Origin of the sequence: Nonomuraea cypriaca (assembly GCF_015645445.1) — a bacterium.
GTDB lineage: Bacteria > Actinomycetota > Actinomycetes > Streptosporangiales > Streptosporangiaceae > Nonomuraea > Nonomuraea cypriaca.
This window is the reverse complement of sequence record NZ_JADOGI010000072.1, coordinates 1-44,856: the sequence shown is the minus strand read 5'-3', so window position 1 is coordinate 44,856 and position 44,856 is coordinate 1. Positions and strand designations below refer to the sequence as shown.

Here is a 44,856-nt window from a genome sequence, read left to right as displayed (position 1 = left end):
CGCACCCCGCTGACCTGCAGGAACGCCACCGCCTAGAGACACGCCTCCCCGGCGTGCCCAGACGCATTTCCCCAGCTCATCCCCCGAATTCCGCCCTCTATCCGAACCGAATTATGTCGAACGCAGGTCTTAACTGGCTCATTTGGAACGACGTGACGTCAGGTCACGGCCACGCCGCCCACGTGCCCCCGATGCTGTTCCTCATCTACGTCGTGTGGGGTGTGTTCCTGCTGCTGGCCTCGCGCCGTCCGGCGGCCTACTCCTCGTTCCTGTCCTTCACGATGTGGGCCAACCTCGCCCACGTTCTGCTCATGGTCGTGCAGGCCACGGCCGACCTGGATCGCTACTGGAGCAAGTTCCTGACCGACATCCCCTTCCTTCTGATCCTCGCCGTCGGCATCTTCCTGTGGCGTCCCAAATCAACCGGCTCCTCGGTCTGACACCCTGCGGCGGGCTTCACCAGGCTCCTGCGGCGATGCGCACGTCAGCCTCTAGGGCACGAACAGACTGGGCTCCTCGGCGACCGATGCCTTCGCACGTCGGCTCAAGTCATCGGCCACGATCTCCACAGGACCGCTCTCCAACTCGTCGAGCACGATCTTCACGAAGTCGGCCGCGCTGATCTTCTCCACGTCCAGGCTCGCCGACATGTCGGTGTCGACCATGCCGACGTGGACGCCCGTCACGAGCGTTCCCTGCTCCTGCAGCTCCATCCGCACGCCGTTCGTGAGGCTCCATTCCGCGGCCTTGCTCATCGCGTAGGAGCTGCTCCCCGGATAGGTGAACCACGACGCGGCCGACAGGACATTGGCAATGGCGCCACCACCGTGACGGGCGAGCACCGGGGCGAAGGCCCGGATCATCGACAGCGTGCCGAAGACGTTCGTCTCCATCTCGGCTCTCATCCGCGAGAGATCGCCGGTAACGGCCTTCTCGGCATTCGCGATCCCCGCGTTGTTGACGAGAAGGGTCACATCGCCGGCCTTCTCGGCGGCCGCGGCGACGGCATCGGGATCCGTGATGTCGAGCGACAGTGCTTCGACGCCGGGCACCGTGATCTTCGTGGCGTCGCGCGCGGTGGCGTAGACCTTGGCCGCGCCGCGGTCGAGGAGTTGCCGGGCGAATTCGCGGCCGATTCCGCGGTTGGCGCCAGTGACGAGGGCGATGCTTCCTGACAGTTCCATATGGGTTCTCCAAGACGTGACACGATGCCGCTCCCCTGGCGGCGGGCACGGAAACACCGTATGGATCGGATGATGTTCCGGTCGATGCCTGAATGCCTCGAAAATCTATCCGTCTGCCTCACCTCAAGAGGGTCTGGAAGACATTCGAGTAGCCCGGTTATGCTCGCCCCATGGATCTGCTCGCCGACGTGCTCGCGGTGTCCGGTGTGCGTGGCGCCCTCGGGGTCCGCCTCGAAACCGGTGGCACCTGGGGCCTGTGGCTGGACGACTTCCCCGGCGCGGCCCTGCACGCGGTCACCGCCGGCACCGCCTGGCTCACCACACCCGGCCACCCGCCCACGGAACTGACGGCAGGGGACGTCGTGCTCCTCCCCGCGGGAACCGAACACGGGCTCAGCAACGCACCCGGCACCACCGCCGGCCCCTGCGACAAGGCGGCAGCGGCACGCGCCTGGGCAACCGGAGACGCCGTCCAGCTCGGCTCCCGCCCGCTGCACACCCGGATCGTCACGGCCCACTACGACCACGACCCCGCGGTACGCACCCAGGTCCTGAACGCGCTCCCGGATCTCGTCCACGTCGGTACGGCCACCGGTGCGGCCTGCCTCGACGACACCGTCCGGCTCATCGCCCGGGAGCTCGCGCACCCCCAGATCGCCATGACTGCCGTACTCAACAGCATGGTCGACATCCTGCTGATCCAGCTCCTGCGCGCCTGGCTCGCCGCCCGGCCCGCCCAGCAACAGGGCTCGTGGCTGGGCGTGTTGAGCGACCCCGTCGTCCGCGAGGCCATGACCCGCATCCACCAGGAACCGGCACGCCCCTGGACCACCGCCACCCTCGCGGCCGCGATTTCCGTGTCCAGGGCGACCCTGTCACGCCGCTTCCCCCAGGCCGTCGGACAGACCCCCGCCGCCTACCTCACCCAATGGCGCATGGATCTGGCCGCCCTACGCCTCAGGGACACCCACGACTCCGTGGAAACCATCGCCACCTCCGTGGGATACGCCTCGGTGCCCGCGTTCAGCCGCGCCTTCAGCCGCGCCCGCGGCCAGGCACCGGGCCAGTACCGCGCGGGCATCCGCGACCGGCACCGGGCTGCGGCCTAGTCAAAGTGCGTAGAGGTTACGCCCGTCAACGGTGAACGACGTGCGGTCGTAACGCGTCCGCTAGATCCGATCTAGCGGGACGTCTAGCGCCTCCTGGGTGAAAGGGGGCGACACCATGGTGAGTGACGCGCTCCGGCTAGCGGTGATCATCGGCAGCACCCGGGTCGGGCGTGCCTGCGACACGGTCGGCGGCTGGCTCGCCGAGCTGGCCCGTCTCCGTGACGACCTCGCGGTCGAGCTGCTCGACCTGGCCGGCTACACGTTCCCCGGCTGCTACCCGCAGGAGGCGACGCCGGCCATGTGCCGTTTCGCCGCGGCGATCTCCCGCGCCGACGCGTTCGTGATCGTCAGCCCCGAGTACAACCGCAGTTTCCCCGCCTCGCTCAAGCAGGCGATCGACTTCGCCTACGACGAGTGGCAGGCCAAGCCGGTCGGGTTCGTGTCCTACGGCTCGGGCTCGACCGGCTTCTACGCCGTCGAGCAACTCCGTACGGTCTTCTCCGCCCTGCACACCGTCACCGTTCGCGACTGGGTGGGTATCGACCTGCTGGGCGAGGGCGTCGACGCGGGCGGGCTGCCCCGCGACACCGACGACCGCCTGCGGGCCGTCGAAGCCATGCTCGACCAGCTCACCTGGTGGGGACGGGCGTTGCGCGACGCCCGGCGCGCCCAGCCGTACGTCTCATGAAAGGAACATCCATGCCCGACCTGGCGATAGAAACCTCCGGCCTGGTCAAGGTCTTCGGCGACACCCGCGCCGTCGACGGCCTCGACCTCGCGGTGCCGACCGGCGCCGTCTACGGCGTGCTCGGCCCCAACGGCGCGGGCAAGACGACCGCCGTACGGATGCTGGCCACGCTGCTGCGTCCCGACGACGGTCAGGCGACCGTGTTCGGGCACGACGTGGTACGCGAGGCCGATACCGTACGCAGTCGGGTCAGCCTGACCGGCCAGTACGCCTCCGTCGACGAGGAGATGACCGGCGCCGAGAACCTCATCCTGCTCGGCCGCCTCCTCGGCCACCGCAAGCCGGCCGCGAGGGAGCGGGCGGCGCAACTCCTGGAGGCGTTCGGGCTGACGGAGGCCGCGGGACGGCAGGTCAAGACGTACTCGGGCGGCATGCGGCGGCGCATCGACATCGCCGCCAGCATCCTCAACACGCCCGACCTGCTCTTCCTCGACGAGCCCACCACCGGCCTCGACCCGCGCAGCCGCAACCAGGTCTGGGACATCGTCCGCATCGTCGTCGCCCACGGCACGACGGTCCTGCTCACCACGCAGTACCTGGAGGAGGCGGACCGGCTCGCCAGCCGCATCGCGGTCATCGACCACGGCAGGCTCATCGCCGAGGGCACGCCCGGGGAGTTGAAGTCGTCCGTCGGCGCGGGCGCGGTCCACGTACGGCTGCGTGACCCGGCCACCAGGCCCGACGCCGAGCGGGTGCTCGCGGAGACCCTGGACGCCGCGGTCTACCTGGAGGCCGACCCGGTGGCCCTCACCGCTCGCATCACCGGCCCCATCGCCAACAACGGGCGCGAGGCGGTGGCCGCCGAGCAGGCCTCGCGGGCCCTCGCCCGCCTCGCCGAAGCGGGCATCGTCGTCGACGACTTCTCCCTCGGCCAGCCCAGCCTGGACGAGGTCTTCCTCGCCCTGACCGACCACCCCGCCACGGAGGAGGCAGCAGCATGAGCACGACCACCGAGAACACCACGTACGCGCCCGCCCACGACGCCCTCGCCACGGTTCTCGCACCAGGGGCGAGACCGCCTCGTCCGAGTGCGTGGTCGGCCTCCATGACGTTCGGCTGGCGGGCGATGTTGAAGATCAAGCACGTGCCCGAGCAGCTGTTCGACGTGACGGCTTTCCCGATCATGATGATCCTGATGTTCACCTACCTGTTCGGGGGCGCGCTGGCCGGGTCGCCGACCGAGTACCTGCAGTACCTGCTCCCGGGCATCATGGTGACGAGCGTCGTGATGATCACCATGTACACGGGAGTGGAGGTCAACAAGGACATCGAGAAGGGGGTCTTCGACCGTTTCCGCACCCTGCCGATCTGGCGGCCGTCCACCATGGTCGGCTACCTGCTGGGCGACGTGCTCCGCTACACCATCGCCTCCACCGTGATCCTGTTGGTGGGTCTCATCCTCGGATTCCGTCCTGCGGGCGGGATCGTGGGGGTGGTGTCCGGGATCGTGCTGCTGGTGGCGTTCTCGTTCGCGTTCTCGTGGCTGTGGACGATGTTCGGGCTGCTGATGCGCAGCGAGAAGTCGGTGATGGGGATCAGCATGATGGTGCTGATGCCGCTGACCTTCCTGAGCAACGTCTACGTGGATCCCTCGACGATGCCGGGGTGGCTGCAGGTGTTCGTCAACGTCAACCCGGTCAGCCGGCTGGTTGCGGCCGTACGGTCGCTGATGGCCGGCACTCCGGACGCCGGGGAGCTGACCTGGGTCCTGGTGTCCGCCGTGGTCCTCATCGCGGTGTTCGGCACCCTCACCATGCGGCTCTACAACCGCAAGTAGACACGTACGTGACACATCCGGGCGCGAGACGCTTCGCGCCCGGTCCATCCGTCGGTATGCGGTAGGTGTACGTCAGCAGCGTGAACCCCGCGGCCCCGATGTTGAGCTGGAACTGCTCCTGTTGGGCGGGCTCCATGAAGCCGGCGAAGTCGGTCAGGCCCCGGTGGTGAGGTTCGAGTTCTTGGCGGAGGAACCGCATACACTGACACGATGACGGCTGAACCATATGGCGTTCACCGGACGCCTGAGGAGATTCGCGCATCACTCAAGGACGACCGTAGCCCAAAGACGATCCGGGCCGCGCTTCCGGCCGAGGATCACGCGCTGTTCGACCGGGAGTATCGGGCCGCCCTCGATGAGGCCAAGATCTCGTATGACCTGACAGCCGTCCACCGCTTCCAAGATCGCTGGTGGGCCAGGGCGGTAGTGAAGGCCGACCCGGACGACTACCAGCAAATGCTCCAAACCGCCGAAGAGGTCACCAGGCGCATGGAGCGCGGTGAACCCACCGGCGGCATCCCGTGGGATGACGCGGCTGACGCCCGCATGCGTGGGCGAAGCCGTCATCGATGCCACCATCGCGGAGTTGAGCGAGGTCGGCTACGCCGCGCTGCGCGTCGATGCGGTGGCCGAGCGCGCGGGGGTCAACAAGACGACGATCTACCGCCGCTGGGGCAACAAGGTCGGCCTGGTGTCCACAGCCCTCATTGAGCGCCGTGGCCAGTTGGTGCCGCCCGCCGACACCGGCAGCCTGCGCGGGGATCTCATCGAGTTGCTCAAAGAGATCCGGCTCGGTCTCAAGGTCCCCTGGGTCACCGCGCTGCAGCGCGAAGCCGGTCCGCGTACTTCCGCGAATGCCGACCTGTACGAACTCCTCGACATGTTCTGGCCGGCCCGATTCAAGGTTTCAGGAGTCGTCTTCGAGCGCGCCATCGAACGGGGCGAACTACCCGCCGGCACCGACCCCGGCTTCCTGCTGGAGGTGATCTCCGGGCCGCTCTACTTCCACTGGCTCATGCTCGGCCACCCGCTGGACGACGACTTCCTCGAGCGGGTGGCCGACTTCGTGCTCCATGGCGCGCAGGCCAGACTGCCACTTGATCGCTCCGCCACTGATGAGCGGGTCAGCCGAGCTTGAGCAGTAGTTCGGCGAGCTCGACCGGCATGGTGATCATGCAGTCGTGGCCGGTCGGCAATTCCCACACCTGTGCTGGGGCCCCGTTGGGCTGTATCGCGGGAACGGGTCGACGGGTCATGCCTTCCGGCATGCCGACAGTGCAGTGGATGTGTGTCCGTGGGATCTTGTTCACGGCCGGGTTGTCCAGTCGAACCGGTTGTTGGAGGCAGCGTACCGGCTGATCCGACAGCATCGTGCGCAGCCAAGCGACGTCTGCCGGGTCGGTGACCCCGAACAGACCCGAGGGCGGCGGCCGCTCGGGTAGCGGCGGGACCCGCCAGCCACTGTCGGACTTCAGGGCGAGGTCGATCAGGGCCCGGGTTACGGGTTGGACATCGGCCGCGCTCTCGCCGTCCTCCGGGACCATCGCGTCGAGGTAGACCAAACGTGCGATCCGATCCGGGACCTGGTTGGCCGCGGAGGAGATGACCAGCCCGGCGTAGCTGTGTCCCACGAGTACCACCTCGGTGAGGTCTTCCTCGATGATCAGCCTGACGACGTCGTCGACGTGCGTGTCAAGCCCTACCTCGGGGCTGAGCAGATGCACCTTGTCGCCGTAGCCGGTCAGCGACGGCGCGACCACCCGATGTCCGGCCGACGCCAGCAACGGGACCACCCGCTCCCAGGCCTGTCCACTATGCCAGGCACCGTGTACCAGCAGGTATGTTGACATGGTTTTCGCTCCTTGCTGTGCTTGTCCGCGCCTCGGTGGGCCTCTGACCAGGCTGCCGCCTAGGCTCTGACGGAGCCAGGGCCCCTGCGTTCCTGGGGGTGACAGGACCAGGCACGCGCGCGGTTGCGCAAATTACAGTGGAGACATGAGCGACGAATCGAACCTGCTGGGCGATTACGTGCGCGCCCGCCGTGAGCTCGTCACTCCTGATCAGGTCGGTATCCCCGTTCTGGGGGTACGACGCGTACCGGGTCTGCGCCGTGAAGAGGTCGCGATGCTCGCCGGCATCAGCGCCGACTACTACCTGCGTCTGGAACAGGGCCGCGACCGCAACCCCTCAGTGCAGGTCCTCGAGTCTCTCGCCCGCGTGCTGCAACTCGACGACGACGCGACCGCGTACCTGCTACGGCTTGGCGCCGGCAAACCCCGACGGCTCCGGCGCCGGCGCCGGAAGGAGACCGTCCCTCCGGGCGTCGCCAAGCTCGTCGCCACGCTTCCGCTACCCGCATACGTCGAGGGCCGCTACTTCGACGTCCTTGCCGCCAACGCCTTGGCGACCGCTCTGTCACCGCGCCTCGTGGCGGGAGCCAACCGCCTGCGGGACGTGTTCCTCGACCCCGCCGAGCAGGCCCTCCACCCGGACTGGGAGAACGCCGCCGCGGGTATGGTCGCCGGCTTCCGCGAGTCCGTCGGCACCGACACGGACGACCCCCGATTCATCGAGCTCGTCGGCGAGCTCTCCCTCGCCAGCCCCCGCTTCAGCCGGCTCTGGGCCCGCCACGACGTAGAGGCGTGCGAAGGCGCACCCAAACACATCGACCACCCCCAGCTCGGCGGCCTACAGCTGAACCGAGAGAGGCTGAGCATCGGCGGCACGGCAGGCCAGACGCTCGTCATCTACCACCCTGACCCCGGCACCGACAACGCCGACAAACTGGCCCTCCTCGCCTCCGCCATGCAAACACCGGCCGCGCCCCAAGGCACAACCGCGGCACGAGCGGATGCCAACCGCGGTGAGCCCGTCCGCGGGCCGGTGGCCGATGACCATCGGTAGCCACATCGACTCAATCCCCCTCGCCTCCCCAGTACTACGGCCTCTCCGCACGCCGCCGAGCCGGACGAGCGGACCGAACAGGCCACCGGCGTCTCAGCAGGACACCGATGGCAGTCCGCCAGCCCTGGAGGGGATCACTAATGATCGACGACATCAGTCCCGAAGAGATCGCCGTCATCACCGCGTTCGTCGACTCACAAGCCCCTCCTCCCGAGGGGCAGCCCACCGCGCACATTCTCTTCGGCACCAACCAGGCCCAGCCCGTCGAGATCGCGGCCGAGCGATACCACCGGGGACTCGCGCCCTTGATCATCGCGACCGGTGGCGTCAACCGTCATAACGGCATCATCGAGGCGCGTACTTTTCACCGCCTCCTTCTGGAACGCGGTGTGCCCGATGACGTGATCCGGTACGAGGATCGATCCCTCAATACCTGGCAGAACGTCGAGTTCGCCCTGCCGTTCCTGCGCGAAGCACTGGACACGGGACTCGCCATCACAGCCCTACTCAAGTGGTACCACCGCCGCGCGGTCCACGCGCTCAAGACACTCGCGCCCGGCATCGGCGCCTTCTACGCCATCACCTGGGATCCCATGTACGGCGGCAAACCGGTTACACGAACGAGCTGGCCCGATAACGCGGATGGCAGGCGCCAGGTGATTCGCGAATGGGAAGAGGTGCCCCGTCGCGTCGCCGAGGGCGGCTTCAAGGACGCGCATATCTCTGACGGGGCATGGCACTGACCACGCGTGGGACCCCATGGTCGGCTACCTGCTGGGTGACGTCCTGCGCCACACCGTACGGCCGCTCTCCTGCGTGAGGTACAGGAGCCCGCCGTCGCCAACGGAGCAGTGGCCAGAAGCTTGAGCCGCCGATTCTCTGCTGAGGAGTGCACCCTGCTGATCAGTGCAGGTCAGTAACGTTTGTGGCCATGGAGATTCGGCCCAACGCGTACGCCTGGCGGCAGGTTCCGGATGAGATTGAACGCCGCATAGAGGCAGGCCAACACCAGCCTGGGATGCCGATCCCGGCCGAACGCCGCATGGCCGAAGAGCTGGGCGTGAGCATCAAGACCGTTCGCCGCGCCGTCGGAGAACTGCGCGACGAGGGGGTGCTCGAAACGTTGCCGCAGAAGGGCACGTTTGTCGTCGACCACCAGGGCGGATAGCGCGGCGGTGGGTAGCTCGGGCCGGGAAGTACGGCGTCGCCTATCTGACCGTGCGGCGGGATGCGCGAACTTCGGCTGCCCGCGCCGCCGACCTAACAGGTCCGGGGTGCTGGTCGGGTCAGAGGTGCCAGGTGATCTCGACGTCGGGGTGGTAGCGGCAGGTGGCGCCGGTTGAGACGGTGGCGCGGAGGTGGGTGGCGAGTTCGGGGTGGGTGTGGTCGAGCTTGCGTAGTACGTCGCGGATGCGGGCCGTGACCGTCTTGCGGGCTCGCTCCGCCTCGTCTCCCAACCGGCGGGTACGTCCCCCGAGCCCCGCCGCCGTACGGAGCTGCTCCAGCAAGGCGGCCCTTTCCCGGTCGAACTCCGCCGCCCGCCGATCGTCGCCCAGCTCCACGGCCCGGTCGATCTCCTCGTCGAGTGTGGCCAGGCGGCGGCGGTAACGGCTCTTGGCCTCCTCGTCGAGCATGTCGTCACCGCCCATCCGGCGGGCCGCGACGACGACCTCGCCGCCCGAGGGATCGAGCAGCCGGACGGCGGGCACGTCGTCACCAGGGCGGCTCAGCAGGGTGTGCAGGTCACGCAGGCCCTTGGCGTCGGGCATGTGGGCGACTCGCCCCGCGAACCCCAGCGACCAGACGGCCCCGTCTCTCCTGAACTCCCCGACCGCGGCCCCGGCCACCGCCGATGAGCCACCCTCCGTCGGAGAGCCACCCTCCACAGCAGAACCGCCCACCGCCCCAGAGCCACCCGCCGTCGAAGAGCCACGCACCGTCGGCGGGGCCGCAGAGGGCGGCCGGCGCGTGGACGACAGGACTTGGCGCATGCCGAGTTCGGCCGCTTCCCGGCGTACCTCGTCGAAGAGTGATTCGGCCGCCTCCGCGTCGCCGGGGGCGGCGCGGCCGAGCAGGGCATGGGCCAGGTGGGAGCGGGCCAGGACGGACCACGGCCTGGCCCGCATCCGGTCGGCCGAGAGGTGGGCGGCCGTGAGCGCGTCGATCGCATCCGCCCAGCGTTCCTCGGCGGTGTCGAGCAGGCCCCGCCACAGGTCGTAGGGCCCGCTGACGTCCCAGCCGAACAACGACACCACCCACCGCCCGCGATAGGGCAGCAGCGCCGCCCGCGCCTGGGCACACAACGCCGCGTCCCGCGTGGCCGCGGCCACCTCGGCCTGGAAGCGCAGCCACAGCGGCCGCACCATGCGGTCGCGCGGCTCCCCGTCGGCGAAGCGGCGCAGCGCGGCGTCGAGGTCGCCGGCCTGCAGCCCGGTCAGCGCCTCCAGCAGCGTGACGCACGGGTGCTCGGTGTCCCTGAGCTCGTGGAGCACCTGCTCCTGATCCTCGATCCGGCCCTGTAGCGACAGCCGCGCCCACCGGTGGTGGACGATCATGAACTCGAAGTGGTGGTGCTGCGCGTCCAGACGCAGACCCGACATCAGCGACTCGGCCTCGGCGAAGCGGCCGGCGAGGGCCGCGACGATGCTGTCGTCGACGGTTGTGGACAAAGTGAGGTGCGGCTTCCCGCTGCGCCGGCCCTTGGCTGCGTAGTCGTGGAACTCGTCGAGATAACGCGGGTCGCCCTGCTCGATCATCGCCACCCAGCGCAGGGCGCTGGCGAAGTGTTCCAGCTCCGGGTCGGAGGTGCGCCGCGCCACGGCGATCAGCTCGCCGGTCAGCGCCACCCGCTCCCCGGCCGTGCCTGGTCCCCAGATGATGTCGTGGTGCGCCCACAGACTGAACGCCAGCGCGTCGTCGTCACCACCCTGCCGGGCCAGATGGGCGAGGTGGAAGACCAGATCGAGCGCGAGCCGCTCATCCGAGACTCGGCCGCCGACCAGTCTGTCGTGGGCCGATCTCAGCCGGTCGAGCGCCCTTTCCTGGCCGTAGTGGGACAGGAAGACCAGCGCGACCCTGGCCGGCAGCTCGGGATCGTCGACGTGGTCGGCGATGGCGGCGGCCTCGTCGAACAACCGCCGCGCCTCCTCGGACGTGCCGCAGTGGTGCAGCTCCCTGCCCAGGTCGAGGGCGAGCATCGCCCGCCTGCGCGGTGCGGTGGCGGCGCTCAGCTCGTACGCCCGCCGCAGATGGCCGAGCTGCTCCTCGCCCGCCAGCCGGGCCCTGGCGTCGCGGGCGGCGGCGAGCAACAGGTCGACCGCCCGGTCGGGATCGACCCGCTCGCCCGCGAGGTAGGCGTGCCCGGCGAGGTCGCCCGGCAGCATCTTGGCCGTGAGGCCGGGCGCGCGGTCGAGCGCGGCGACGATCGCGCAGTGCAGGTCGCGGGGGTCGTCGAGGGAGTCGTAGAGGGTCTCGCGCACCAGGTCGTGGGCGAAGGCGAACACGCCGCCGCCCCTGGTCACCACGAGCTTGGCGACCACGGCCAGCTCCAGCAGCCGGTCGACGTGCGCCACCGGGGCCGCGACGGTGGCGGCCAGCACCTGGCGGTGGAACTCGTTGCCCAGCACCGCGGCGGCAGGCAGCAGGTCGGACACGGGCCGGGGCAGCAGGGACAGGCGGCGCAGCAGCGCGTCGCGCACGCCGGGCGCGATGGCGCTGGCGGAGCCGCCGCTGCGCCACAGTCTGGCGGTCTGCTCGACGAAGAACGGGTTTCCGCCCGTCCGCAGGTGGACATCGGCGACCAGGTCGGCCGGCGGGTCGTGGCCGGTGGTGCGGGCCATGAGCGCGGCGACGCCCGCCCGGTCGAGGCCGGTGAGCGTGATGGTGGTGGCCTTGGCGACGAGCGGGGACAGCAGGTCGCGCAGCGGATGGTCGGTCGGCTCGACCTCGGCGTCGCGGTAGGTGCCGATCAGCAGCAGCCGCTCGAACCACGTCTGCCGCGCCGCGAACTCCAGCAGCCGCAGCGAGGCCGGGTCGGCGAAGTGGAGGTCGTCGATCACCACCACGATCGGGCGCCGCTGGGACAACGAGACCAGGGCGGTCGTGACCGCGTCGTAGAGGCGGAACCCGTCGGCGGCCTCGGTGCTCTGCGCCTCGCCGAGCAGGGCGGCGAGGCTGCCGCCCGCCGCCTCCTCCGCTTCGGCCCACTCCGCGGGCTCGGCGGCGCGCCGCAGGGAGCGGATGACCTGGACCCACGGCCAGTAGCCGGGCGCGCTGCCGGAATCCCAGCAGGCGCCGCCGACCACCAGCGCGCCCCGCCGTCTGGCCTCCCCGGCGGCGCTGGTGACGAGCGTGGTCTTGCCGATGCCAGCCTCGCCGGTGACGAGCACCAGGCCGCCGTGGCTGTCGACCAGCCGGGTGATCTCGGCACGCAGCAGCCCGGCGGGGTGCTCCCTGCCGATCAGATCATGGGGTGAGACGTCGATGGGCATGACGTTCGCACGTTATCCGCCCCGGCCGACATTTTCCTATCGGCGCCTACCAGGCCACGTCCATGGCGGCCATCCGGCGTCTACCAGGCCACGTCCATGGCGGCCATGCCGTACACGATGCTGAACGAGCGGAACCGCGGGTCGCCGGACACGCGCAGCCCAGGGAAGCGCTGGAACAGCGCGGGGAACGCGATCCGCAGCTCCATGCGGGCCAGCGGGGCGCCCAGGCAGTGGTGTACGCCGTGGCCGAAGGCGACGTGGCCGGGGGCGCCCCGCCTGACGTCGAACGTGTCCGCGTCGGGCATGAGCGCCGGGTCCCTGTTGGCGGCGGGCAGGGCGCAGATCACCAGCTCACCGGCCGGGATGGTGATGCCGCCGACCTCGACCTCCGTCATCGTGATCTTGGTCGTGCCCGAGTGCACGATGCTGAGCCAGCGCAGCAGCTCCTCGATCGTGGCGTCGACGCGGTCGGGCTCCTTCCTGAGGAGTTCGAGCTGCTCGGGGTGGCGGAGCAGGGCGAGCGTGCCCAGGGAGAGCATGTTGGAGGTCGTCTCATGCCCCGCGAACAGCAGCAGGCCGCCGATGCCGACGAGCTCGTCGGTGCTCAGGTCGTCACCGTGCTCGCGTACGAGCATGCCGAGCAGCTCCTCGCCCGGGTCCGCCTGGATGCGGCCGACCAGCTCCTCCATGTAGGCGCGCTGCTCGAACTGGGCCATCAGCCGCTGCTCGCCCGGCACCGTCATGTCGAGCATCCTGCTGGTACGGGCCTGGAATCCGGCGCGATCGTCGTACGGGACCCCGAGCAGCTCGCAGATCACCAGCGACGGGATCGGCAGCGCGAACGACGACACCAGGTCGGCGGGCGATCCCGCGGACTCCATGGCGTCCAGGTGGTCGTCGACGATGCTCTGGATCCGCGGCTCCAGCCGGCGCATCCGCCGGATGGTGAACTCCGGCGTCAGCATCCTGCGCAGCCGGGTGTGCTCGGGCGGGTCGACGCCGAGCAGGTTGCCCGCGCGTACCTTGGCGAGCTGCTCCTCGGTCATCTTCGGCGCGCCGGGCAGCCGCGCGACGCCCTGCGGGGCGACCTTGAACCGCTCGGAGTCGCCCAGCACCTCGCGCACGTCCGCGTAACGGGTCACGAGCCAGGCGGGATCGCCGTGCGAGGTGGTGACGCGCTTGACCCGCTCCTCATCGCGCGCCGCCGCCAGCTCCGGCGCCGGATCGAACTCCACCCGCCGCACGTGCAGCGGCATCGTCGAGGAATCGCTCATGCCAACCCTTCCTGGATCATGGCGTTAGACGGTAACAATCATGGGCGGCAGCTCTCTAGTGCGGTCTTCAACTAGTTACCGGAAATGCGAAAACCGGGGTCCCGGAAAAGAGGCCCCGGCTTCCTGGTGATGTCGTGTCAGTCCATGGGGACGATGTTTTCCGCCTGGGGTCCCTTCTGTCCCTGGGTGACGTCGAAACTCACCTTCTGGCCCTCGTGCAGCTCGCGGTAGCCCTGGGCGGCGATGTTGGAGAAGTGAGCGAAGACGTCGGCACCGCCGCCGTCCTGCGCGATGAAGCCGAAGCCCTTCTCGCTGTTGAACCACTTCACGGTGCCGGTCGCCATGGCGATCTCCTTCGGTTGGCGCTGTTCATGGATCACATGTCGCCGCACTGACCCATTCGGCGAAAATAGCACGCGAGCCCCCGGATGACCTGCTGATACGCCATCGTGTCCGCGATTCTCGCCTTGACGAGGACCACACGGCACCAGAACATGCCCTGAGCCGATGAGTTCCGCCCGCTCGGCGGGTCTCTTTCCCTGGACGAGACCGGTGCCCACAGAAGCAGGAGACCCAGAATGACCAAGATCGGCGACTGGCCGCTGGTGCACGCCGAGCGGGCCGCCCTGGCGGACGACCTCGCGAAGCTGACCGACGAGGAGTGGGCGACGCCGTCGCTGTGCGCCGGGCTGACGGTGCGAGAGGTGCTGGCCCACCTCACCTCGGCGGCGAACCTCGGCGCCGTACGGTGGCTGGCGGGCGTGATCCGCTGCCGGTTCGACTTCGACAAGCAGGTCGCCATGCGGCTGGCCGAGCACCTGGGCGCGACCCCGGCCGAGACGCTCGCGGGCTTCCGCCGCGTCGTCACGAGCACGACCTCGCCGCCCCTCCCGGTCCTGGCGATACTCGGTGAGTCGATCGTGCACGGGGAGGACATCCGCCGCCCCCTGGGCATCCGCCGCGACTACCCGATCGGCACGCTCACCCGGCTGGCCACCTACTACCAGGGGTCCGACCAGGTCGTCCGCGCCAAGGGCAGGATCGGGGGCCTGCGCCTGGTCGCGACCGACGGGCCCTTCACCACGGGTTCCGGCGCGCTGGTGTCCGGCACCACACTGGCGCTGACGATGGCGATGACCGGGCGGGCGGCGTACTGCGACGAGCTCGAAGGGGACGGCGTCGCGGCCCTGCGCGGCCGGGCGGGGTGAGTACGCTGTTCGCATGCGAGTTGTGGTGATTGGCGCCAGCGGGCACATCGGTACGTACTTGGTTCCCCGGCTGGTCGACGCCGGGCACGACGTGGTCGCCGTGAGCCGGGGCAAGCGGGAGCCGTACAGCCCGCACGGGGCCTGGCAGCGGGTCACCACGATCACGGCCGACCGGGAGGCGGAGGAGGCCGACGGCACGTTCGGGCGGCGGATCGCCGACCTGGAGGCGGACGTCGTCATCGACCTGATCTGCTTCACCGAGAGCGGCGCCCGCCTGCTGGCGACGGCCCTGACCGGACGGGTCAGGCAGTTCCTGCACTGCGGCACCATCTGGGTGCACGGCCCGAGCACCCGCGTCCCCACCACCGAGGACCGGCTGCGCCGGCCGATCGGCGAGTACGGCCGCCAGAAGGCCGCCATCGAGGCCTACCTGCTCGACCGGGCGCGCCGGGACGGCTTCCCCGCGACCGTCATCCACCCCGGCCACATCACCGGGCCAGGCTGGCGGCCGGTCAACCCGGCGGGCAACCTCGATACCGCCGTGTTCCAGGCGCTCGCCGACGGGGCCGAGGTGACGCTGCCTAACCTCGGCATGGAGACCGTCCAGCACGTGCACGCCGACGACGTCGCGCGGCTGTTCATGGACGCGATCGCCGGTCCCACGGCCGCCGCCGGCGAGAGCTTCCACTCCGTGGCCACCACCGCTCTGACCCTGCGCGGTTACGCCGAGGCGGTGGCGGGCTGGTTCGGGAGGGAGGCGCGGCTGGCATACCTGCCGTGGGAGGAGTGGCGGAGCACCGTGTCCGAGGAGAACGCGCGCGTCACCTACGACCACATCGCGCACAGCCCGCACTGCGCCATGGAGAAGGCGGAGCGGCTGCTCGGGCACCGGCCGAGGTACACCTCGCTGGAGGCCGTCGCCGAGGCGGTCGACTGGCTCGTCAGGGCGGGGACCATAGTCCGCAACGGTTGAACCGCCCTGGCGCCGGGTGGCAGCGCCAGAGCGGATACCGCGTCAGCCCGTCAGCGGGCCGAACACCTTGCGCGTGTCGATGACCTCACCCATCAACTCCCACCGCTCGCCCTTGAACGTCATGAGCTGCATCGACTCGATCGGGAACGCGTCACCCTGCGCCGTGTCCAGCGTCACGCCGGGCAGCAGCATGTCCACCTTGACGCCCTTGAGGTTGCGGACCGCGTCGCGCAGGCCCTCACGGGTCGGGCAGGCGGCCGCGTCCATGGCCTTGTGGAAGCTGCTCGCCACGGCCCAGCCGAACGTGTGGTACGGGACGTTCGGGTCGGCGTCGGGCGCGTACTGCTGCATCTTCTGCCGGTACAGCATCATCTCCGGGTCGCTCTGCCACGTGGGGTCGTTCGGGTCCTTGTAGTACGTACTCGACACGACGCCCTGGACGTTCTCGAACCCGACGGGCTTGAGCACGGTGATCGAGGCGGCGACGTTGTTGACGATGTGCACCGGGTTCCACTTGGTGTTCTTGGCATCCGCGGCCAGCGCCTGCGAGCCGAACTTGGGCGTGGTGACGTTGAGGAACACGTCCGCGTCCGACTCGGCGAGGTTGCGCATCTGGGGATCGACGCTGGGGTCGGAGACCTCGTAGCTCTGCTCGGCCACGACCTCGATCCCGGTGCCCTCGATGGCCCGGGTGAACCCGCCGAGCAGGTCCTTGCCGAAGTCGTCGTTCTGGTAGAGCACGGCGACCTTGGCGTCGGGCTTCTCGTCCTTGAGGTACTGCGCGTAGACGCGGGCCTCAGAGATGTAGTTGGGCTGCCAGCCGATCGTCCACGGGTGCGCGGTGTCGGTGCCCCACTGGGAGGCGCCGGTGGCGACGAAGACCTGCGGCACCTTGCGCTGGTTGGTGTAGTCCCAGGTCGCGGTCGTCGAAGGAGTGCCGAGCGTCTGGAACAGCGCGAACACCTGCTCCTGCTCCACCAGCCTGCGGGCCTCCTCCACGGCCTTGGGCGGCGCGTAACCGTCGTCGCGGACGATGAACTCGACCTTGCGCCCGCCGATGCCGTTCTTCTCGGCGTTGACGTAGTCGAAGTACGCCTTGATGCCCTTGGGGATGTCTCCGTAGGCGGAAGCGGGCCCGGACAGCGGGTAGATGCCGCCGAGTTTGATGCTGGTGCTGGTGATGCCGGTCGTTTGCTGGCCCTGGCACTGGCCGGAGGTGGCCGTGCCACCCGTGGCCTCGCCGCTGTCCCGTCCCCCGCAGGCGGCGACGGCGAGCAGGAGCATTGCCGTACAGCCGATCGCAGATACACGCATCCCTTTACTCCTTCCGGGGAATTTTCTTGATCAAGCGTCCGGCCAGCCCGGCCAGGCCCGTCGGGGCCACGTACATCACCGCGATGATCAGCAGGCCGAAGATGACGCCGGGCGCGGCGTCGTTGATGTCCTGCGAGATGCTCGGCACGAACATCACGAACAGGCCGCCGAGCACCGGCCCGGACAGCGAGCCGAGCCCGCCGACGACCAGTCCGGCCAGCAGCGTGATCGACAGGTTGACGGTGAACGAGTCCGGCGAGACGAACCCGATCACCCAGGTGTAGACGCAGCCGGCCGCCCCGGCGAACATGGCGCCCCACGCGAACGCGAGCGTCTTGTAGAACGACAGCCGCACGCCCATGACCTCGGCCGCGCTCTCGTTGTCCCTGATGGCGTGCAGCGCCCGGCCGACCCGCGACCGCAGCAGGCTCGCGGCCACCGCGAACGAGACCACGGCCACGGCGAGGGCGACGAAGTAGAGCCACTGGTCCTCGGCCAGGCCCGTCCAGGCGGGCGGCGCCGGCTTGGGCAGCGTCAGCCCCATCGAGCCGCCGGTCACCTCCTCGAACCGCTTGAGCAGCGGCACCAGGAAGATCGCGATGGCCAGCGTGACGAGCGCCAGGTACAGCCCGCGCAACCGCATCGCGGGCACGCCCAGGGCCAGGCCGATCAGGAAGGCCACCCCGGCCGCCACGGGCAACGTCAGCGGGTACGGCATCGCCCAGCGGTCGAGCAGGACGGCGGACGCGTACGCGCCGATGGCGAAGAACGCACCATGACCCAGCGAGATCTGACCGGCGTGGCCGACGAGGAGGTTCAGCCCGAGCAGCGCCACCGCGTAGATCAGCACCATGGTGAGCTGGAAGACGTGGAACGGCACGAGCTGGAAGGGCGCGTAGCAGGCCGCCGCCAGCAGCGCGGCGGCCACGGCCCACCGCCGGCGCGACGCGAGCGGGGGCGAGGCCACGGGTGCGGTCGCGGGCCCGGACTCGGGTGTTGTCTCAGGTGCCCGCTCGGCCTGCGACGCGCTCTCGGTGTTCGTCTCGGGGTTCTTCCCAGCGTTCGTCTCAGCGTTCGTCTCCGGTCGGCGGCTCATGCGCGCTCCACCACCGCTCGTCCGAACAGTCCCTGCGGCCGGAGCAGCAACACGCCGAGGATGATCACCAAGGGCACGCCCACCTTGAGATCGGGGCCGATGAAGCCGACGTAGGCGCCGGCGAGCGTCTCGGCGATGCCCACGATCACGCCGCCCACGACCGCGCCCGCCGGGCTGTCGAAGCCCCCGAGCGTGGCCGCCGCGAACGCGTAGATGAGGACGCCGCCCATCATGTTGGGCTCCAGGAACAGCAGCGGCGCCACCAGCACGCCGGAGACCGCGCCGACGGTGGCGGCGAGACCCCAGCCGAGCGCGAGCGTCCAGCCCACCCGGATGCCGACCAGCCGCGCCGAGGCGGGGTTGGTCGCCACCGCGCGCATCCCGAGCCCGATCTTGGTGTGCTGGAAGAGCAGGTACAGCAGCCCCATCACCACCCCCACCACGACGACCACGCCCAGGGTGGAGAAGTTCACGCTGATGCCGCCCGCCTCCAGCGCGCCGCCGGGGAACGGGTTCGGGAAGTCCTTGATGAGGAAGGTCCAGATCCATCCGGCGGCGGCGTTCACGAAGATGAAGAGTCCGACGGTGACGATCACCAGCGTCAGCTCGGGCGCGCCCTCCACCGGACGGATGATCACGCGTTCGATGAGCATCCCGCCCGCGAACGACACCGCCAGCGTCAGCACCAGCGCCAGCCAGAACGGCAGCCCGGCGGCCACGCACTGCCAGGCGATGTAGGTCGAGAACATGGCCAGCTCGCCCTGGGCGAAGTTGACGATCCCGGTGAACTGGTAGATCAGCACCAGGGCCAGCGCCAGGCTGGCGTAGATGGCGCCCGCGCCGAGCCCCTCGACGATCTGCTGCAGGAATCCGGCCATCGGCTACACCCGGTACCCGAGGTAGGACTGGGCGACCTGTTCGTCGTCCCTGATCTGCTGGGCCGTGCCCGACAGGACGATCCGCCCGGTCTCCAGGACATGCGCCTGCTGGGCGATGCCGAGGGCGAGATGGGCGTTCTGTTCGACGACGACCACGGTGGTCCGCTCCTCCTCGTTGATGGCCCGTACGATCCGGAACAGCTCCCTGGTGACCAGCGGCGCGAGGCCGAGCGACGGCTCGTCGAGCAGGAGCAGCCGGGGGCGCAACATGAGCGCCCTGCCGATGGCGAGCATCTGCTGCTCGCCGCCGCTGAGGCTGCCCGCGGCCTGCTTGAGCCGGGTCTTCAGCACAGGGAAGTAGGTGTGGATGCGTTCGAGGTCCTCCTCGATGGCGGCCTTGCCCCGCCGTACGAACGCGCCGAGCCGCAGGTTGTCCTCGACGGTCAGCGGCATGAACGTGCCCCGCCCCTCCGGCACGTGCGCGACGCCCAGCCTGGCGATCGCGTCGGCCGAGCGGCCGGCCAGGTCCGTGCCGTCCAGCCGGACCTTGCCCCGCGTCCTGATCACGCCGGACAGGGCCCGCAGCAGGGTCGTCTTGCCCGCGCCGTTCGGCCCGAGGATCGCGCAGATCTCCCCTTCGCCCACGGTCAGGTCGACGCCGTGCAGCACGCGGGCGTCGCCGTATCCGGCGACCAGGTTCTCCACCACCAGAGCGCTCATGCGCCCTCCTCCGTCGGTCGCATGAGCAAGCTGCTGTGTTCGGTTGTTCGCTCGCTTCGCTCACTCACGGCCGTCCCCAGGTACGCCTCGATGACACCGGGATCGCGCTGCACCTCGGCCGGCGGCCCTTCGGCGATCTTGCGGCCGAAGTCCAGGCACACGATGCGCTCGCAGATCCCCATGACGAAGCCCATGTGGTGCTCGACCACGATCACGGTCAGGTCGTACTCGGAGCGGATCGCGCCCAGCGTGCCCGCGAACTCGTCGACCTCGGCCGCGTTCAGCCCGTTGACCGGCTCGTCCAGCAGCAGCAGGCGGGGGTGGCCGATGAGCGCGCGGGCGAGCTCGACCCGTTTCAGCGTTCCGAACGGCAACCCGGTCGCCGGGTGCCCTGCCACGGCGGTCAGGCCGAGCCGCTCCAGCACGGCGTCGGCGTCGGCGTGCAGCTCGCGCTCCTCGCGGCGCACGCCGGGCAGCCGCAGGCCCGCGCTCAGGAAGCCGGCGCGGCCCCGGTGGTGCGCGCCGACGAGCACGTTGTCGCGTACGGACAGGTGCGGGAACAGGCCCAGGTTCTGGAACGTCCTGGCGATGCCCAGCCCGGCGATCGCGTGCGGGGCCACGGCGGTCAGGTCGAGGCCCTCGTACGAGATCGTCCCCGAGCCGGCTTCGTAGCGCCGGGTCAGGCAGTTGAACAGGGTGGTCTTGCCGGCGCCGTTCGGCCCGATGAGCCCCACCATCTCGCCGCTCGCCACGTCGAAGCCCACGCCGTCCAGCGCCGTGATGCCGCCGAAGCGAACGGTAAGATCGTGTACCTCCAGCATCCGGCCTCCTGGAGAACAATGTTCTGAATGTGGGCTCAGCGTAGGATCCGCTCGTCAGGAGCCGCATTGGGCACGGTGACCCAAGATGTTTCAGGGGAGTTGTCCTCTGAGCACAGCCTGGGTCTCGGACCGGTTACGACCCGTTGACCGCCCGGCAAAGGCGCTGGATCATCCCGGGCATGTCCACTGTTTTCAGCACGGAGACGGTCCGCGCTGAACGGGCCCGAATCCTGTCCGAGCTTCTCCGCGACCTTGAACAGCTGGCCGACACCGCGGTGGCGACCATGCGTGAGGAGATCCCCGCGTACGCGGCGCAGGGGCCTGACTTCCAGGCCGACGTCCGCGACCAGGTCGCCAGGCACTATCGCGCCAAGCTGGCGGTGCTGCTCGAGGACCGCACGGTGACCCTCGACGACATCACCTTCACCCGCCGGGCGGCGACGCGCCGGGCCAGGGCGGGGGTGGCGCTGGCCGACTACATCAACGCCTTCCGGGTCGGGCAGCAGGTGTTCTGGGAGGCGGTGGTCGAGCGGGCCGGCCAGTCGTCCGCCGCTCGCGAGGCGGCACTGTCGCTGGCGGCCCCGTTGATGCGCTACTGCGACTTCGCCAGCACGCACGCGGCGAACGCGTACATGGAGTTCCAGGAGTACGCCGCCGCGGAGGCCGTCCGGGAGAGCCGGGACCTGCTGGAGACGCTGCTGGCCGGGGGCGTCCCGACGCGCGGCAGGGAGTTGGCCGCGGCGCAGGCGCACGGGCTGGCGCCGGAGGCCAGAACGCCGCTGCTCGTCGTGATCGCGGTGCTCGTCGGACCGCCCGCGCCCGTGACGACGGGGCCGGACCAGGGCGCCGACGCCAGGCACGCGGCCTGCGCGGCGATCGCCAGGACCGGCGGGAACGGCACGCGTACGCTGTCGGTCGTGCGCCAGTCGGAGATCGTGGCGATCCCCGTGCTCAGCCCCGGCACCGAGCCCGGGGACCTGTGCGACCGGCTGCAGGGGGTGCTGGACAGCCTGGCCACCGAGGGGATCAGGCTGGCGATGGGCATCAGCACCGTCTCGGCGGGGACCGCGTACATCCCGCACGCCTACCAGGAGGCCAGGGCGGTGCTCGACTTCGTGCCCGAGGAGGGCGGGGTCGCGGCGCTGCCGCGGATCACCCCGTTCCAGTATCTGGCGCTGAAGGCCGACGACACCGCGCGCCACCTCGTGGACCCGCGGATCAACTCGCTGCTGGCCGAGGATCGGGCGCGCGGCGGCGTGCTGACGGCCACGATCAGGGCGTTCGCCGCCGCCGACCTGAACCTGCGGGCCGCGGCCGAACGGCTGCAGATCCACCCGAACACGGCCCAGTACCGGCTGCGCAGGATCCAGGAGCGCACCGGGCGGAGCCTGCGCTCGATCAACGATCTCGTCGAACTGCTCGTCGCGATCGCGTTGCAGGACGCCCAGCCGATTATCGACGGGCCGACCAATTCCGGCCGGGAAAGACTGGCCACCGCGACCAATGAGGGGCGTGGGAGAGGCGACGTACGGTCTTTCCATGAACCTCGCTGACCGGCTCCACACCGCCGCAGGGCGACTCGGCGGCAGAGCGGTTCTCACGCTGGACGAGGCGGAGCTCACCTACGGCACGCTCGACGAGCTGAGCGCGCGGCTCGCGGGCCTGCTGCGGGGCCGCGGCATCGGCCCCGGCGACCGGGTCGCGATCATGCTGCCGAACGTGCCCGAGTTCGGCGTCGTCTACTACGGGGTGCTGCGGGCCGGCGCCGTGGTGGTCCCGCTCGATCCGCTGCTGAAGCGGCGGGAGATCGCCGCGTACCTCGGGGACTGCGGGGCGCGGCTGCTCATCGCCTGGCACGCGTTCGCGGAGACCGCCGAGGCCGGCTCGGCGAGCACGAGCACGGACTGCTTCTTCGTGGTGCCAGGGGAGTTCCGCCGGCTGCTGCGGGGCGTGGCCGCCGAGCACGAGATCGCCGGCATGGGCGCCGACGACACGGCCGTCATCCACTACACGTCGGGGACGACCGGGCGGCCGAAGGGCATCGAGCTGACCCACGCGAACCTGGGCGGCAACGCGGCCACCGTGGCCCGCATGCACGCGCTCGGCGTGGACGACGTGGTGCTCGGCGCGCTGCCGCTCTACCACACGTTCGGCCAGACGTGCTCGCTCAACGCGACCGTGCACGCGGGCGCGCGGCTGACGCTGCTGCCCAGGTTCGAGGCCGGGCGGGCGCTGGAGGTCATCAGGCGCGACGGGGTGACGGTCTTCCAGGGCGTGCCGACGATGTTCATCGCGCTGCTCGACCATCCCGGCGCCTCCGACATGTCGATGCTGCGGGTGTGCGCCTCGGGCGGGGCGGCGCTGCCCCTGGACGTGCTGAGGGCGTACCAGGACCGCTTCGGCTGTCAGATCATCGAGGGGTACGGCCTCAGCGAGACCTCCCCTGTGGCCGCCACGAACCGGGGCGGCGACGGCCTGCGCGCCGGCTCGATCGGCTGGCCGATCAGGGGCGTCGAGATGAAGGTCATGGCCGAGGACGGCCGCGAGGCCCCCTGCGGCGCGATCGGCGAGATCGTCGTACGCGGCCCCAACGTGATGAAGGGCTACTGGAACGACCCGGTGGCCACGGCCGAGGCCATCCGCGACGGCTGGTTCTACACCGGCGACCTCGGCAGGGTCGACGACGACGGCTTCTTCTTCCTGGTGGACCGGCGCCGCGACGTGATCATCCGCGGCGGCTACACCGTCTACCCGCGCGAGGTGGAAGAAGTCCTGTACGAGCACCCGGCGGTCCGCCAGGCCGCCGTCTTCGGCGTGCCGCACCCGGAACTCGGCGAGGAGATCGAGGCCACGGTCTCCCTGCGCGCCCCGGTCACCTGTGAGGACCTGCGGGACTTCGTCAAGGAGCGAGTGGCCGCCTACAAGTATCCACGGCGGATCTCGTTCGTGGCGGAATTGCCGATGAGCGCCACCGGCAAGATCCTCAAGAGCGCCCTCACCCGCCCTGCGGCAACCCCGCGCTGACGTCGGGCTGTAGCTCTAGATCAGCCGGCCATCCCGATGAAGAAGGCGGCGGGGACCGACGCGACGGTGAGTGCCACGGCCCACCACAGGGGTGCGGGGCCGTTCCTCAGCATGGTGACGCCGAGTGGCATCAGCGCGACGGCGAGCCCGAGCAGTGCGGCCAGCGAGACGGGGTCGGTGCTGCCCTTGAGGACGCCCAGCGGCAGCCCGGCCGCCAGTCCCAGCGCGACGCATCGGACCGGCCCGAGCGCCCGGGAACGGTAGGCGCCGACGGCGAGCACGATCCAGCCGCCCATGACGCAGACGTTGACCGCCTTGAAGACGTGGAAGGCACCGTACGTCGCCTCGACCACGCGCTGCGCCGCCGCAGGCCCGAGCGCGTCCACCAGTTGGAAGGCCAGGTGGCTCGCCCCGGCATGGAACACCCGCCCGAACAGCCCGAGGACCACCAGCGTGAGCCCCCACCGCGCCCACCCAGGATGTGTCGCCCCGATCAGCCGGGCCAACGCGGTCACCGCGGGCCACAGCAGCACGACCCCGGCCGCGAACAGACTGTACGACAGCACCATCCGCCCCGGGTCGGCGACGTAGGCGGCGAGCTGGCCGGGGAAGAAGTCGTCCGAGCCGAGCCGGGTGAGCACCCCGGCGAGGAGCAGCCCGGGTCCGAGCACCAGCCCCGTGCCCTCGACCCAGCGCCCCGGAAAAGTGATCATCATGCCCGCCATTCAAACGACGTCCGGCGGGCGGCACACGGGCGCGACGGCGAGCATCGGAGGTATATCCAGCGCTACCCCGGGCTCAGGCCGGCTCGCCCGGCCGTGCTGTCCCGGACGATCAGCCGGTGCCGCGGGTGAGCGGGGGCCGTGGATCGCGGCCAAGCCGTTCCTGCTCAGCGACGCCGCCGAGGTCCACGCCGAGCTGCCGGCGGGCTGGACGAGCGGACGCCTGCACCTGGTCCTGGTCAGTGACTGCGCCGTGGTGGCCCGCTCCGCCGTGGACGTGGACGTGGACACCTTAACCGGCCACGTCATCGGCGACGACCGGGCCTGACCGCCTCCCCTCAGGTCTCCCCTCAGGTGAAGGAGCGGGCCATCTGGTCCAGGGTCTCCAGCACGACCTCGCGCATGGTGCGGGCCTGCTCCTCCTCGATCCACAGGTGCTGGGCCAGGCGCATCACGGTCATGAAGGCTGCCGCCAGCAGCCGGGGCGGGACCGGGCTCTCGCGCCCGGCCACCGCCTCGGCCAGGTCGCGTTCCAGCGCCGCCAGGTTGGCCAGTTGCCTGGCCAGCAGCGAGGGGTGCTGCTTGGCCAGCCGGGTGCGCTGCGCCCACTCGCGCTCCGGCTCGCCCACGTTCTCCAGGAGCTCTCCCGCGGCAGCGCACAGCGCCTGCCAGGCCGTCTCCCCCGGTGGCCGGGCCCGGATCTGCTCCGTCAGGGTGCGGACACGCTGCTCCTCGCCGTAGAGGAGGGCGTCCTCCTTGCCGGCGAAGTAGTTGGAGAAGGTCCGCCGCGAGATGTGCGCCGCGTCGGCGATGGACTCGACCGTGACTGCGTCGAGTCCGTGCTCCACTACCAGGCGTAGTGCTGCCTCGTGTACTGCCTGGCGCGTCTCAGCCTTCTTACGCTCCCGCAGACCAACCGTGGTTCCCATGATGACATTAATCCTATGTCCGGGAATATATGCTCATTGAGAAAAGTTTCCCACTGAGCACTCTTTTACCAAGAACCTTACGGGGAGGTTGCGCGTGAGCGCACCAACGGCTACGGCTCCAGCCACGGAACCGATGTCGCACCGGCAGATCATGGAAGCCCTCAGCGGGCTGCTGCTGGTGCTGTTCGTCGCAATGATCAGCGCCACGATCGTGTCGGTCGCGCTGCCGCAGATCGTCGGAGCGCTCAAGGGCACACAGTCGCAGTACACATGGGTGGTCACCGCCTCGCTGCTGGCCTCCACGGCGTCCACGCCGATCTGGGGCAAGCTGGCGGACCTGTTCAGCAAGAAGCTGCTGCTCCAGATCTCCATCGGGATCTTCATGGTCAGCTCGCTGGCCTGCGGCTTCGCCCAGGACACCGCGCAGCTCATCACCTTCCGCGCGGTGCAGGGCCTCGGCATGGGCGCCCTGCAGGTCCTGGTGCAGGTCATCATCGCGGCGATGATCAGCCCCAAGGACCGCGGCAAGTACAACGGTTACCTGGGCGGCGTCATGGCCGTCGCCACCGTGGCAGGGCCGCTGCTCGGCGGGCTGATCGCGGACACCTCCTGGCTGGGCTGGCGCTGGTGCTTCTTCGTCGCGGTGCCGTTCACCGTGATCGCCTTCTTCATGCTGCAGAAGACGCTGAAGGTCGTCAGCGTCCGCCGGCCCGACGTCAAGATCGACTACGTGGGCGCCACCCTGATCGCCGCAGGCGTCAGCGTCATCCTCATCTGGGTCACCTTCGTGGGCAACTCCTTCGACTGGCTCTCCTGGCAGACCGGCGCCATGGTCGGCGGCGGGGTGCTGCTCCTGGCGCTCGCGACCTTGGTCGAGTCGAAGGTCAAGGAGCCGGTCGTGCCTCTGCACGTCATCCGGCGTCGTACGCCCGCCCTGGCCATCGTGGCCAGCCTCGCGGTCGGCATGGCGATGTTCGGCGGCTCGGTCTTCCTCGGCCAGTACTTCCAGACCGGCCGCGGCTTCAGCCCGACCGAGGCGGGCCTGCTCACGATCCCGATGATGCTCGGCGTGCTGATCTCCTCGACGATCACCGGTCGCATGATCTCCAGGAGCGGCCGCATCAAGCCGTACATCGTGGTCGGCTCGCTCGTGCTCACCGTCGGCTTCCTCGTGCTGTCCACGACGGACCACCAGACCCCGATCCCGCTCATGATGGCCGCGATGCTGCTGGTCGGCTCCGGAGTCGGCATGACGATGCAGAACCTCGTGCTGGCCGTCCAGAACACCGTCCCGCTGCGCGAACTCGGCGCGGCCAGCGGCGCGATCACGTTCTTCCGCTCGCTCGGCGGCACCATCGGCGTGTCCGTGCTCGGCGCGGTCCTCGCCAACCACGTCGCGTCCGGCATCAGCGAGGGACTGGCCAAGGCCGGGATCGACCCCTCCAAGGCGGGCGCGAGCGCGGGCACCCTCGACATCGCCGCGCTGCCCGAGCCGTTCAAGGGCATCGTGACCACCGCGTACGGCGACGCCACCGGCCACATCTTCCTGATCTCGGCGGCCATCTCGGTCATCGGCGTGGTGGCGGCGCTGTTCCTCAAGCCGGTCACGCTGCGCGACAGCGTGGACCTGCCGGCGCCGAGCCAGAAGGAGCCGGTGGCCTGAGCAGGCGGGCGTGGCGCAGGGTTGACCCGTGGCCGGCGCGTACGTGCCTTCGTACGACATAACGATGATTCCGTCGCGCCTGCTCAAAAGGAGGCATCGCGCCCGTACGGCTGCGGTTGGGGGACAATCGGGCTCGTGCAGTTCGGCATTCTGGGCCCGCTCCTGGTGCGGTCCCCCGGCGGCGGGACGGTCGCGGTCGGCGGCCCCCGTCCGCGCGCCCTGCTCGCGCTGCTGCTGCTCGACGCCGGACGACCGGTGAGCGTCGAGCGCATCATCGACGGCCAGTACGGCGACCGGCCCCCTTCAGGCGCCTCCAACGCCGTGCAGGCCCAGATCTCCCGGCTCAGGCGGCGGCTGCCCGCCGGGCTGATCGAGTCCCATGGGGCGGGTTACCGGCTCGCCGTCGATCCGGACGCCGTGGACGCGCACCTGTTCGAGCGGCTGGCCGCCGAGGGGCGGCGGCTGCTGGCTTCCGGGCGGCCCTCGGGCGCGGCCACGGTGCTCAGGGAGGCTCTGGCGTTGTGGCGGGGGCCGGCGCTGGCGGACGTGGCGCAGGCGCCGTTCGCGGGGGTGCAGGCGTACCGGCTGGAGGAGCTGCGGCTGACCGCCACCGAGGACCTCATGGAGGCGGAGCTGGCGCTGCCGGACGGCGCGCCGGTGGCGGCGCTGCGGGAGCTCGTCGCCGCGCATCCGCTGCGGGAGCGGGCGCGCGGGCTGCTGATGCGGGCGCTGCACGCGGCGGGCCGGCCGGGGGCGGCGCTGGCGGAGTTCGACGAGGTACGCCGCCTGCTCGCCGACGAGTTGGGCGCCGACCCTTCGCCTGAGCTGGCGGCCCTGCACCTGGAGATCCTCCGTGGCCGGCCACGCGTGACCAGGGCCGCGCCGCCGGACCAGCTCACCAGCTTCGTGGGGCGGGAAGAGGAGCTGACCCGCCTCGCGGAGCTGCGTACCACCCGCCTCGTCACCATCGTCGGCCCAGGCGGCACCGGCAAAACCCGCCTCGCCATCGAGGCGACCACCCGCCGCCCAGGTGCCCGGACCCACGGTTCGGCGGGTGGTCGAGATGGCGGTGGGGAGGTGTGTTTTGTGGATTTGTCGTTGGTTGAGGGGGAGGTGGCGCGGGCGGTGCTGGGTGCGCTCGGGTTGCGGGAGCCGGCGCTGCGTCCGCACACGGCGGGCCTGCCCGGTCCTGGGGAACGCCTCGTGGCGGCGCTGGCCGATCGGGACCTTCTGCTCGTCCTGGACAACTGCGAACACGTGATTGCCGAGGCCGCCGCCCTCGCCCGCCGCCTGCTCGCCGACTGCACGGGGCTGACCATCCTGGCCACCAGCAGGGAGCCGCTCGGCCTGACCGGCGAGCACCTGGTCCCGCTGGCCCCGCTCCCCGTTCCCGACGGCGTCCCTGCAGGGGACCCGCTCGGCTACCCGGCGGTCAGGTTGTTCGCCGACCGGGCGGCGGCCGTACGTCCGGGCTTCACGGTCGGGTCCGGCAACCTGGACGCGGTGCTGCGGATCTGCGCCGCCCTCGACGGGCTCCCGCTGGCCATCGAGTTGGCGGCGGCGAGGGTGCGTACGTACGGCGTGGCCGAGATCGCCGCCCGGCTGGCCGAACACGGGAGGTTCCAGCTGCTCTCGCGCGGCGACCGGACGGCCGCCGCCCGCCACCAGACGTTGCACGCGGTCGTGGAGTGGAGCTGGAGCCTGCTCGACGCCGAGGAGCAGGCGCTGGCCAGGCGGTTCTCGGTGTTCGCCGGGGGCGCCACGCTGGCCGCGGTCGAGCGGGTGTGCGGCGGGGACGGCGCCGGTCCGCTGGCGGGACTGGTGGACAAGTCGCTCGTGGAGACCGACGGCGAGCGCTACCAGATGCTCGACACGATCCGCCTGTTCTGCCTGGAACGGCTGGCGGCGGCGGGCGAGGAGCCGAGGCTGCGTCAGGCGCACGCCGCCTGGTGCCTGGAGCTGGCGCGGCAGGCGGACCCGCACCTCTACCGGGCCGAGCAGCTCGACTGGCTGGCCACGCTGTCGGCCGACGACGCCAACCTGGGGGCGGCGCTGCACTGGAGCGTGGCGCACGACAGGCCGGCGGCGTTGCGGCTGATCGCCACGCTGGCGATGTACTGGTGGCTGAGCGGGCGGCGCGGCCAGGCCACCCACCACGCCGTACGCCTCCTCGACGCGATCGGCACGGAACCGCCGGCCGCGCTGACCGACGAGTACGTCCTGACCGTCCTGCACGCCGTACCCGACGCCGGGTCACCGCACTGGGAACGGGCACGGGCGATCATCGAGTCACTCGACCGGCCGATGCGCTACCGGTTCGGCCCGGCCCTCTGGGGGATGACGGCGGGGCCGCCCGGCTCTGAAGAGGTCAAAGGGGTGCTCGCCGCCGATCCGTGGAGCAGCGCGCTCGGCCGGCTCGGCCGCTCGCTGCTGACGCTGTTCGACGGCTCGGTCGCGGAAGCGGAGCGGGAGCTCGTGTCCGTCCTGGCCGACTTCGGCGCGGTGGGCGAGCGCTGGGGGAAGGCCCAGGCGCTCGACTGGCTCGCCCACATCGGGAGCCGGCGCGGCGAGTGGGCGCGCGTCATGGGGCTGTGGGAGGAGGCCGTCGGCCTGCTGGAGGAGCTGGGCGCCCGCGAGGAGCTGGTGGACGTGCTGGCCAGACGCGCCGACGCCCACTGGCGATCGGGCGACGCCGCCGCCGCGCACGCCGACTACGAGCGCGCGGCCGACCTGGTCCGGCTGCTGGGGCGGCCGGACCTGATGGCATGGGCCCACCTCCAACTCGGCGAGATAGCCCGCCTGAACGGCGACCTGACCAGCGCAGCCCAACGACTCAACGCAGCGCTCGCCGGGGTGGCTCCGCACCTCGACCCGGTCGCCGCCGCAATAGCCCGACGACCCGACACCGCGGAGGCCATCACCGCGACAGCCCAGCAACCCGACGCAGCAATCGCCGGGGCAGCCCCGCGACTCGACCCGGCCGACGCGGCGGAGGCGGGTGGGTATCACGTCGAGGTCATCAGGGGGCCGTTGCTCACCGCGCTCGGGCGGCTCGCCGAGGCGGCCGGGGACGTGCCGGAGGCCGCGCTCAGGCACCGGCAGGCGCTGGCGGCCGCGCTGGAGTCGGGGCTGGCCGTCGAGCTCGCCGACGTCGCCGAAGGACTGGCCGGTCATGCCCTCATCACGGGTACGGCCGAACGCGCGGCCCTGCTGCTCGGCGCGGCCGTGGCCCTGCGCGGCACCGCCGTGGCCGGTGACCGCGACGTCGCCAGGACCGCCGCCGCCGCGACGGACGCGCTGGGTCACGAGGCGTTCGCGGCGGCGTACGCGAGGGGCGTGGCGATGGGCAGGGACGACGCGCTGACACTCCTGGGCGAAACCGTCAGCCGTTAGTCAGCCGCGCTGGCGAGGCTGCCAGGCATGCGTAACTCCAACGTGCTCATCTCGGGCGCCAGCATCGGCGGCCCGGCACTCGCCCACTGGCTCATCAGGTACGGCTTCAACGTCACAGTCGTCGAGAAGGCCCCCGCCCTACGGCCAGGCGGTCAGGCCGTCGACTTCAAGGGCGAGACCCACCTCACCGTTTTGCGCCGCATGGGCATCATGGACGCCGTGCGCGCGCAGCGAACCGCCGGCGTGGACGAGGAGATCGTCGACGCGGACGACCGCAGACTGGCGGTCGTGCCGAGTGAGTTCACCGGCGGCGACCTGGAGATCAGGCGCGGCGACCTGTCCAGGATCCTCTACGACCGGACGGCCCCCGCCTGCGAGTACGTCTTCGGCGACTCCATCACCTCGCTGACCGAGACCCAGGACGGCGTGCACGTCACGTTCGAGCGCTCCGCCCCCAGGACGTTCGACCTGGTGGTGGGCGCGGACGGGATCCACTCGAACGTACGCCGCCTCGCCTTCGGCCCCGAATCTGCCTATGTCAGGCACCTCGGCCACTACTACGCCCTGGTCGAGCTGGACGAGGACTTCGGGACGGTCCCGAGGATGTACAACGAGCCCGGCCGGATGGCCGCGGCCGGCGGCACGAAGGCGTCGGCGTTCTTCGTCTTCGCCTCAGAACCGCTCGACTACGACCGGTACGACGCGGGAGCACAGAAGGAGGTCCTGGCCCGCGTCTACGCCGGCATGGGCTGGCGGACCCCGGAGATCATGAAGGCGGTGGACCGCGCCGAGGACGTCTACCTCGACTCGATCAGCCAGGTCTCCATCGACCACTACAGCAAGGGCCGCGTGGTGCTGCTGGGCGACTCGGCGTACGGCAACACCCTGGGCGGCTTCGGCACCGGCCTGGCCGTCGTGGGCGCGTACGTGCTGGCGGGCGAACTGGCCGCGGCCGGCGGCGACCACCACGCGGCCTTCGCCGCGTACGAGCGGCAGCTCCGCGGCTACGCCAAGGTGGCCGAGAACGGCAACGCGGGCCCCTTCCTCGCGCCCGCCACCAGGGCGCGGATCCGGATGCGGAACTGGATGTTCAGGTACCGCTTCCTGCTCGGCCTGATGATGAAGGTCGCCGACAGGTACGCGACCGGTATCGAACTGAAGGACTACAGCCAGATCATCAGGCTCTGACCCGACGCCGCCCTCGATGGGCAGCCGCGACACACCGTAGGTAGTCGTACACCCAGGCCGAATTTGGGACGTTCAGCGCGTAACGCGCTCAAGCTCGGTCACGAGGGGCATTCTCCTTCCCCCGGGACAACTTGGGCGTCATACTACTAGTCGCCCATGGAAGGACTCCCCGCTGAATCAGAACACGTTCTCGCTCCCCGGCGAGTCAGGCGAACGCGCGCCTGCGGGGCGGGCCTGCGAAGGACCGGGAATTAGAGCCGGATGGCCGATGCGCTCATGGCCTTCACCTGTGCATCCTGATGGAGACGGGTCCGCACGCCGGACCCGCCCCTGACCGGAGAGGAGTCACGAGGGCATGGAACAAGCGGCAGTCCGCCCGACCGTGATCTTGGATAACGGCGTCGTCGGCAAGGTCCTGCTGACGGATCCGTCCCGGTGCGAGTTCGTGCTCGTGCTGGGCATGGACGGCACCCTGATGAGCTGCCAACTCGACGACATCGCCTGCGTGGTCGGAGGCACGCCCCTCTGCCGCGACGGATAGCCCGGCAGGGGCTACCTCCGCAGATACTGCTTGAGCCCGGCCGCGAGCGAGGTGGCGACGCGCTCGCGGAAGGCGGCGTCGGACATCTTGGCCGCGTCGCGCCGGTTGTTCATGTTGCCGGCTTCGAGGAACACGGCCGGCCGCTTCGACAGGTTGAGCCCGCCCAGGTCGGTCCTGGCCTGCAGTCCGTCCTTGGCGACGTAGTCGGCGTACGGCAGCCTGGTGCCGCTCCGGTACGCGTTCCTGATGGCCAGCCCGAGCCGCCGTGACGGCTTGATGATGTCGTCGTTGTGCCCGGGAACCAGCCCCGGCATGATCACGTGAAACCCGCGCCCGTGCGGTGCGGCCCCGTCGGCGTGGATGGACACGACCGCGTCCGCCCCCGCCGCGTTGCCGATGGCGGCCCGCTCGGTGATGCACGGCCCGACTCCCTGGTCGTCGGCCCGGGTGAGCACCACCCTGGCGCCCATCTCCTCCATGATCGGCTTGAGCCGGACGGCGACGTCCCAGGTGAAGGCGTGCTCCCGGTATCCGGCGTGGGTCCGGGTGCCGGTCGTGTTGCAGGGTTTGCGCCGGGTGATGATGTCGACCTGCCGGTTGATCACCTCGGGATGCGCGGCGTTGCCCCCGTTGTGCCCGGGATCGAGCACCACGACCTTCCCGGCCAGCGCCCGGCTGGTGGGCGACACCGGCTCCGTGGGCGACGGCGAGTCGGCCGGCGCGTCCAGAGCGGCGGGCACGGCGCCGCCGCAGGCGGTGACCAGCACGACCAGTGCGACCAGTGCGACCGGCGCCGTGGACCGGGAGCGCGAGCAGGCTCGGTAGGCGCGCATGCTTTCGACCGTACCGGCCCCCGCGCGCCGCACCCAACACATCTCTGACCTGCTGGTTTCGTGTCGCGTGCGGCGGCCTCACCACGCCACTCGTTTGATATATGAGGATAACTCGTCATATTGGCCGTTAATCAGTGATTAATCTGATTCGCCGTAAAGCCGTAAATAGGGTCTAGCCGGATGATGATGTTCTTGATAGATGTTTCGGCTGGCGGCCATCCGCCATGTCCGAAAGCCGGTTGTCCTTTAAAGCGATAGTGAGCGGACCGATTCAAGGTGCTTGCCGATGATTTCTTCCTGGTCTCGTGGGACACGACCGGCTCGGGCAAACCCCGGCTGCACGTCCAGGGCATCGCGCTGGGGCTGGCCGGCGCGCTCATCGGCGAACTCGTGCTGGACCGGCGGGTCGCCGTACGCGGTGTGAGTCTCGAGGTCGTCGACTCGCGGCCGGCCGGGGACGGCCTGGCGAACACGGTGCTGACCGATATCGGTAATTCGCCGCACCACACCGGCGTACGCACCTGGCTGGCTTACCTCGCGCGACGATCCGTCGCGGACGTGAGCGCCCGCATGGAAGCCACCGGGTTACTTCGGCAGGAGGCCCCAAAACTACTCAGGCGCAAACAGCCCCGCTATTTTTCCACCGACTTCGTCCAGGCTATGTGGCCGACCACACGCCTGCGGCTGGCGCTGGTCCGCCGCGAGCCGCTGGCGTCACAGGACATGGCCCTGGCCACGCTGGTGGACGCGTGCGACCTGACCGGCACCGTGCTCGACGATCCCGCCGATCTCCGGGTCGCGCGGCCCTTCCTGACCGCCGTGCTGGCCGCGATGCCCCCGCCGTTGAGCGACCTGAGCCGTCTGGTCCGCGCGGCGGTGGGTGACGCCGTACTGACCTATCGCACCTGAGCCGTACACCGAACTCTGCAAACCCCCAGAAAGGATCTCGATGCGTTCCGTGAACACCGGCGCCGACTCCGATCCGGTCGCCGGCGCCCTCGCCGCCGACCGGCTCGGCGCGCCCACGGTCGTCTACTTCGTCCTCTCGGCCGCCGCGCCGCTCACCGTCGTCGCCGGGGTCGTCACCACCGCGTACGCGATCACCGGCATCACGGGCCTGCCGATCGCGTTCCTGGTGGTCGGGATCGTGCTGACGGTGTTCTCCGTCGGCTACGTGGCGATGGCCAGGCACATGGCGAACGCGGGCGCGTTCTACACCTACATCAGCCGCGGGCTCGGCCGTCCCGCGGGCGTCGCGGCCGCCTGGGTGGCGCTGATCGCGTACAACGTGCTGCAGGCCGCGCTCTACGGCGCGTTCGGCGCGGCGGCGACCCCGCTGGTCGAACAGTGGTTCGGCATCACCCCGCCCTGGTGGGTGGTGTCGCTGGTGGCGTGGGCGCTGGTGGCGGTGCTGGGCAGGATGCGGGTGGACGTCAACGGCCGCGTGCTGGCCGTACTGCTCACCGCCGAGGTGGTGGTCATCCTGCTGTTCGACCTCGCCGACCTGATCAACCCGGGCCCGGCCGGCTTCTCGATGGCCACCCTGTCGCCGGACGCGTTGTTCGTGCCCGGCGTGGGTGCGCTGCTGGTGATCGCGACGCTCGGGTTCGTCGGGTTCGAGTCGGCCGTGGTGTTCTCGGAGGAGAGCCGCGAGCCGCGGCGTACGGTGCCGGTGGCGACGTACGCGTCCGTGGCCATCATCGCCTGCCTGTACGCGCTGTCGTCCTGGGCGATGACGGTCGCCACCGGCCCGTCGAACATCGTCGCCACCGCGCGACGCGACCAGGCGGACACCATTTTCGTGCTCGCCACCGCCCACCTGGGCACGACCGTGGTGGACATCGCCAGGGTGCTCTTCGTGACCAGCCTGTTCGCCGCGATGATCTCGTTCCACAACACCACCGCCCGCTACTTCTTCGCGCTCGGCCGCGAGCGGGTGCTGCCCGCGGTCTTCGGCCGCACCGCCGCCCGCACCGGCGCGCCCAGCGCGGGCTCGCTCGCGCAGAGCGCGTTCGGGCTGGTCGTGATCGTGCTCTACGCCGTGCTCGGGCTGGACCCGCTGGTGCAGATGTTCTTCTACGGCGGCGCGTTCGGCGGTCTCGGGGTGCTGCTCCTGATCTTCACGACCTCCATCGCGGTGCTGGTCTTCTTCGGCCGCAACCCGAGCGGCGAGACGCTCGGCCGGCGGGTGATCGCGCCCGTGCCCGCCGCGATCGCGCTGGCCGTGATGGTGTGGCTGGCGCTGGACAACTTCGCGACGGCGCTCGGCGTGCCGGAGGGCGACCCGCTGGCCCTGATCCTGCCCGCCGTGTACGGCGTCGCCGCCCTGCTCGGCGTGGTGTGGGCCCTGGTCCTGCGGGCGGGACAACCCGCCGTTTACTCTCAGGTGGGGATGGGCGCCAAGGCGGCCACCGCCCAGGACACCACATTGGTCCGATGAGAGGAGACCTGGGCATGGAAGAGATGTTCGCGATGAGGCCGGCCGTCCGCCGCGCGACGGCCGAGGACGCGGGACAGGTCGCGGAGCTCATCGCGACCGCGTTCGCCGAGCTGAGATCGGTGGCCTACCTCGTGCCCGACCGCAGGGAGCGGCACAAGGTCCTGACCGCCAACTTCCGGATCTTCGTGGACCACGCGCTCGAGCACGGCGAGGTCCATGTGATCGACGACGGCCCGGCCGCCGCGGTCTGGCTCCCGCACACCTCAGAGCTGCCAGAGCCGGCCGACTACGACCGCCGCCTGGACGAGGCCACGGGCGAGTGGGCCAGCCGGTTCCGCGAGCTGGACGCGTTGTTCGAGAGCAACCATCCGGCGGAGCCGTACCATCATCTGGCCTTCCTGGCGGTCCACCCGGACTGCCAGAATCAGGGGCTCGGCACGGCGCTGCTGCGCCACCGGCACGACCGGCTGGACGGCGCGCGCGCCTACCTGGAGGCCAGCAGCGTACGCAGCCGCGACCTCTACGCACGACACGGCTACCAGCCGCTGGAGCCGTTCGCGCTGCCCGACGGGACGCTGTTCTGGCCGATGTGGCGGCCGGCCGCACCCTGATCCTTCCGCCCGGCGGCGCCCGGCCCGGCGCCGCCGGATGAAAGTTTCACCGTCTTCGAAGCCCGGTGGTGCGGACCCGTTGACTGCGCGGCGGCGGGAAAGGAGGATCGGAAAGCTCCGTTGGGAGCGCTCCCATTCCCCTCGAAGGAGCTTCATGACCCGAAGCCGGGCCGCCTTACTGGCCCTCCTCACCATGGTCGCCCTGTCCCCCACCGCCACGGCGCACGCCGACGAGGGACCCGAGCAGATCGTGAACGGCACCTTCGACACCGGCACCGCCCCGTGGTGGGGCACCCCCAACGTCACCCTCGCGACGGACGAGGGACGGCTCTGCACCGACGTCCCCGGCGGCACCGCCAACCCGTGGGACGTCATCATCGGCCAGGACGACATCCCACTGGTGGCCGGCGAGACGTACGCCTACGCGTTCAGCGCCTCGGCGACCCCGGCCAAGGTCGGCAGGGCGCTGATCCAGTTCCCGGTGGACCCGTACACGCAGTATCTGTCCGCCGCTCCCGAGCTGAGCGTCTCCGGCAACGACTACTCCTACACGTTCACCGCCCCCGTGTCGCTGCCGAACGCCCAGGTCGTCTTCCAGGTGGGCGGCAGCGCCGAGCCCTGGAGGTTCTGCATGGACGACGTGTCGCTCAAGGGCGGCGCCGAACCCGAGGTCTACGAGCCGGACACGGGCCCCCGGGTCCGCGTGAACATGGTCGGCTACCTCCCCACAGGCCCCAAGAAGGCCACCGTGGTCACCACCGAGACCGCCGCGCTGGACTGGGAGCTCAAGAACGCCGGCAAGGAGACGGTGGCCAACGGCCGGACCACTCCGAGGGGCGTGGACGCGAGCTCCGGCCAGAACACGCACACGCTCGACTTCAGCTCCTACAAGAAGCCCGGCGAGGGTTACACGCTGACGGCCGACGGCGAGACGAGCCGGCCGTTCGACATCGCCGCCGACATCTACGACGAACTGCCGGCGGACGCGCTGAAGTTCTACTACACGCAGCGCAGCGGCATCGAGATCCGCGACGACCTCCGACCTGGCTACGGCCGGCCCGCCGGTCACGCCGGCGCGGCGCCGAACCAGGGCGACGTGAGCGTCCCCTGCCAGCCCGGCGTCTGCGACTACTCCCTGAACGTCAAGGGCGGCTGGTACGACGCCGGCGACCACGGCAAGTACGTCGTCAACGGCGGCATCTCGGTCCACCAGCTCATGGCCGCGTACGAACGGGACAAGGCGGCCTTCGAGGACGGGCAGCTGAACATCCCGGAGAGCGGCAACGGCACGCCCGACGTGCTGGACGAGGCCCGCTGGGAGCAGGAGTTCCTGCTGAGCATGCAGGTGCCCGACGGTGAGCCGCACGCGGGGATGGCGCACCACAAGATCCACGACCAGAACTGGACCGGGCTGCCGCTGCTGCCGCACCTGGACCCGCAGCTGCGCGAGCTGCACCCGCCCTCGACCGCCGCGACGCTCAACCTGGCCGCCACCGCGGCGCAGGCGGCCCGGCTGTTCGCCCCGTACGACCCGGCGTTCGCCGCCAGGACCCTCAAGGCCGCCCGCAAGGCGTGGGCCGCGGCCAAGGCCGACCCGGAGCGGTACGCCGACCCGAACGACGGCATCGGCGGCGGCGCCTACAACGACGGCGACGTGAGCGACGAGTTCTACTGGGCGGCGGCGGAGCTGTTCATCACGACGGGCGAGAAGGAGTTCAAGGAGTTCGTGCTGGCCTCGCCGCACCACACCGGCGACATCTGGCGCGAGCGCGGCTTCGACTGGGGCAACACCGCCCAGCTCGGCCGCCTGGAGCTGGCGACCGTGCCCAACGCCATCCCCGACCGGGCGCGGGTGCGGCAGTCGGTGACCGAGGGCGCGGAGAAGTATCTGGCGATCCAGCGGGGGCACGCGTACGGGCTGCCGTACAACCCGCCGGACTTCGACTGGGGCTCCAACAACCTGGTGCTGAACAACATGGTCGTCATGGCCACCGCGTACGACCTGACCGGCCAGGAGAAGTACCGCGCGGCCGTACGCGAGGGCATGGACTACATCCTGGGCCGCAACGCGCTCAACCAGTCGTACGTGACCGGCTACGGCGAGGTGGCCTCCAAGAACCAGCACAGCCGCTGGTACGCCCGCCAGCTCGACCCCGAGCTGCCCAACCCGCCGCGCGGCACGCTGGCCGGCGGCCCCAACTCGGCCATCCAGGACCCCGTGGCCCAGCGGCTGCTGCAGGGCTGCGAGCCGCAGTTCTGCTACATCGACGACATCGAGTCGTGGGCGACGAACGAGCTGACGATCAACTGGAACTCCCCGCTGGCCTGGGTCTCGGCGTTCCTGGCCGACAAGGGCGAGCGGTCGGACTGCCGGGTCCGCTACACCGCGCACGGCTCGTGGCCGGGCGGGTTCAACGGCCAGGTCGTGATCGAGAACACCGGCAAGCGGACCGTGGACGGCTGGAGCCTGCGCTGGTCGTTCCTGAGCGGCCAGCGCGTCAGGGAGGGCTGGGGCGCGACGCTGTCCCAGTCGGGCTCGGTCGTGACGGCCAGGAGCCTGAGCTGGAACGACAAGATCAAGCCTGGCCGGTCCGTGACGTTCGGCTTCGTCGGCACGAACGCCTCGGGCCCCAACCCGGTTCCTGAGGTCTTCCACCTGAACGGCGACCGCTGTAAGTGATCCCCGTCCGCCCGGCGGCCTCCCAGGGGCCGCCGGGCGTTGCGGACGCTTCGTTCAACGGAATAATCTCGGTCCCATGCCGAGGGGAACGTCAGAAGTCAGCGAGCCGATGTACTTCGTGCTCACCGCCCTGCGCTCAGGACCGCTGCACGGGCACGCGATCAGCAAGTCGATCAAGGAGCTGTCGGAGGGCCGGGTCCAGCCGTCGGTCGGCACCCTCTACGGCATCCTCGAACGCCTGAACGAGCGCGGAGTGATCACCGTGGACCGCGAGGAGACCGTCAACGGCCGCAACCGCCGCTACTTCAGGATCACCGACCAGGGCCAGGCGCTCGTGGAGGCCGAGGCCAGACGGATGCAGGCGGCCGCCTCCCTCGTCCTGCGGCCGACGACCCCATGACGGCCGTCGAGCCCGTCGAGCCCGTCGAGTCCATCGGGAGCACGCGGGCGCTGGAGCGCCGCTACCGCCGGCTGCTGCTCGCGTACCCGAAGGAGTACCGCGCCGCGCACGGCGACGAGTTGCTCGACGTCCTGCTGGAGTCGGCCGGGCCAGGCCGGACGGTTCCGGTGCTCCGGGAGGCGTGGGGCCTCCTGGCGGGCGGTGTGCGCAGCCGGATCGTCGCCCAGGCGGCGGGCCCTGCCTGGGCGGACGGCCTGCACCTGGGCGTCATGGCCGTGGCGGCGGCCAACCTGGCGGCGTTGCTGCCTTACGCGGGCGCGATGCCGCTGTGGATCCTGCTGTCGGCGCTCGCGCTGCTGGCCGTCCAGCGCGGTCGGCTGACCGCGGCGTTCCTGCTCACCCTCGTCACCGGCGTGAAGGCGGTCGCGGTCGCGGACGGCCGTCAGCCGTTCGACGTCACCCTGCTGCCGGTCCAGCCGTCGTTCCTCAGCGACCGGGGGCTGTTCGCGGACAGCGACCCGCTCGTGGTCGCAGGGGGCTACGCGGTCGTGCTGATCGGGCTGCTGGTGCTCACGGCGCGGCGGCGGCCGGTGCGGGTCAGGTCATGGTGGTGGTGGGCGGCGGTCGTGGGCGCCGCGTGGGCGGGGCCGGCGTGGATGGCGGTGGAGACGGCATTCCCGCTGAGCCTGAGCAGGATGGCCGTCGAGGGCACGGCGTTCGGGCTGGCGGTGGCGGGCGGCTACCTGGCCCGCGACCACCGGTGGGCGCTCGGCGCGGGGATCTACCTGGCGGCCGCCTCCGGTCAGGTGCTGCTGCACGCCGACGTGCTGACCAGGCAGCACCTCGCGTACTGGGGGGTGCTGCTCCTGCTGACCCTGGGTGCGGCGCTGGCGCCGTTCCGGCAGCCGAGGTACTGCGTGGATTGACCATATTACGTTGAACGGAGTATGGTCAAGAGCATGCTCAAGCCATCCCTTCCGACCTTGGCCGTACTCGGCCTGGCAGTCCTCAGCGGCTGCGGGGGCGCCGCCGGGAGCGCCGCGCCCTCGCCCAGCCCGGCCGCCGCGGGCAAGAGGCATCAGCTCGAAGCGGCGAAGGCGGACTGCATGAAGCAGCGGGGCTTCAGGTACGTCGCGTACGTGCAGCCCACACGGCAGACGACCGAGGAGGACCGCAGGCGCGCCTCCGGCGACTACGAGGCGATGCGGAAATACCGCGAAAAATACGGCTTCGGGGTGTTCGCCCTGTACGTCTACCCCAAGGAGATGGGCAACCCGGCGGTCAAGCCCGACAACCCAGAGATCAACCCCAACTGGGCCATCCAGTCCGCGCTCTCCAAGTCGCAGCTGCAGGCGTACCACAAGGCACTGAACGGCTGCATGACGACGGCGGCCAATGAGGTGCTCGGCCTGGACATCAAGTCGGACACGGACTACATGGCCGCGATGTACACCGCCAGAGACCGGGCACTCAAGAGCGCGCTCAACAGCGATCCGCGACTGGTGGAGCCGGCCGCCGACATGGCCACGTGCCTGAAGGGCAAGGGCTACGCCGTCGGCGACACCTCGCCGACGGCCATGTCGGAGCACGGCAGCACGGTGTTCCGCGCGCAGGAGGACAGGCTCGGCCGGGAGCAGCGCGACGACGTGCCCGACGTCGCCCCTCCGCCGAAGGAGGGCGAGGTCCCGCTCATCTACGCGCCCACCCTCAGCCCCGAGCAGGCCAGGCCCTATCTCGACAGGGAGATCAAGGCCGCGCTCGACGACCTGGAGTGCGGCAAGGACTTCTATCCCACCTACCAGCCGAAGCAGTCGGCAGTCGACAGGCAGGTCAACGAGCAGTTCGGCTTCGGCACGAGTTGACCATACTTCGTTCAACAGAGTATTATCCTGCGGCATGTTCAAGAGTTCCCGCCTGACCCTCGCCATGCCGTTGGCAGCGGCCGTGCTCTGCGGCTGCGGGGGCACCGCGGAGAGCGCCGCGACGTCGCCCTCGCCCAGCCCGGCCGCCGGCAAGAAGCAGCGGTTCGAAGCGATCAAGGCCGACTGCATGAAGCAGCAGGGCTTCAAGTACGTCGCGTACGTGCCTCCGAAGCAGGAGAAGACCGAGGAGGAGCGCAAGCGCGCCGCCGGTGATTACCAGGCGATGCTGAAATATCGCCAAAAATACGGTTTCGGGGCCTGGGCCTTTGAGGTCTACCCCGAGGAGATGATGCGCCAGTCAGGCGCGGACGCCGCCGCAGCGGACCCGAATATGAAGATCGTGAGCAAGCTCTCCACGGCCCAGGCGCAGGCTTACATGAAGGCGAAGGACACCTGCGCGATCAGGGCGGGCAAGCAGGCCCTCGGCCTGACCCTGAAGTCGGCCTCAGACCATCTCATCCAGATGCTCACGGCCCGCGAACAGGCGATTGGCCGCGAACTCGACGGCGACCCCGGACTGGTGGAGCTGGCCGCCGCCATGGCCGGCTGCATGAAGAGCAAGGGCCACACCTTCGATGACACCAAACCGACGGCCATGGCGGATCGCGGCCGGATCTTCGCGACCGAGCAGACGAGGCTGCGCGAGCACGTCTCCTCGGTTCAGGCCAGGCAGCACCTGAACAAGGAGATCAAGGCCGCACTCGACGACCTGGAATGCGGCAAGAGCTTCTACCCGGCCTACGAGCCACGGCAAACGGCGATCGGGCGGCGGATCGACGACCAGTTCGCCTGGCACCTCCCATAAAGCCCTCGCCTTCGGATGCCTCTCATGAAATCCCCACGCAAGGTCCTCACCGGCACCGTCGCCGGCGTCGTGCTCGTCGCCGCGGCGGGCTGGGCGGTGAGCACCCGGCTGCGCTCGCCCGCCGACGAGGCGGCCCGCCGCGCCGCCCCCGAGCCCTCGCTCGTCACCGCCGCCGTCGAGCACCGCGAGCTCGTCAGCACCGTCGTGGTCAGCGGCACCCTCGAATACGGCTCGCCGCTGCCGATCAGCCTGGCGGGGGTGGTCGGCGGCACGTCCGAGCTGCAGCGGGCCACCCGGGCGCCGCGCCAGGGCCGGCTCAAGGAGGGGGCGGTGCTGATGGAGGTCAACGGCCGCCCGGTGTTCGCGCTGCGCGGGTCCGTGCCGATGCACAGGACGATCGCGCCCGGCGCCAAGGGCGACGACGTCGAGCAGTTGCAGCGGGCGCTGCGCAGGCTGGGCTTCGGCGGCCCCACGTCCGGCGTGTTCGACCAGGCCACGATCGCCGCGGTGACCAGGCTCTACACCAAGAAGGGGTACGAGGCCCAGCAGCCGACGCTGCCCGATCGGCAGGCGTACGACACGTTGCGCAGGGCCGTACAGACGGCAGAGGAGACCCTCGCCACCCACCGGCAGGAGCTTGACCGGGGGCGGGACGTGCTGCCCTTGAAGGTCAAGCTGGACAACGCCGAGGCCGACGCGAAGGCGGCGCGGAGCGCGCTGGACCAGGCGGAGTCGCGGGAGCTGACGCTCGAGGACGAGACCAAGCTGGCGGCGGCGGACACGGCCGTGCGCGCGGCCGAGGAGAAGCTGGCGGCGGCCGTGCAGGCCCTGGACGCGGCCGAGAACCCCCCGGCGCCGGTGGTGACCGCGACCACCACGCCGCAACCGGGGATCACCGCGACGACCTCTCCTGTCGACACACGGTCTCCTGTCGACACGCGCTTGCTGGAGATGCGGGCCGGCAACGCCAGGGCCGATCTGGCGGCGGCCAGGGAGGCGCGCGACCGGGTTCTGGAGGAGGCCGGGCAGGCCAGGGACGACAGGCTGACAGAGCTGCGCAAGGCTGTCCGGACGGCGAAGGACGCGCAGGTCACGGCCGACCAGGCGCTGCGCCAGGCCAGGCAGCTCTCCCCCACCAGGCTCAAGGTGGCCAACGCGAAGAAGGACGTGGCGGCGGCGAAGTCGATGCTGGCCGAGTTCGCGCGTACGTACGGGACGTCTGTCCCGCCCGGCGAGGTCGTGTTCCTGCCGAAGCTGCCCGCCCGGGTGCAGAAGGTCACGGCGAAGGCCGGGCAGCGCGTCGAGGACGAGGTCGCCACGGTGACCAGTTCGACGTTCATGGTGACGGGGTCGGTGGAGGCGGCCGAGTCCGGCCTGCTGCGGCCAGGCATGAAGGCGACCATCGAGGCCGACACGGGCAAGACGTACCCGGCGACGCTCACCGCGGTCGGCGACAAGGCCAAGGTGCCGGGCGCCGAGGAGCCGCAGGACGGCGCCCAGCCCGTCCTGCTCACCCCCGCCTCGGCGAAGGGGCTGAAGGTGGGGACGGCGGTGACGACGCGGGTGACGGTGGGCGCGACCGATGACCCGGTGCTGGTGGTGCCGGTGGCCGCGGTGATCACCTCGGCGGACGGCAGAGCACGGGTCCGGGTCGAGTACGCCACCGACAAGACCAGGGACGTCGAGGTGCGCACCGGCCTGGCCGCCGACGGGAACGTCGAGGTCACCGGCGCGCTCAAGGAGGGCGACCGGGTGGTGATCAGCGGTGGCTGAGCCGGTCATCGAGCTGACCGGGATCTGCAGGGAGTTCCCCGCGCAGCCCCCGGTACGCGCCCTCGACGACGTCCGCCTCCGGGCAGACCACGGCGACTACGTGGCGATCGTCGGCCCATCGGGCTCGGGCAAGTCCACGCTCCTGAACGTGCTGGGCCTGCTGGACCGGCCCACCTCAGGCAGCTACCGGCTCGACGGCACCGAGACCACCGCGCTGCGCGACGGCGCCAGGACCCGGTTGCGCGGCCGGCGCATCGGCTTCGTCTTCCAGTCCTTCCACCTGCTGTCCCATCGCAGCGTGGTGGAGAACGTCATGCTCGCCGAGATCTACGGCCGTCAGCCTCGCGCGGGCAGAAGGGACAGGGCCCTGGCGGCGCTGGAGCGGGTCGGCCTCGGCCACCGGACGGGGTTCCCGCCCGACCGGTTGTCGGGCGGCGAGCGCCAGCGCACGGCCATCGCCAGGGCCCTCATGGGTGAGCCGTCGCTGCTGCTGTGCGACGAGCCAACCGGCAACCTGGACAGCCGTAACACCGAGGCGGTGCTCGACCTGTTCGACGAGTTGCGTGAGCAGGGCCTGACGATCGTGGTCATCACCCACGACCGGGAGGTCAGCACGCGCGCCGAGCGGCGGGTGCGGATCACCGACGGCGTGCTGGTGGAGGAGTGATGCACGTACGCGACCTGTTCGGCGAGGCGTTCGCCGGCATGCTCGCCAGGCCCGTGCGCTCGGCGCTGACCACGCTCGGCACCGTGCTCGGCATCACCACGCTGGTCGTCACGCTCGGCGTCGCCGCCACCGCGGGCAACCAGATCGTCGGCCGCTTCGACGAGCTGGTCGCCACCGCCATCACGGTGGAGGTCCCCGAATCCGAGAACGTGCCGCTGGTGGAATGGACCGCGGTCGACCGGCTGACCAGGCTGCGCGGCGTGGAGTCGGCCGCCGCCATGGCCGAGACGAAGGACAGCACGAACCTGTCCGTACGATCCACCGACATCGTGGACCCGACCAGGGTCACCGCGCAGTCCCTGACCGTGCTGGCGGCGACGACCGGGCTGCCCGAGGCGGCGCGCGGCAGGATGGTCCAGGGCAGGTTCTACGACGCCGGGCACATCGAGCGGGGCGACCGGGTGGCGGTGATCGGCGACCAGGCGGCGAAGGCGCTCGGCATCACCCGGCTCGACCGGGCTCCCGCGATCTTCATCGGGAGGCACGCGTACACGGTGATCGGCGTCCTGGGCGACCTGCGCCGCGAGCGTAACCTGAGCACGTCCGTGCTGGTGCCGCCCACCGTGGGCAGCCGGTTCGGGCTGCGCGACGTCACCAGGGTGCTGGTCAACACCAGCCTCGGCGCCGCGGACCTGATCGCGGGGCAGGCCCCGGTCGCACTCAGCCCCGGCAACGCCGACGCGCTCCAGGTGGTCGCCCCGCCCGGCCC

At 70.4% G+C, this 44,856-nt stretch carries 42 protein-coding genes and 1 pseudogene; 30 read left to right on the top strand and 13 right to left on the bottom strand.

Annotated features, from left to right (window positions below; genetic code table 11):
* Positions 1 to 53: 53 nt before the first annotated feature.
* The gene (locus ITP53_RS23745) at positions 54 to 440 is read left to right on the top strand and encodes a DUF6632 domain-containing protein (RefSeq protein WP_407941292.1); all 387 of its coding nucleotides are present in this window, start codon (positions 54 to 56) and stop codon (positions 438 to 440) included.
* Between the two features lie 51 nt (positions 441 to 491).
* Here the strand turns inward: ITP53_RS23745 and ITP53_RS23740 are convergent, their stop codons facing one another.
* Positions 492 to 1,184, bottom strand: a complete 693-nt coding sequence (locus ITP53_RS23740; RefSeq protein ID WP_195897639.1) for an SDR family oxidoreductase — start codon at positions 1,182 to 1,184, stop codon at positions 492 to 494.
* A 170-nt stretch (positions 1,185 to 1,354) separates the two neighbouring features.
* Between ITP53_RS23740 and ITP53_RS23735 the strand changes: the two genes are divergently transcribed.
* The 6 genes and pseudogenes from ITP53_RS23735 (at position 1,355) to ITP53_RS23715 (ending at position 5,956) form a co-directional block, all read left to right on the top strand.
* A complete protein-coding gene (locus ITP53_RS23735; RefSeq protein ID WP_195897638.1) occupies positions 1,355 to 2,293 on the top strand; it encodes an AraC family transcriptional regulator in 939 nt (312 codons plus the stop codon).
* A gap of 115 nt (positions 2,294 to 2,408) precedes the next feature.
* Entirely contained in the window at positions 2,409 to 2,981 is a 573-nt protein-coding gene (locus ITP53_RS23730; RefSeq protein WP_195897637.1) for an NADPH-dependent FMN reductase, read from the top strand.
* 11 nt (positions 2,982 to 2,992) lie between these two features.
* Entirely contained in the window at positions 2,993 to 3,982 is a 990-nt protein-coding gene (locus ITP53_RS23725) for an ATP-binding cassette domain-containing protein (RefSeq protein WP_195897636.1), read from the top strand.
* Positions 3,979 to 4,818, top strand: a complete 840-nt coding sequence (locus ITP53_RS23720) for an ABC transporter permease (RefSeq protein ID WP_195897635.1) — start codon at positions 3,979 to 3,981, stop codon at positions 4,816 to 4,818. Before ITP53_RS23725 ends, ITP53_RS23720 begins: the two co-directional genes overlap by 4 nt.
* 210 nt (positions 4,819 to 5,028) lie before the next feature.
* Positions 5,029 to 5,298, top strand: a pseudogene (locus ITP53_RS61205) (DUF6247 family protein); the annotation flags it as partial.
* A gap of 46 nt (positions 5,299 to 5,344) precedes the next feature.
* The gene (locus ITP53_RS23715) at positions 5,345 to 5,956 is read left to right on the top strand and encodes a TetR/AcrR family transcriptional regulator (protein ID WP_195897634.1); all 612 of its coding nucleotides are present in this window, start codon (positions 5,345 to 5,347) and stop codon (positions 5,954 to 5,956) included.
* Here ITP53_RS23715 and ITP53_RS23710 read toward each other — a convergent pair.
* Entirely contained in the window at positions 5,943 to 6,668 is a 726-nt protein-coding gene (locus ITP53_RS23710) for an alpha/beta fold hydrolase (RefSeq protein WP_195897633.1), read from the bottom strand. The genes ITP53_RS23715 and ITP53_RS23710 overlap by 14 nt on opposite strands.
* A gap of 145 nt (positions 6,669 to 6,813) precedes the next feature.
* Here ITP53_RS23710 and ITP53_RS23705 point away from each other — a divergent pair, with 145 nt between their 5' ends.
* The 3 genes from ITP53_RS23705 to ITP53_RS23695 all read left to right on the top strand — a co-directional run bounded on the left by ITP53_RS23705 (position 6,814) and on the right by ITP53_RS23695 (position 8,890).
* Positions 6,814 to 7,722 carry a helix-turn-helix domain-containing protein gene (locus ITP53_RS23705; protein WP_195897632.1) on the top strand — a complete coding sequence of 303 codons (909 nt, stop codon included), beginning with the start codon at positions 6,814 to 6,816 and terminating at the stop codon, positions 7,720 to 7,722.
* A gap of 140 nt (positions 7,723 to 7,862) precedes the next feature.
* Positions 7,863 to 8,465, top strand: a complete 603-nt coding sequence (locus ITP53_RS23700) for a YdcF family protein (protein ID WP_195897631.1) — start codon at positions 7,863 to 7,865, stop codon at positions 8,463 to 8,465.
* Between the two features lie 188 nt (positions 8,466 to 8,653).
* Entirely contained in the window at positions 8,654 to 8,890 is a 237-nt protein-coding gene (locus ITP53_RS23695) for a winged helix-turn-helix domain-containing protein (protein ID WP_195897630.1), read from the top strand.
* 118 nt (positions 8,891 to 9,008) lie between these two features.
* Here the strand turns inward: ITP53_RS23695 and ITP53_RS23690 are convergent, their stop codons facing one another.
* The 3 genes from ITP53_RS23690 to ITP53_RS23680 all read right to left on the bottom strand — a co-directional run bounded on the left by ITP53_RS23690 (position 9,009) and on the right by ITP53_RS23680 (position 13,830).
* A complete protein-coding gene (locus ITP53_RS23690; RefSeq protein WP_195897629.1) occupies positions 9,009 to 12,212 on the bottom strand; it encodes an AAA family ATPase in 3,204 nt (1,067 codons plus the stop codon).
* A gap of 80 nt (positions 12,213 to 12,292) precedes the next feature.
* Positions 12,293 to 13,486 carry a cytochrome P450 gene (locus ITP53_RS23685; protein WP_195897628.1) on the bottom strand — a complete coding sequence of 398 codons (1,194 nt, stop codon included), beginning with the start codon at positions 13,484 to 13,486 and terminating at the stop codon, positions 12,293 to 12,295.
* Positions 13,487 to 13,623: 137 nt separating this feature from the next.
* Positions 13,624 to 13,830 carry a cold-shock protein gene (locus tag ITP53_RS23680; RefSeq protein WP_195897627.1) on the bottom strand — a complete coding sequence of 69 codons (207 nt, stop codon included), beginning with the start codon at positions 13,828 to 13,830 and terminating at the stop codon, positions 13,624 to 13,626.
* Positions 13,831 to 14,064: 234 nt separating this feature from the next.
* Between ITP53_RS23680 and ITP53_RS23675 the strand changes: the two genes are divergently transcribed.
* Positions 14,065 to 14,694 (top strand): maleylpyruvate isomerase family mycothiol-dependent enzyme, encoded by a 630-nt coding sequence (locus ITP53_RS23675; RefSeq protein ID WP_195897626.1) that lies wholly within the window; start codon positions 14,065 to 14,067, stop codon positions 14,692 to 14,694.
* Positions 14,695 to 14,707: 13 nt separating this feature from the next.
* Positions 14,708 to 15,667 carry an NAD-dependent epimerase/dehydratase family protein gene (locus ITP53_RS23670; protein ID WP_195897625.1) on the top strand — a complete coding sequence of 320 codons (960 nt, stop codon included), beginning with the start codon at positions 14,708 to 14,710 and terminating at the stop codon, positions 15,665 to 15,667.
* A 42-nt stretch (positions 15,668 to 15,709) separates the two neighbouring features.
* On the opposite strand, the gene ITP53_RS23665 is transcribed toward ITP53_RS23670, so the two are convergent.
* The 5 genes from ITP53_RS23665 to ITP53_RS23645 are packed head-to-tail and all read right to left on the bottom strand — an operon-like array spanning position 15,710 to position 20,496.
* The gene (locus ITP53_RS23665; protein ID WP_195897624.1) at positions 15,710 to 16,981 is read right to left on the bottom strand and encodes an ABC transporter substrate-binding protein; all 1,272 of its coding nucleotides are present in this window, start codon (positions 16,979 to 16,981) and stop codon (positions 15,710 to 15,712) included.
* Between the two features lie 4 nt (positions 16,982 to 16,985).
* The gene (locus tag ITP53_RS23660) at positions 16,986 to 18,077 is read right to left on the bottom strand and encodes a branched-chain amino acid ABC transporter permease (RefSeq protein WP_195897623.1); all 1,092 of its coding nucleotides are present in this window, start codon (positions 18,075 to 18,077) and stop codon (positions 16,986 to 16,988) included.
* The gene (locus tag ITP53_RS23655; RefSeq protein ID WP_195897622.1) at positions 18,074 to 18,955 is read right to left on the bottom strand and encodes a branched-chain amino acid ABC transporter permease; all 882 of its coding nucleotides are present in this window, start codon (positions 18,953 to 18,955) and stop codon (positions 18,074 to 18,076) included. Before ITP53_RS23655 ends, ITP53_RS23660 begins: the two co-directional genes overlap by 4 nt.
* Positions 18,956 to 18,958: 3 nt before the next feature.
* Positions 18,959 to 19,675: an ABC transporter ATP-binding protein gene (locus tag ITP53_RS23650; protein WP_195897621.1), complete on the bottom strand. Its 717-nt coding sequence runs from the start codon at positions 19,673 to 19,675 to the stop codon at positions 18,959 to 18,961.
* Entirely contained in the window at positions 19,672 to 20,496 is an 825-nt protein-coding gene (locus ITP53_RS23645) for an ABC transporter ATP-binding protein (RefSeq protein ID WP_195897620.1), read from the bottom strand. The genes ITP53_RS23650 and ITP53_RS23645 overlap by 4 nt, the downstream gene beginning before the upstream one ends.
* 179 nt (positions 20,497 to 20,675) lie before the next feature.
* Between ITP53_RS23645 and ITP53_RS23640 the strand changes: the two genes are divergently transcribed.
* Both ITP53_RS23640 and ITP53_RS23635 read left to right on the top strand, forming a co-directional pair.
* Positions 20,676 to 22,049, top strand: coding sequence for a PucR family transcriptional regulator (locus tag ITP53_RS23640; RefSeq protein WP_195897619.1), 1,374 nt, complete (start codon positions 20,676 to 20,678; stop codon positions 22,047 to 22,049).
* A complete protein-coding gene (locus ITP53_RS23635; RefSeq protein ID WP_195897618.1) occupies positions 22,036 to 23,520 on the top strand; it encodes a long-chain-fatty-acid--CoA ligase in 1,485 nt (494 codons plus the stop codon). Before ITP53_RS23640 ends, ITP53_RS23635 begins: the two co-directional genes overlap by 14 nt.
* 20 nt (positions 23,521 to 23,540) lie before the next feature.
* Here the strand turns inward: ITP53_RS23635 and ITP53_RS23630 are convergent, their stop codons facing one another.
* Complete coding sequence (locus ITP53_RS23630; protein ID WP_207756343.1) at positions 23,541 to 24,236, bottom strand: hypothetical protein; 696 nt, start codon at positions 24,234 to 24,236, stop codon at positions 23,541 to 23,543.
* Here ITP53_RS23630 and ITP53_RS23625 point away from each other — a divergent pair.
* Positions 24,235 to 24,570 (top strand): hypothetical protein, encoded by a 336-nt coding sequence (locus tag ITP53_RS23625; protein WP_195897616.1) that lies wholly within the window; start codon positions 24,235 to 24,237, stop codon positions 24,568 to 24,570. The two genes, ITP53_RS23630 and ITP53_RS23625, sit on opposite strands and share 2 nt — an antisense overlap.
* A gap of 22 nt (positions 24,571 to 24,592) precedes the next feature.
* Here ITP53_RS23625 and ITP53_RS23620 read toward each other — a convergent pair whose 3' ends face one another.
* Positions 24,593 to 25,171, bottom strand: coding sequence for a TetR/AcrR family transcriptional regulator (locus ITP53_RS23620; RefSeq protein WP_195897615.1), 579 nt, complete (start codon positions 25,169 to 25,171; stop codon positions 24,593 to 24,595).
* 151 nt (positions 25,172 to 25,322) lie between these two features.
* Here ITP53_RS23620 and ITP53_RS23615 point away from each other — a divergent pair, with 151 nt between their 5' ends.
* The 4 genes from ITP53_RS23615 (at position 25,323) to ITP53_RS23600 (ending at position 31,956) form a co-directional block, all read left to right on the top strand.
* On the top strand, positions 25,323 to 26,834 hold the full coding sequence (locus ITP53_RS23615) for an MDR family MFS transporter (RefSeq protein WP_207756342.1): 1,512 nt from the start codon (positions 25,323 to 25,325) through the stop codon (positions 26,832 to 26,834).
* A gap of 135 nt (positions 26,835 to 26,969) precedes the next feature.
* Positions 26,970 to 30,227 carry a BTAD domain-containing putative transcriptional regulator gene (locus tag ITP53_RS23610; RefSeq protein ID WP_195897613.1) on the top strand — a complete coding sequence of 1,086 codons (3,258 nt, stop codon included), beginning with the start codon at positions 26,970 to 26,972 and terminating at the stop codon, positions 30,225 to 30,227.
* A gap of 27 nt (positions 30,228 to 30,254) precedes the next feature.
* Positions 30,255 to 31,415: an FAD-dependent monooxygenase gene (locus ITP53_RS23605; protein ID WP_195897612.1), complete on the top strand. Its 1,161-nt coding sequence runs from the start codon at positions 30,255 to 30,257 to the stop codon at positions 31,413 to 31,415.
* A gap of 355 nt (positions 31,416 to 31,770) precedes the next feature.
* Entirely contained in the window at positions 31,771 to 31,956 is a 186-nt protein-coding gene (locus tag ITP53_RS23600; RefSeq protein WP_195897611.1) for a hypothetical protein, read from the top strand.
* 11 nt (positions 31,957 to 31,967) lie between these two features.
* On the opposite strand, the gene ITP53_RS23595 is transcribed toward ITP53_RS23600, so the two are convergent.
* Positions 31,968 to 32,789 carry an N-acetylmuramoyl-L-alanine amidase gene (locus ITP53_RS23595; protein ID WP_195897610.1) on the bottom strand — a complete coding sequence of 274 codons (822 nt, stop codon included), beginning with the start codon at positions 32,787 to 32,789 and terminating at the stop codon, positions 31,968 to 31,970.
* Positions 32,790 to 33,065: 276 nt separating this feature from the next.
* Here ITP53_RS23595 and ITP53_RS23590 point away from each other — a divergent pair, with 276 nt between their 5' ends.
* From ITP53_RS23590 to ITP53_RS23540, 11 genes are all read left to right on the top strand, one after another.
* Complete coding sequence (locus ITP53_RS23590; RefSeq protein ID WP_195897609.1) at positions 33,066 to 33,698, top strand: GOLPH3/VPS74 family protein; 633 nt, start codon at positions 33,066 to 33,068, stop codon at positions 33,696 to 33,698.
* A gap of 40 nt (positions 33,699 to 33,738) precedes the next feature.
* Positions 33,739 to 35,229: an APC family permease gene (locus ITP53_RS23585; RefSeq protein ID WP_195897608.1), complete on the top strand. Its 1,491-nt coding sequence runs from the start codon at positions 33,739 to 33,741 to the stop codon at positions 35,227 to 35,229.
* Entirely contained in the window at positions 35,226 to 35,840 is a 615-nt protein-coding gene (locus tag ITP53_RS23580) for a GNAT family N-acetyltransferase (RefSeq protein WP_207756341.1), read from the top strand. The genes ITP53_RS23585 and ITP53_RS23580 overlap by 4 nt, the downstream gene beginning before the upstream one ends.
* A gap of 154 nt (positions 35,841 to 35,994) precedes the next feature.
* Positions 35,995 to 38,520, top strand: coding sequence for a glycoside hydrolase family 9 protein (locus ITP53_RS23575; RefSeq protein ID WP_195897607.1), 2,526 nt, complete (start codon positions 35,995 to 35,997; stop codon positions 38,518 to 38,520).
* Between the two features lie 76 nt (positions 38,521 to 38,596).
* On the top strand, positions 38,597 to 38,920 hold the full coding sequence (locus ITP53_RS23570; RefSeq protein ID WP_195897606.1) for a PadR family transcriptional regulator: 324 nt from the start codon (positions 38,597 to 38,599) through the stop codon (positions 38,918 to 38,920).
* A complete protein-coding gene (locus ITP53_RS23565; protein ID WP_195897605.1) occupies positions 38,917 to 39,846 on the top strand; it encodes a hypothetical protein in 930 nt (309 codons plus the stop codon). The genes ITP53_RS23570 and ITP53_RS23565 overlap by 4 nt, the downstream gene beginning before the upstream one ends.
* Before the next feature lie 33 nt (positions 39,847 to 39,879).
* Positions 39,880 to 40,782, top strand: a complete 903-nt coding sequence (locus ITP53_RS23560; protein ID WP_195897604.1) for a hypothetical protein — start codon at positions 39,880 to 39,882, stop codon at positions 40,780 to 40,782.
* Positions 40,783 to 40,816: 34 nt separating this feature from the next.
* On the top strand, positions 40,817 to 41,647 hold the full coding sequence (locus ITP53_RS23555; RefSeq protein ID WP_195897603.1) for a hypothetical protein: 831 nt from the start codon (positions 40,817 to 40,819) through the stop codon (positions 41,645 to 41,647).
* Positions 41,648 to 41,671: 24 nt separating this feature from the next.
* Positions 41,672 to 43,420, top strand: coding sequence for a peptidoglycan-binding protein (locus ITP53_RS23550; RefSeq protein ID WP_195897602.1), 1,749 nt, complete (start codon positions 41,672 to 41,674; stop codon positions 43,418 to 43,420).
* A complete protein-coding gene (locus tag ITP53_RS23545; protein ID WP_195897601.1) occupies positions 43,413 to 44,087 on the top strand; it encodes an ABC transporter ATP-binding protein in 675 nt (224 codons plus the stop codon). Before ITP53_RS23550 ends, ITP53_RS23545 begins: the two co-directional genes overlap by 8 nt.
* A partial coding sequence (locus ITP53_RS23540) for an ABC transporter permease (RefSeq protein ID WP_195897600.1) occupies positions 44,087 to 44,856 on the top strand: 770 nt, incomplete at its 3' end. The genes ITP53_RS23545 and ITP53_RS23540, both read left to right, overlap by 1 nt.

What these genes read in the sequence shown, in the direction of transcription:
- ITP53_RS23690 (WP_195897629.1), bottom strand. Translation starts at nt 12,212, where the DNA reads ATGCCCATCGACGTCTCACCCCATGATCTGATCGGCAGGGAGCACCCC.
- ITP53_RS23555 (WP_195897603.1), top strand. Translation starts at nt 40,817, where the DNA reads ATGTTCAAGAGTTCCCGCCTGACCCTCGCCATGCCGTTGGCAGCGGCC.
- ITP53_RS23735 (WP_195897638.1), top strand. Translation starts at nt 1,355, where the DNA reads ATGGATCTGCTCGCCGACGTGCTCGCGGTGTCCGGTGTGCGTGGCGCC.
- ITP53_RS23575 (WP_195897607.1), top strand. Translation starts at nt 35,995, where the DNA reads ATGACCCGAAGCCGGGCCGCCTTACTGGCCCTCCTCACCATGGTCGCC.
- ITP53_RS23560 (WP_195897604.1), top strand. Translation starts at nt 39,880, where the DNA reads ATGCTCAAGCCATCCCTTCCGACCTTGGCCGTACTCGGCCTGGCAGTC.
- ITP53_RS23720 (WP_195897635.1), top strand. Translation starts at nt 3,979, where the DNA reads ATGAGCACGACCACCGAGAACACCACGTACGCGCCCGCCCACGACGCC.
- ITP53_RS23580 (WP_207756341.1), top strand. Translation starts at nt 35,226, where the DNA reads ATGAGAGGAGACCTGGGCATGGAAGAGATGTTCGCGATGAGGCCGGCC.
- ITP53_RS23685 (WP_195897628.1), bottom strand. Translation starts at nt 13,486, where the DNA reads ATGAGCGATTCCTCGACGATGCCGCTGCACGTGCGGCGGGTGGAGTTC.
- ITP53_RS23615 (WP_207756342.1), top strand. Translation starts at nt 25,323, where the DNA reads ATGGAAGCCCTCAGCGGGCTGCTGCTGGTGCTGTTCGTCGCAATGATC.
- ITP53_RS23680 (WP_195897627.1), bottom strand. Translation starts at nt 13,830, where the DNA reads ATGGCGACCGGCACCGTGAAGTGGTTCAACAGCGAGAAGGGCTTCGGC.
- ITP53_RS23695 (WP_195897630.1), top strand. Translation starts at nt 8,654, where the DNA reads ATGGAGATTCGGCCCAACGCGTACGCCTGGCGGCAGGTTCCGGATGAG.
- ITP53_RS23655 (WP_195897622.1), bottom strand. Translation starts at nt 18,955, where the DNA reads ATGGCCGGATTCCTGCAGCAGATCGTCGAGGGGCTCGGCGCGGGCGCC.
- ITP53_RS23700 (WP_195897631.1), top strand. Translation starts at nt 7,863, where the DNA reads ATGATCGACGACATCAGTCCCGAAGAGATCGCCGTCATCACCGCGTTC.
- ITP53_RS23715 (WP_195897634.1), top strand. Translation starts at nt 5,345, where the DNA reads ATGACGCGGCTGACGCCCGCATGCGTGGGCGAAGCCGTCATCGATGCC.
- ITP53_RS23675 (WP_195897626.1), top strand. Translation starts at nt 14,065, where the DNA reads ATGACCAAGATCGGCGACTGGCCGCTGGTGCACGCCGAGCGGGCCGCC.
- ITP53_RS23670 (WP_195897625.1), top strand. Translation starts at nt 14,708, where the DNA reads ATGCGAGTTGTGGTGATTGGCGCCAGCGGGCACATCGGTACGTACTTG.
- ITP53_RS23605 (WP_195897612.1), top strand. Translation starts at nt 30,255, where the DNA reads ATGCGTAACTCCAACGTGCTCATCTCGGGCGCCAGCATCGGCGGCCCG.
- ITP53_RS23570 (WP_195897606.1), top strand. Translation starts at nt 38,597, where the DNA reads ATGCCGAGGGGAACGTCAGAAGTCAGCGAGCCGATGTACTTCGTGCTC.
- ITP53_RS23565 (WP_195897605.1), top strand. Translation starts at nt 38,917, where the DNA reads ATGACGGCCGTCGAGCCCGTCGAGCCCGTCGAGTCCATCGGGAGCACG.
- ITP53_RS23595 (WP_195897610.1), bottom strand. Translation starts at nt 32,789, where the DNA reads ATGCGCGCCTACCGAGCCTGCTCGCGCTCCCGGTCCACGGCGCCGGTC.
- ITP53_RS23710 (WP_195897633.1), bottom strand. Translation starts at nt 6,668, where the DNA reads ATGTCAACATACCTGCTGGTACACGGTGCCTGGCATAGTGGACAGGCC.
- ITP53_RS23625 (WP_195897616.1), top strand. Translation starts at nt 24,235, where the DNA reads ATGCCCGCCATTCAAACGACGTCCGGCGGGCGGCACACGGGCGCGACG.
- ITP53_RS23585 (WP_195897608.1), top strand. Translation starts at nt 33,739, where the DNA reads ATGCGTTCCGTGAACACCGGCGCCGACTCCGATCCGGTCGCCGGCGCC.
- ITP53_RS23705 (WP_195897632.1), top strand. Translation starts at nt 6,814, where the DNA reads ATGAGCGACGAATCGAACCTGCTGGGCGATTACGTGCGCGCCCGCCGT.
- ITP53_RS23600 (WP_195897611.1), top strand. Translation starts at nt 31,771, where the DNA reads ATGGAACAAGCGGCAGTCCGCCCGACCGTGATCTTGGATAACGGCGTC.
- ITP53_RS23650 (WP_195897621.1), bottom strand. Translation starts at nt 19,675, where the DNA reads ATGAGCGCTCTGGTGGTGGAGAACCTGGTCGCCGGATACGGCGACGCC.
- ITP53_RS23730 (WP_195897637.1), top strand. Translation starts at nt 2,409, where the DNA reads ATGGTGAGTGACGCGCTCCGGCTAGCGGTGATCATCGGCAGCACCCGG.
- ITP53_RS23725 (WP_195897636.1), top strand. Translation starts at nt 2,993, where the DNA reads ATGCCCGACCTGGCGATAGAAACCTCCGGCCTGGTCAAGGTCTTCGGC.
- ITP53_RS23550 (WP_195897602.1), top strand. Translation starts at nt 41,672, where the DNA reads ATGAAATCCCCACGCAAGGTCCTCACCGGCACCGTCGCCGGCGTCGTG.
- ITP53_RS23660 (WP_195897623.1), bottom strand. Translation starts at nt 18,077, where the DNA reads ATGAGCCGCCGACCGGAGACGAACGCTGAGACGAACGCTGGGAAGAAC.
- ITP53_RS23645 (WP_195897620.1), bottom strand. Translation starts at nt 20,496, where the DNA reads ATGCTGGAGGTACACGATCTTACCGTTCGCTTCGGCGGCATCACGGCG.
- ITP53_RS23640 (WP_195897619.1), top strand. Translation starts at nt 20,676, where the DNA reads ATGTCCACTGTTTTCAGCACGGAGACGGTCCGCGCTGAACGGGCCCGA.
- ITP53_RS23740 (WP_195897639.1), bottom strand. Translation starts at nt 1,184, where the DNA reads ATGGAACTGTCAGGAAGCATCGCCCTCGTCACTGGCGCCAACCGCGGA.
- ITP53_RS23665 (WP_195897624.1), bottom strand. Translation starts at nt 16,981, where the DNA reads ATGCGTGTATCTGCGATCGGCTGTACGGCAATGCTCCTGCTCGCCGTC.
- ITP53_RS23620 (WP_195897615.1), bottom strand. Translation starts at nt 25,171, where the DNA reads ATGGGAACCACGGTTGGTCTGCGGGAGCGTAAGAAGGCTGAGACGCGC.
- ITP53_RS23630 (WP_207756343.1), bottom strand. Translation starts at nt 24,236, where the DNA reads ATGATGATCACTTTTCCGGGGCGCTGGGTCGAGGGCACGGGGCTGGTG.
- ITP53_RS23635 (WP_195897618.1), top strand. Translation starts at nt 22,036, where the DNA reads ATGAACCTCGCTGACCGGCTCCACACCGCCGCAGGGCGACTCGGCGGC.